The sequence below is a fragment of the Corynebacterium sp. DNF00584 genome, assembly GCF_001552965.1.
In the GTDB taxonomy this organism is placed as follows: domain Bacteria; phylum Actinomycetota; class Actinomycetes; order Mycobacteriales; family Mycobacteriaceae; genus Corynebacterium; species Corynebacterium phoceense.
Genome location: NZ_KQ959765.1, coordinates 107,352 through 158,172 on the forward strand (window position 1 = coordinate 107,352; position 50,821 = coordinate 158,172).

The 50,821-nt window shown below is 63.4% G+C and carries 53 protein-coding genes, 4 tRNA genes and 1 pseudogene (1 of these 58 running past the window's edge); 25 read left to right on the forward strand and 33 right to left on the reverse strand.

From position 1 onward, the window contains the following. The 5 genes from pepN to HMPREF0307_RS10465 form a co-directional block, all read left to right on the forward strand. On the forward strand, positions 1–909 hold the 3' end of the coding sequence (gene pepN / locus HMPREF0307_RS10445) for an aminopeptidase N (RefSeq protein ID WP_066492714.1). The gene continues 1,572 nt to the left of window position 1, outside the view; only the last 909 of its 2,481 coding nucleotides appear in the window; its start codon lies beyond the left edge, outside the window; the stop codon is at positions 907–909. Between the two features lie 128 nt (positions 910–1,037). Next, complete coding sequence (locus HMPREF0307_RS10450) at positions 1,038–1,592, forward strand: RNA polymerase sigma factor (protein ID WP_066492715.1); 555 nt, start codon at positions 1,038–1,040, stop codon at positions 1,590–1,592. Positions 1,593–1,833: 241 nt separating this feature from the next. Next, complete coding sequence (gene trxB / locus HMPREF0307_RS10455) at positions 1,834–2,754, forward strand: thioredoxin-disulfide reductase (protein WP_066492858.1); 921 nt, start codon at positions 1,834–1,836, stop codon at positions 2,752–2,754. Between the two features lie 30 nt (positions 2,755–2,784). After that, positions 2,785–3,114 carry a thioredoxin gene (gene trxA, locus HMPREF0307_RS10460; RefSeq protein WP_066492716.1) on the forward strand — a complete coding sequence of 110 codons (330 nt, stop codon included), beginning with the start codon at positions 2,785–2,787 and terminating at the stop codon, positions 3,112–3,114. A 52-nt stretch (positions 3,115–3,166) separates the two neighbouring features. Then, positions 3,167–4,348 (forward strand): N-acetylmuramoyl-L-alanine amidase, encoded by a 1,182-nt coding sequence (locus tag HMPREF0307_RS10465; RefSeq protein ID WP_066492717.1) that lies wholly within the window; start codon positions 3,167–3,169, stop codon positions 4,346–4,348. A gap of 114 nt (positions 4,349–4,462) precedes the next feature. Here HMPREF0307_RS10465 and HMPREF0307_RS10470 read toward each other — a convergent pair whose 3' ends face one another. From HMPREF0307_RS10470 to rpmH, 8 genes are all read right to left on the reverse strand, one after another. Beyond that, positions 4,463–5,038, reverse strand: coding sequence for a hypothetical protein (locus tag HMPREF0307_RS10470; RefSeq protein ID WP_066492719.1), 576 nt, complete (start codon positions 5,036–5,038; stop codon positions 4,463–4,465). Positions 5,039–5,047: 9 nt separating this feature from the next. Next, positions 5,048–6,115, reverse strand: coding sequence for a ParB/RepB/Spo0J family partition protein (locus HMPREF0307_RS10475; protein WP_066492722.1), 1,068 nt, complete (start codon positions 6,113–6,115; stop codon positions 5,048–5,050). Between the two features lie 3 nt (positions 6,116–6,118). Next, complete coding sequence (locus tag HMPREF0307_RS10480) at positions 6,119–6,967, reverse strand: ParA family protein (RefSeq protein WP_066492724.1); 849 nt, start codon at positions 6,965–6,967, stop codon at positions 6,119–6,121. A 10-nt stretch (positions 6,968–6,977) separates the two neighbouring features. Next, complete coding sequence (gene rsmG / locus HMPREF0307_RS10485; RefSeq protein ID WP_066492726.1) at positions 6,978–7,622, reverse strand: 16S rRNA (guanine(527)-N(7))-methyltransferase RsmG; 645 nt, start codon at positions 7,620–7,622, stop codon at positions 6,978–6,980. Positions 7,623–7,713: 91 nt separating this feature from the next. Then, the gene (yidC, locus tag HMPREF0307_RS10490; RefSeq protein ID WP_066492730.1) at positions 7,714–8,691 is read right to left on the reverse strand and encodes a membrane protein insertase YidC; all 978 of its coding nucleotides are present in this window, start codon (positions 8,689–8,691) and stop codon (positions 7,714–7,716) included. 16 nt (positions 8,692–8,707) lie between these two features. Continuing rightward, the gene (gene yidD, locus HMPREF0307_RS12695) at positions 8,708–8,998 is read right to left on the reverse strand and encodes a membrane protein insertion efficiency factor YidD (protein WP_231725161.1); all 291 of its coding nucleotides are present in this window, start codon (positions 8,996–8,998) and stop codon (positions 8,708–8,710) included. Beyond that, positions 8,995–9,342, reverse strand: coding sequence for a ribonuclease P protein component (gene rnpA, locus HMPREF0307_RS10495; protein ID WP_066492732.1), 348 nt, complete (start codon positions 9,340–9,342; stop codon positions 8,995–8,997). Before rnpA ends, yidD begins: the two co-directional genes overlap by 4 nt. Before the next feature lie 2 nt (positions 9,343–9,344). Beyond that, entirely contained in the window at positions 9,345–9,488 is a 144-nt protein-coding gene (gene rpmH / locus HMPREF0307_RS10500; protein ID WP_003847033.1) for a 50S ribosomal protein L34, read from the reverse strand. 671 nt (positions 9,489–10,159) lie between these two features. Here rpmH and dnaA point away from each other — a divergent pair. The 5 genes from dnaA to gyrB all read left to right on the forward strand — a co-directional run bounded on the left by dnaA (position 10,160) and on the right by gyrB (position 17,605). Then, a complete protein-coding gene (dnaA, locus tag HMPREF0307_RS10505) occupies positions 10,160–11,803 on the forward strand; it encodes a chromosomal replication initiator protein DnaA (protein ID WP_066492734.1) in 1,644 nt (547 codons plus the stop codon). 697 nt (positions 11,804–12,500) lie between these two features. Next, positions 12,501–13,691, forward strand: coding sequence for a DNA polymerase III subunit beta (dnaN, locus tag HMPREF0307_RS10510; protein WP_066492738.1), 1,191 nt, complete (start codon positions 12,501–12,503; stop codon positions 13,689–13,691). A 12-nt stretch (positions 13,692–13,703) separates the two neighbouring features. Beyond that, positions 13,704–14,882 (forward strand): DNA replication/repair protein RecF, encoded by a 1,179-nt coding sequence (gene recF / locus HMPREF0307_RS10515; RefSeq protein WP_066492740.1) that lies wholly within the window; start codon positions 13,704–13,706, stop codon positions 14,880–14,882. After that, the gene (locus tag HMPREF0307_RS10520) at positions 14,882–15,433 is read left to right on the forward strand and encodes a DciA family protein (RefSeq protein ID WP_066492743.1); all 552 of its coding nucleotides are present in this window, start codon (positions 14,882–14,884) and stop codon (positions 15,431–15,433) included. The genes recF and HMPREF0307_RS10520 overlap by 1 nt, the downstream gene beginning before the upstream one ends. 135 nt (positions 15,434–15,568) lie before the next feature. Further along, positions 15,569–17,605 carry a DNA topoisomerase (ATP-hydrolyzing) subunit B gene (gene gyrB / locus HMPREF0307_RS10525; protein ID WP_066492747.1) on the forward strand — a complete coding sequence of 679 codons (2,037 nt, stop codon included), beginning with the start codon at positions 15,569–15,571 and terminating at the stop codon, positions 17,603–17,605. Positions 17,606–17,735: 130 nt separating this feature from the next. On the opposite strand, the gene HMPREF0307_RS10530 is transcribed toward gyrB, so the two are convergent. Genes HMPREF0307_RS10530 through HMPREF0307_RS10550 form a run of 5 tightly spaced genes read right to left on the reverse strand, consistent with a single transcriptional unit; the run spans position 17,736 to position 19,306 of the window. Beyond that, positions 17,736–17,939: a nitroreductase family protein gene (locus HMPREF0307_RS10530; protein ID WP_066492749.1), complete on the reverse strand. Its 204-nt coding sequence runs from the start codon at positions 17,937–17,939 to the stop codon at positions 17,736–17,738. A gap of 59 nt (positions 17,940–17,998) precedes the next feature. Then, a complete protein-coding gene (locus tag HMPREF0307_RS10535; protein WP_066492751.1) occupies positions 17,999–18,436 on the reverse strand; it encodes a DUF6918 family protein in 438 nt (145 codons plus the stop codon). A gap of 8 nt (positions 18,437–18,444) precedes the next feature. Further along, entirely contained in the window at positions 18,445–18,825 is a 381-nt protein-coding gene (locus HMPREF0307_RS10540) for a hypothetical protein (protein WP_066492752.1), read from the reverse strand. 11 nt (positions 18,826–18,836) lie between these two features. Continuing rightward, on the reverse strand, positions 18,837–19,097 hold the full coding sequence (locus HMPREF0307_RS10545; RefSeq protein ID WP_066492754.1) for a cell filamentation protein Fic: 261 nt from the start codon (positions 19,095–19,097) through the stop codon (positions 18,837–18,839). Next, positions 19,094–19,306 carry a CopG family transcriptional regulator gene (locus HMPREF0307_RS10550; RefSeq protein ID WP_066492756.1) on the reverse strand — a complete coding sequence of 71 codons (213 nt, stop codon included), beginning with the start codon at positions 19,304–19,306 and terminating at the stop codon, positions 19,094–19,096. Before HMPREF0307_RS10550 ends, HMPREF0307_RS10545 begins: the two co-directional genes overlap by 4 nt. Positions 19,307–19,385: 79 nt before the next feature. Between HMPREF0307_RS10550 and gyrA the strand changes: the two genes are divergently transcribed. The 6 genes from gyrA to HMPREF0307_RS10580 all read left to right on the forward strand — a co-directional run bounded on the left by gyrA (position 19,386) and on the right by HMPREF0307_RS10580 (position 23,296). Continuing rightward, the gene (gyrA, locus tag HMPREF0307_RS10555) at positions 19,386–21,980 is read left to right on the forward strand and encodes a DNA gyrase subunit A (RefSeq protein ID WP_066492760.1); all 2,595 of its coding nucleotides are present in this window, start codon (positions 19,386–19,388) and stop codon (positions 21,978–21,980) included. Between the two features lie 3 nt (positions 21,981–21,983). Continuing rightward, a complete protein-coding gene (locus HMPREF0307_RS10560) occupies positions 21,984–22,322 on the forward strand; it encodes a DUF3566 domain-containing protein (RefSeq protein WP_066492763.1) in 339 nt (112 codons plus the stop codon). A 108-nt stretch (positions 22,323–22,430) separates the two neighbouring features. Beyond that, positions 22,431–22,507: transfer RNA gene (locus HMPREF0307_RS10565), tRNA-Ile, on the forward strand. Between the two features lie 7 nt (positions 22,508–22,514). Continuing rightward, positions 22,515–22,587: transfer RNA gene (locus tag HMPREF0307_RS10570), tRNA-Ala, on the forward strand. 41 nt (positions 22,588–22,628) lie between these two features. Beyond that, positions 22,629–23,096 (forward strand): hypothetical protein, encoded by a 468-nt coding sequence (locus tag HMPREF0307_RS10575; protein ID WP_066492769.1) that lies wholly within the window; start codon positions 22,629–22,631, stop codon positions 23,094–23,096. 127 nt (positions 23,097–23,223) lie between these two features. Further along, positions 23,224–23,296: transfer RNA gene (locus HMPREF0307_RS10580), tRNA-Ala, on the forward strand. A gap of 67 nt (positions 23,297–23,363) precedes the next feature. On the opposite strand, the gene HMPREF0307_RS10585 is transcribed toward HMPREF0307_RS10580, so the two are convergent. Together HMPREF0307_RS10585 and HMPREF0307_RS10590 are read right to left on the reverse strand one after the other, a co-directional pair. After that, entirely contained in the window at positions 23,364–24,164 is an 801-nt protein-coding gene (locus tag HMPREF0307_RS10585; RefSeq protein WP_066492772.1) for a hypothetical protein, read from the reverse strand. A 166-nt stretch (positions 24,165–24,330) separates the two neighbouring features. Then, positions 24,331–25,203 (reverse strand): DODA-type extradiol aromatic ring-opening family dioxygenase, encoded by an 873-nt coding sequence (locus tag HMPREF0307_RS10590; protein ID WP_066492774.1) that lies wholly within the window; start codon positions 25,201–25,203, stop codon positions 24,331–24,333. 116 nt (positions 25,204–25,319) lie between these two features. Between HMPREF0307_RS10590 and HMPREF0307_RS10595 the strand changes: the two genes are divergently transcribed. Next, a complete protein-coding gene (locus HMPREF0307_RS10595) occupies positions 25,320–25,796 on the forward strand; it encodes a MarR family winged helix-turn-helix transcriptional regulator (RefSeq protein WP_066492778.1) in 477 nt (158 codons plus the stop codon). Here HMPREF0307_RS10595 and HMPREF0307_RS10600 read toward each other — a convergent pair. The 7 genes from HMPREF0307_RS10600 to HMPREF0307_RS10630 form a co-directional block, all read right to left on the reverse strand. Further along, on the reverse strand, positions 25,793–26,338 hold the full coding sequence (locus HMPREF0307_RS10600) for a DNA-3-methyladenine glycosylase (RefSeq protein WP_066492782.1): 546 nt from the start codon (positions 26,336–26,338) through the stop codon (positions 25,793–25,795). The genes HMPREF0307_RS10595 and HMPREF0307_RS10600 overlap by 4 nt on opposite strands. Positions 26,339–26,341: 3 nt before the next feature. Then, the gene (locus tag HMPREF0307_RS10605) at positions 26,342–27,190 is read right to left on the reverse strand and encodes a polysaccharide deacetylase family protein (protein ID WP_066492787.1); all 849 of its coding nucleotides are present in this window, start codon (positions 27,188–27,190) and stop codon (positions 26,342–26,344) included. 387 nt (positions 27,191–27,577) lie between these two features. After that, a complete protein-coding gene (locus HMPREF0307_RS10610) occupies positions 27,578–28,105 on the reverse strand; it encodes a GNAT family N-acetyltransferase (protein WP_066492788.1) in 528 nt (175 codons plus the stop codon). A gap of 16 nt (positions 28,106–28,121) precedes the next feature. Then, entirely contained in the window at positions 28,122–29,927 is a 1,806-nt protein-coding gene (locus tag HMPREF0307_RS10615; RefSeq protein WP_066492789.1) for an ABC transporter ATP-binding protein, read from the reverse strand. Continuing rightward, positions 29,924–31,501, reverse strand: a complete 1,578-nt coding sequence (locus tag HMPREF0307_RS13490) for an ABC transporter transmembrane domain-containing protein (protein ID WP_066492791.1) — start codon at positions 31,499–31,501, stop codon at positions 29,924–29,926. The genes HMPREF0307_RS10615 and HMPREF0307_RS13490 overlap by 4 nt, the downstream gene beginning before the upstream one ends. Before the next feature lie 63 nt (positions 31,502–31,564). Next, on the reverse strand, positions 31,565–31,768 hold the full coding sequence (locus HMPREF0307_RS10625) for a hypothetical protein (protein WP_066492794.1): 204 nt from the start codon (positions 31,766–31,768) through the stop codon (positions 31,565–31,567). A gap of 162 nt (positions 31,769–31,930) precedes the next feature. After that, the gene (locus tag HMPREF0307_RS10630; protein ID WP_066492797.1) at positions 31,931–32,812 is read right to left on the reverse strand and encodes a hypothetical protein; all 882 of its coding nucleotides are present in this window, start codon (positions 32,810–32,812) and stop codon (positions 31,931–31,933) included. 237 nt (positions 32,813–33,049) lie between these two features. On the opposite strand from HMPREF0307_RS10630, the gene HMPREF0307_RS10635 reads away from it, so the two are divergent. From HMPREF0307_RS10635 to HMPREF0307_RS13595, 3 genes and pseudogenes are all read left to right on the forward strand, one after another. Next, complete coding sequence (locus HMPREF0307_RS10635) at positions 33,050–33,961, forward strand: methylenetetrahydrofolate reductase (RefSeq protein ID WP_066492800.1); 912 nt, start codon at positions 33,050–33,052, stop codon at positions 33,959–33,961. Further along, positions 33,958–36,264, forward strand: a complete 2,307-nt coding sequence (metE, locus tag HMPREF0307_RS10640) for a 5-methyltetrahydropteroyltriglutamate--homocysteine S-methyltransferase (protein ID WP_066492801.1) — start codon at positions 33,958–33,960, stop codon at positions 36,262–36,264. The genes HMPREF0307_RS10635 and metE overlap by 4 nt, the downstream gene beginning before the upstream one ends. 187 nt (positions 36,265–36,451) lie before the next feature. Continuing rightward, a pseudogene (locus HMPREF0307_RS13595) lies at positions 36,452–36,550 on the forward strand (DUF4143 domain-containing protein); the annotation flags it as partial. 12 nt (positions 36,551–36,562) lie between these two features. On the opposite strand, the gene HMPREF0307_RS10645 reads toward HMPREF0307_RS13595, so the two are convergent. Next, positions 36,563–37,204: an HAD family hydrolase gene (locus tag HMPREF0307_RS10645; protein ID WP_066492803.1), complete on the reverse strand. Its 642-nt coding sequence runs from the start codon at positions 37,202–37,204 to the stop codon at positions 36,563–36,565. Positions 37,205–37,284: 80 nt separating this feature from the next. Between HMPREF0307_RS10645 and HMPREF0307_RS10650 the strand changes: the two genes are divergently transcribed. Together HMPREF0307_RS10650 and HMPREF0307_RS10655 are read left to right on the forward strand one after the other, a co-directional pair. Continuing rightward, positions 37,285–37,815, forward strand: coding sequence for a peptidylprolyl isomerase (locus HMPREF0307_RS10650; RefSeq protein WP_066492859.1), 531 nt, complete (start codon positions 37,285–37,287; stop codon positions 37,813–37,815). 131 nt (positions 37,816–37,946) lie between these two features. Next, positions 37,947–38,618: a rhomboid family intramembrane serine protease gene (locus HMPREF0307_RS10655; protein WP_066492804.1), complete on the forward strand. Its 672-nt coding sequence runs from the start codon at positions 37,947–37,949 to the stop codon at positions 38,616–38,618. 377 nt (positions 38,619–38,995) lie between these two features. On the opposite strand, the gene HMPREF0307_RS13470 is transcribed toward HMPREF0307_RS10655, so the two are convergent. Then, complete coding sequence (locus HMPREF0307_RS13470; RefSeq protein WP_066492806.1) at positions 38,996–39,343, reverse strand: integrase core domain-containing protein; 348 nt, start codon at positions 39,341–39,343, stop codon at positions 38,996–38,998. A 438-nt stretch (positions 39,344–39,781) separates the two neighbouring features. On the opposite strand from HMPREF0307_RS13470, the gene HMPREF0307_RS10665 reads away from it, so the two are divergent. Then, positions 39,782–39,976: a toxin HicA gene (locus tag HMPREF0307_RS10665; protein ID WP_066492808.1), complete on the forward strand. Its 195-nt coding sequence runs from the start codon at positions 39,782–39,784 to the stop codon at positions 39,974–39,976. Positions 39,977–39,979: 3 nt separating this feature from the next. After that, the gene (locus HMPREF0307_RS12700; RefSeq protein WP_077210025.1) at positions 39,980–40,372 is read left to right on the forward strand and encodes a hypothetical protein; all 393 of its coding nucleotides are present in this window, start codon (positions 39,980–39,982) and stop codon (positions 40,370–40,372) included. A 230-nt stretch (positions 40,373–40,602) separates the two neighbouring features. On the opposite strand, the gene crgA is transcribed toward HMPREF0307_RS12700, so the two are convergent. The 8 genes from crgA to HMPREF0307_RS10710 form a co-directional block, all read right to left on the reverse strand. Further along, complete coding sequence (gene crgA, locus HMPREF0307_RS10675; protein ID WP_066492811.1) at positions 40,603–40,872, reverse strand: cell division protein CrgA; 270 nt, start codon at positions 40,870–40,872, stop codon at positions 40,603–40,605. Between the two features lie 77 nt (positions 40,873–40,949). Further along, positions 40,950–42,893, reverse strand: a complete 1,944-nt coding sequence (pknB, locus tag HMPREF0307_RS10680) for a Stk1 family PASTA domain-containing Ser/Thr kinase (RefSeq protein WP_066492814.1) — start codon at positions 42,891–42,893, stop codon at positions 40,950–40,952. A gap of 48 nt (positions 42,894–42,941) precedes the next feature. After that, entirely contained in the window at positions 42,942–44,372 is a 1,431-nt protein-coding gene (locus HMPREF0307_RS10685; RefSeq protein ID WP_066492817.1) for a serine/threonine-protein kinase, read from the reverse strand. A gap of 6 nt (positions 44,373–44,378) precedes the next feature. Beyond that, positions 44,379–45,815, reverse strand: coding sequence for a peptidoglycan D,D-transpeptidase FtsI family protein (locus HMPREF0307_RS10690; RefSeq protein WP_066492826.1), 1,437 nt, complete (start codon positions 45,813–45,815; stop codon positions 44,379–44,381). Beyond that, a complete protein-coding gene (locus HMPREF0307_RS10695) occupies positions 45,812–47,161 on the reverse strand; it encodes an FtsW/RodA/SpoVE family cell cycle protein (RefSeq protein WP_066492827.1) in 1,350 nt (449 codons plus the stop codon). Before HMPREF0307_RS10695 ends, HMPREF0307_RS10690 begins: the two co-directional genes overlap by 4 nt. Next, positions 47,162–48,613, reverse strand: a complete 1,452-nt coding sequence (locus HMPREF0307_RS10700; RefSeq protein WP_066492828.1) for a PP2C family protein-serine/threonine phosphatase — start codon at positions 48,611–48,613, stop codon at positions 47,162–47,164. Beyond that, positions 48,610–49,059 (reverse strand): FHA domain-containing protein FhaB/FipA, encoded by a 450-nt coding sequence (locus HMPREF0307_RS10705; RefSeq protein WP_066492831.1) that lies wholly within the window; start codon positions 49,057–49,059, stop codon positions 48,610–48,612. The genes HMPREF0307_RS10700 and HMPREF0307_RS10705 overlap by 4 nt, the downstream gene beginning before the upstream one ends. A 32-nt stretch (positions 49,060–49,091) precedes the next feature. After that, positions 49,092–49,922 (reverse strand): DUF3662 and FHA domain-containing protein, encoded by an 831-nt coding sequence (locus HMPREF0307_RS10710; protein ID WP_066492833.1) that lies wholly within the window; start codon positions 49,920–49,922, stop codon positions 49,092–49,094. A gap of 194 nt (positions 49,923–50,116) precedes the next feature. On the opposite strand from HMPREF0307_RS10710, the gene HMPREF0307_RS10715 reads away from it, so the two are divergent. Next, positions 50,117–50,201: transfer RNA gene (locus HMPREF0307_RS10715), tRNA-Leu, on the forward strand. Between the two features lie 411 nt (positions 50,202–50,612). On the opposite strand, the gene HMPREF0307_RS10720 is transcribed toward HMPREF0307_RS10715, so the two are convergent. Then, positions 50,613–50,821 (reverse strand): DDE-type integrase/transposase/recombinase (locus HMPREF0307_RS10720; RefSeq protein WP_156435936.1); only part of this gene is annotated, 209 nt, incomplete at its 5' end.

Here is a 50,821-nt window from a genome sequence, read left to right on the forward strand (position 1 = left end):
ACGTATGCCAAGGTCCGCTTCGATGAACAGTCACTCGGTATCCTGCGAAAGCAGCTGTCGAAGATCGAGGACGAGCTCACGCGCGCCGTCGTGTGGACTGCCCTGTGGCAGGCTACGCGCGATGGTGAGTGGCCAGCCCGCGAATACGTGGGTACGGTTCTCGACCACGCCGCGGCCGAGACCGACCCGGGGCTCATGACCACCGCTTTCGCCAACGCGCAGTACGCGGTCGCACACTACCTCGACACGGACGCAGACCGCGCGCACTTTGCGGACGCCCTGTGGGATCTGCTCCAGGCCGCCGAGCCGGGCTCCGATGCCCAGCTCATCCTCGCCCGCGCGGCCATCACGGCGCTCGGTGCCACCCCGGACGCCTCCGGCGCGGAACGCCTGCGCACGGTGCTCAATGGGGGCATCGGCAAGCTCCGGCTCGACCCGGACGTACGCTGGGCGGTCCTCGCAGCGCTCGCCGCGCGCGACGCCACGACGGATGCGGAGCTCGACGCCGAGCTTGAGCGCGACAACACGCTCACGGGCGTTGCGGCGCACCTCGGCGTGCGTCACTCGTTCCCGGAGCGGGGGCGTGCGGCTTTCGACCTCGTGCGCGAGCCCGGCAAGCACTCGAATGCGCAGGTCGACGCGCTCATCGACGCTTTCCACGCCCCGCACGGGGACCGCGACGCGTTCGCAGGTGAGTTCTTCGAGGTGCTCGACGCGCTGTGGGCCGAGCATCCCATCGAGATCGGAAACCGCCTGGTCCGCGGGCTCTACCCGGAGACACCGGAGACGCTCGAGCACACCGATAAGGTGCTCGCCGGCGACATCCCGGGCGCGCTGCGCCGCGTGCTCCTCGAGTGCCAGGATGGCCTTGTAAGGACGCTCCGCGTGAAGAATTTTAACGCCCAGTAAGGCATAATGCCTGCATAGAGGCAGTATCTTTTGGGTGCCACATATAGTGTGCAGTCTCCCGGTGGCGCCGTCACAACCCCTCGGTTGGAATGGATTACACATCCAGTTTCAATCGGGGGGTTGACTTCATGTCGCACCAAGAATCCACGCCAGAACTCTCAGACGACCAGCTCATCGAGGCCTTCCTCGAGGGCGATGACAAGGCCTTCAGGCACATCTTTCACCGGCACCGCCAGCGGCTCACGTACGTCGCGCGGAAGTACACGCACAATGACACGGACGCCCAGGACATTGTCCAGGAGGCGTTCCTCAAGGCCTCCACTGCGCTCGAGCGCTACCGCGGGGACGCGCAGTTGGGCACCTGGTTGCACCGTCTTGTCATGAATGCTGGCTTCGATTTCCTCAACCATCGCGCCAACCGCGAAAATCCCTCTCTCGATACCGGAGGCTTCGATCCGGACCGCAATCCGGCGCTCGCCTACGAGCATGCGCTCGACACCCAGCTCATGGTCCGCGAGGCGCTCACTCGGCTAGGGGAGGAGCAGCGCGTGGCACTCTATCTCACGGAAATCGAAGGGCTCTCGCTTGCCGATGCCGCCGCGGCGCAGGGAGTGCGCACCGGGACCATCAAGTCCCGCCGGGCGCGCGCCAAGGAGACACTGCGATCCGTCATGGCGGACTGATTCGTCCCGGTTGGTCCTTCTAGGTTGGTCACAGTTCAACAACAGCACGTCAACACGTACGTGCTGGGTTTCCTGGGTACGGGAATCTCCGAGTAGGATCATGGCGTTAAGAGTCATGCAACGACATAACTTATAAAGGAGACGTGCAGTGACCATCCCCGGTGCGAACAACCCCGGCCTCATCAACCTCGGCGATACGACCGCCGAGCCGGAAGCGACCGAGACCCCGTCTGCAGACGCCATCCACGACGTCATCGTCGTCGGCTCCGGCCCTGCCGGCTACACCGCAGCTCTCTACGCAGCCCGCGCCGAGCTCAACCCCATCGTCTTCGAGGGCTACGAGTACGGCGGCGAGCTCATGAACACCACCGAGGTGGAGAACTACCCCGGCTTCCAAAAGGGCATCATGGGCCCTGAGCTCATGGAAGAGATGCGTGCCCAAGCCATACGTTTTGGCGCTGACCTGCGCATGGACCTCGTCGACTCCGTCGAGCTCGAGGGCGATATTAAGCGCGTCCACGTGGGCGACGATGTCTTCCAGGCCCGCACCGTCATCCTCGCCACCGGCGCCGCACCGCGTTACCTGGGCATTCCGGGCGAGGCCGAGCTCTCCGGCCGTGGTGTCTCCGCCTGCGCGACTTGCGACGGCTTCTTCTTCAAAGGCCACAACATCGCAGTCGTGGGCGGCGGCGACTCCGCCATGGAGGAAGCCACCTTCCTCACCAAGTTCGCCGAGACCGTGACTATTATTCACCGCCGCGAGGAGTTCCGCGCCTCGAAGATCATGCTCGAGCGCGCGAGGGCCAATCCGCAGATCAAGTGGGCAACGAATAAGACAGTGGAACGCGTCCTCGAAGGCGACGGCAAGGTTGCTGGCCTTGAGCTCAAGGACACCATCACCGGTGAGACCTCACAGCTCGACGTCACCGCCATGTTCGTTGCCATCGGCCACGACCCGCGCTCCGCATTCCTCGACGGCCAGGTGGAACTCAACCCTGAGGGCTACGTTGTCGTCAACCAGCCGGGCACCGCGACCAGTATCCCGGGCGTCTTCGCCTGCGGCGACTTGGTCGACGACCACTACCAGCAGGCCATCACCGCCGCTGGTTCCGGCTGCCGCGCCGCCATCGACGCTGAACATTACCTGGCTGATCGGGCCTAATCACCTTCCATTTTCCTAAGGAGAGCACCCATGTCCAACGTGAAGAACGTCACCACGCAGTCCTTCCGCACCGACGTCGTCGAGGCATCCGCCAACAAGCCCGTTGTCGTTGACTTCTGGGCCGAGTGGTGTGGCCCGTGCAAGAAGCTGTCCCCGTTGCTCGACGAAATCGCTGGTGAGCTGGGTGACGAGGCCGAGATCGTCAAGGTCAACGTCGATGAGGAGCGCACCCTGGGCGGCATGTTCCAGATCATGTCCATCCCGTCCGTGCTGATTTTCCGCAACGGCGAAAAGGTCGACGAATTCGTTGGACTTCAGCCGAAGAACACCATCGTGGCAAAGATTCAGAAGGCCGTCTAACTGATACTGTTGTGCTCTGTTGAGGTTTGAGTAAAAGAAAGGGGTTTGGAAGTTGGACCGCGTCTATCACGTGGGCGACCGCAGTGCGCGCGTCGCCGAGGCCCGCGCCACCCTGGCCCGGCTGGGATTGAACTCTGGTTACAGCGGCGACGTCGCCGACTGGAAGAAGCAGAAGTTCTCCGAGCAGGATAAGTTCTTCGACGACGGGCTTTCCGAGGCCCTCAAGGCCTTCCAGCAGTCCCGCGGCATCGTGCCCTCGGGCACCATCGATGAACCTACGCTGCGCGAGCTGCGCCAGGCGTCGTACAGCCTCGGTGCCCGTGTCTTGAGCTTCCAGCCCGGCAACGAGCTCATGGGCGACGACGTCTCCCAGCTGCAGCAGCAGCTCCAAGAGCTCGGTTTTTACCGCAACCGCATTGACGGACTCTTTGGCCGTAACACCCACGCCGCCCTCGTCGAGTACCAACTCAACGCTGGCCTTCAGAACGACGGCGTGTGTGGTCCTGCCACCATCCGCGCGCTGAGCCTCCTGGGCCGCCGCATTACCACGGGCTCAGCCCACAACGTTCAGGAACGCGAACGCGTCCGCAACGCCGGCCCCAAGCTCGCCGGCAAGCGCGTGGTCATCGACCCCGCGCTCGGCGGCGCCAACAAAGGCCAGACCGTCAAGGGCCGCTTTGGCGAGATCACCGAGGAAGAGCTCCTCTGGGACCTGGCGCAGCGCCTCGAGGGCCGCATGATTGCCGCCGGCATGGAGACTATTATCTCCCGCCCGCGTCTCGACGACCCCACGGTGAAGTCTCGTTCCGCGATGGCCAACGCCTTCGGTGCAGACCTCATTATCTCGCTGGCCTGCGACTCGTACCCCAACGAGAAAGCCAACGGCGTAGCAAGCTTTTACTTCGGCTCCGAGTCCGGCAACTCCTCCCTTATCGGCGAGACGCTGTCGAGCTACATCCAGCGCGAAATCACCGCGCGCACGCCGCTGACCAACCTGTCCAACCACGGCCGCACGTGGGAAATCCTGCGGCTCACGCAGATGCCCGTGGTCCAGATTGTTCTGGGCTACCTTTCCAACCCCGGCGACGTGAAGGTGCTGACCGACCCCCACCGCCGCGATGAGATCGCCGAGGCCATCGTGGTCGCCGTCAAGCGCCTCTACATGCTCGAGGATGATACCGCCGTCACCGGCACGTACCAGTTCTCTGAGCTGCTCCGCGCGGAGCGGTCCTAGCTCCCGTAGTTGGTCATAGCCAACTGGCCATAGTCCCAGGTCGCGTATTTTCGCTCTGCGAGCGCGAACTGGGGCTATGGCCTTTTCGGTATGGCCACCTACGGCGCGCGGGCACTATGCGAGGGCGCGAGCAAGCATATCGTCGACCGCCGCGGCCGTGAGAAGGTCGAAGGCGGGCGGCAGCTCGAGGCGCAGACGCGGGATGGCGGGGTGGTCTTCTGTGACTTTGAAGCCGGCGGACTCAAGGACTTCGATAGGGGCTAAACCGATGCGCCCAGGCTTGCGGCCGAGCAGTTCCTGCGCCGCGCGGTGGTCACGATAGCCGAAGACCTCGACCGCGGGGAACTCGCGGGACGTGAGGTTCATGATCGAGGCGTCGAGGAGGACAGCCGAGAGCTCGCTTAAGGCACGAGACTGCTTGATGAACAGGGAACTCACGAGCGCTGCATCGGGGGAGACGGGCGCGGTGGGCAGCTGCGCGGCGCCAGGAGCGAGATCCGGCGGGCAGAAGAAGACCGTGGCCTCATCTCCGACGGTAAAACCGCAGTCCCCGAAGCTCAGCGACGTGGTGGTGATCCATGCTTCCTTCTCAAAGGCCGGATCAGCGACGGGCTCCGCGCACTCCCAGAACACGCTGCGTGCTGCGAGCGCGTGCAAGGTACGGGCCTCGGTCACTGACTCGACGAGCATGGAGGCGTCCTACTTGCCGCCCTCGAGGATGGCGAGGATGCGCTCGAAATCCTCCTGGTCGCCGAATTCCACGACCATCTTGCCCTTGCGCTTACCCATGGTCACCGTGACCTTGGTGTCGAAGCGGTCAGCGAGGCGCTCCGCTGAGTCGGTGAAGAACTGCGGGGTGGGCGTAGGCGCGGACTTCTTAGGAGCCGGCTTGCCGTCGCGCTTGTACAGGGTGACAGCTTCCTCCGTCGCGCGGACGGACAGGCCCTCGGAAACGACGCGGGCGGCGAGCTCATTCATGGCTTCTGGGTCGTCGAGGCCGAGCAGCGCACGCGCATGGCCATGGGACAGGACGCCAGCGGCGACGCGCTTCTGGACGTCGACCGGGAGCTTGAGCAAGCGCAGCGTGTTCGTCACCTGCGGGCGCGAACGACCGATACGGTCTGCGAGCTCGTTCTGCGTGACACCGAATTCCTCGAGCAGCTGCGCATAGGCGTGCGCCTCTTCCAGCGGGTTGAGCTGCACACGGTGGATGTTCTCCAGCAGCGCGTCACGCAGCATGGAGCCGTCTTCCGTGTCACGGACGATGGCCGGGATGGTGGACAGGCCCGCCTTGGAGGACGCGCGCCAGCGGCGCTCACCCATGATGAGCTCAAAGCCACCGTCCTGCGAGGGACGGACGACGATGGGCTGGAGCAAGCCGAACTCCTTGATGGAGTGGATGAGCTCCTCGAGCTCGCCTTCCTCGAAGACCGTGCGCGGCTGCTTGGGGTTGGGAACGATGTCCCCGATGGGAATCTCGCGGTACGTCGCTCCGATCGCCGCCGGCTTGGGCTGACGGCGGCGTGCACCCGCGCCCGCCTTCGCGGACTGAGCGATAGTGGGCGCGCCCTTGACTCGCTTCCCATTTCCCTCGTCAACGGCAGTTGACGGGGCATCGGAAGCCAGGGGACGGCCGCCGAGGATGACGTCGGCCGCGCTATCGCCCAGGTGCGGGCGGCGTGAGGGGGCGCCGGGACCAGAAGGGATGAGGGCGGCGAGACCCTTACCGAGTCCGCCCTGACGCCCAGCTTGACGTTTTTCTTCCATGTCTTATCCTTCCAATTCCGCGTAAATCTCAGGGCTCACGCCAATGGCGCCGGTGGTGGGGTGCGGCGGGTAATCCCCGCGCTTGTGCAGCTCGCGTGCGGCTGCGATATAGGCCATCGCGCCCGTAGACGATGGGTCATAGTGTACGACGGTCTTGCCAAAGCCCGGGGCCTCGGAAACGCGCACAGAGCGCGGGATGACGTTGCCCAGGACGACGGCACCGAACTGCTCGCGGACCTCGTTGGCGACCTGCTCGGCGAGCTTAGTGCGCGCGTCGAACATGGTGAGCAGGATGCCCGAGATGTGGAGCTCCGGGTTAAGGTGCTCGCGAATCATCGAGATATTGCCCAGTAGCTGGCCCACGCCTTCCAGCGCGTAGTACTCGCACTGGATGGGGATGATGACCTCGTCCGAGCACGTCATCGCGTTGATGGTGAGCAAGCCCAACGACGGCGGGCAGTCGATAAAGACGTATTCAAAGCCGTGCTCGTCGAGGAAGCCTTTGGCCAGCGCGTCGTAGAGACGGAACTCGCGACGCACGAGGGAGACCATCTCGATCTCCGCGCCGGCCAGGTCAATGGTGGCCGGGATGCAGAAGAGATTGGAGTCCTCGGGGCTCACCTGCATGGCGTCATCCGCCGTGCAGTCGCCGAGCAGCACCTCATAGGAAGAATCCGTGCCGGAGGCGTGCGCGGCGCCCACCGCCGTGGACGCGTTGCCCTGCGGGTCCAGATCGATGACCAAGACCTTGTGCCCGTCAGCCGCCAGCGCGGCTGCCAGGTTCACGGCGGAGGTGGTCTTACCCACACCGCCCTTCTGGTTAGCGATCGTGATCAAACGTGCAGAACTCATGCCCACTAGATTACTTCACCCTCGGGACACGAATAATGGTGGTGCCACGGACCTTTTCCACCGTGGCTTTTCCACCGCCTGCCTTCTTAATATCGGCGGCGTCGCGCTCGAGCTCCTCGCGCACGCTATCACCCTTCATAGCGATCATCTCGCCGCCCTTACGCACAAGTGGCAGCGACCACTTCGCGAGCTTGCCCAGGGGTGCTACGGCGCGCGAGGTCACGATGTCGGCGCCGGAGACGGTGCGCTTGATGGGGCCTTCCTCAGCGCGGCCACGGATGACTGTCACGTTGTCGAGGCCGAGGAGCTCGACGACTTCGCCGAGGTACGTCGAGCGCTTGAGCAACGGCTCGATGAGCGTGATCTTCAGATCCGGGCGCGCGATGGCGAGCGGGATGCCCGGAAGGCCGGCGCCAGAGCCCACGTCGACGACGGTGGCACCTTCAGGCATGACGTCGCCAATGACGGCGCAGTTAAGAATATGGCGGTCCCAGAGGCGCGGGATTTCGCGCGGACCCATAAAGCCGCGAACATGACCGTCCGTGGCGAGGGATTCGTGGTATTTCTCCGCGAGCGGGAGGCGCTCGCCAAAGATGGCGGAACGATCGAGGGCGGCGGGGTTCAGAGGGGCATCGGAAGCAGGGCTGGAGTCCATGACTGTGATCCTATAGGTCGGTGCGGGTGGGGGAAAGACAAAGGCGGCACCGCGGGGCGGAGAGCCCGGCGGTGCCGCGAGTGCGAGGATTTTAGTTGTTGTTCTTGCGCTGCTTCTTCGTGCGCTTGTCCGTCTTACGGGCGCCCGGCTTCGGAGCGGAGGTGCGCTTGGCCTCAGCCTTGGCGCGGAGCTCGGCCTCTTCTTCCTCATCCATCTTCGCGTAGACGAGGTGGGTCTGGCCGAAGGTCCACACGGTGTTGGACAGCATGTAGAACAGCAGGCCGATAGGCCAGATGGCGCCGGAGATAATGAGCGTAGCCGGCATGAACCACAACATCATGTTGTTCATCATCTTGGTCTGCATCTCCATCATTTCGGCATTCTGGCCGGTGGGGGCTGCGACCTTGCCCTCCGCCTTGCGGCGGGCCTGACGGTTGAGCGTATAGCGGGCGTTCAAGTGCGTGAACACCGCAATGATAGCGATGAGCGGCACGATGAGGACGGCGACCTGGGCGGTCGTGACGTCCTGAAGGATGGGGGAGTTGACGCGCAGGTTCGCCACAAGTGGGATGCCAAAGAGCTTCGCATCAAGGAAGGACTGAACGAGCTCCGGGGAGAAGAGGTAGTTCGCCGTGTTGGCGTTCTGCTCCACTGACATCGGCTCGTCCACATGGCCAAAGGAACCGCCTACGCTCACCGTGCGGTCGAAGGAACGCAGGACGTGGAACAGACCAATGAAGACCGGGATCTGCGCCAGCATGGGCAGACAGCCGGCGACGGGGCGCACGCCGGACTCCTTGTAGATCTTCTGCATCTCCATGGCCTGCTTCTGCTGGTCATTGGGATACTTAGTCCTCAGCTCCTGGATCTTGGGCTGAATCTCCTGCATGCGACGCGTGGACCGAATCTGGTTGATGGTCGGCTTGACCAGCAGGGCCTTAATCGTCCACGTGAGCAGCACGATGGACAGAATCCACGTGATGCCCCAGTCAGGGTTCATGACCAGGCTGAGCAGCCAGTGCCATGCCCACAGGACGGCCGAAATCGGCCAGTAGATGAAATTAAGCACGAATTATCTTTCCTCGTTATCTTGCGCGTTGGCGTGATCGGCGCGTTGCGATGACCGGATCGAAGCCGCCCGGGTGCCAGGGCCCACATTTGCAGATCCTGACCAGAGCCAGCCCTAGGCCTTTAAACGCCCCATGGACGCTCAAAGCCTCGAGCGCATATGCGCTGCACGTGGGCTCGAATCGACACGTGGAACCCATCTTAAGGGCAGACAGGTGGTTTTGGTAGAAGCGCACCGCGGCCACCAGCGGTGTGGCGACCCCGCGCGCCTGCGGAATCTCCTCACCCCGGGAGTTGTAGTACGTCACAGGACGCCGGCCTTGTGGAGTGCTCGCCGCAGGTCGCGGGCTAGCAGCTCCGAGGGGGCATCGGCAGCCTTGGGCAGGGCCCGGATAACGACGTCCAGGGTGGCGGGAAGCTCGGGCACAAGGCTCATGCACACATGGCGAAGCCGCCGGGCGGTGCGGTGGCGGACCACGGCGTTCCCGACGGCCTTGGATACGACCAAGCCGAAGCGGGGGCCGGTGGCCGCCACTTCGGCTGGGGTGTCGTTCACGTGAACGACGAGGGTGCGTGAGCCCGCGCGCTGCCCGCCTTTAATCGTCCGACGAAATTGCGTCGGCGAGGTGAGTTTTAAATGCGCGGGAAGCATGACTATGCAGTCAGCTTTGCGCGGCCCTTCTTGCGGCGTGCGGCCACGATGGCGCGGCCTGCACGGGTGCTCATACGGGTACGGAAGCCATGCTTACGAGCACGACGACGGTTGTTCGGCTGGAACGTCCGCTTGCCCTTTGCCACGGTAATTCTCCTTGAAGTTGTAAGCAGGGGCACACCAGTACGGCACGCCCTGCGCGTTGGTTGATATTCGCGAGATAAAAATGCGCCCCCCAAAGGGTGAGATGGGAGTCGAGCTCTCACGCACAGCTTTAGCTGCGATAGACCATGACAGATTACGTGATAGGTAGGCGCCGATCCAAATCGACACACGGGTACACCCGAAATTACAAGATTGTTTTTTCTCCCAGCTCACGGGGCAAATCGGGGCGGCTGCCAGCAGCATCGGCGCGCAACCCGCGGATGATGTCTGAGCCCATTCATAAGCTGTGGACAGACCGTTAGACACCTGTGGTCTAGGCGCGGTAAAACGGTATCTAACCAAGGTCAACAGCCCGTGAAACCCTGTGGACAATTGTGGATAACCTTCAAGTATAACTTGAAGGAAATGCCAAAACCGCAGCTCATAAACCCGTTGGCTCAATATAAAGTTATCCACAAGCATCTGCTACCCTGTGGATAACAAAGTTTTCCACAACTGTGCATAACAGTATGGGATAACCCCCGTGGCCTGCACTTCCGCCCTGTGAATGGCCCGGTGAAAACCCGGCGGCGGCGCGGTGAAAATCGCGCCGCTGTTCGCTGCATAAAATGTCCGTTCTCTTATATTTCACCCCAGGAGCCTAGGCCGCGTCATGACACAGCCCACCAACACCAGCGAGACGTGGCATGCCGTCGTTGCCGATCTCATCGAAAGATCGGAGCGTCCGGATTCCTCCGTGCCCACGCTCACTCACAACCAGCGCATCTACCTCCAGCTCGCACAGCCGCTCATGATTGATAACGGCTACGCCTTCCTCGCCACAGTGGATGACAAGGCCAAGCGGATCCTCGAGGTCGAATTGGGCTCACATATCAAAGACGCCCTGCAGCGCTACTTCGGCCGGCCGTTCTCCCTGGCCGTGTCCGTCGCGGCCCCGGCGCCAGAGCCCGAACCCGAGCCGGAACCGGAGCCCCCGCACCGCCCGCAGCAGATGGATGCCTCGCAGCTCGCGTCGCGCCCGGCACAGACCTCGGCGACCAGCTGGAATGACACGTATGCCACCCAGCAGCCCACAGGCCCGGCGAGCCTAGACGAACTGGCCGATGCCTATAACACGCAGCAGGCCGCGCAGCGCTCCGCCCGGGAGATCGCGCACCAGATGGCGCAGGGGTCTTCGGCCGGCGTGCAGCAGGGACCCCAGCAAACCGCCGCTGAGCAGGCGGGACGCATCAAGCGTGAGGTTCCCGCGCACGATCCCAACCGCGAGACCTCGCTCAACCCGAAGCACACCTTTGAGAACTTCGTCATCGGTTCCTCCAACCGTTTCGCCAACGGCGCGGCCGTCGCCGTCGCGGAGTCCCCGGCGAAGGCCTACAACCCACTGTTTATTTGGGGCGGCTCCGGCCTGGGCAAGACGCACTTGCTCCACGCGGCTGGTAATTACGCAAAACTCCTGCACCCGGGCCTGCGCGTGAAGTACGTATCCTCGGAGGAATTCACCAACGACTTCATTAACTCCATGCGTGATGACCGCCAGGAGTCCTTCAAGCGGCGCTACCGCAACCTCGATATCCTCATGGTCGACGACATCCAGTTCCTGGAAGGCAAGGAGTCCACGCAGGAGGAGTTCTTCCACACCTTCAACGCGTTGCACCAGGCCAACAAGCAGATCATTTTGTCCTCGGACCGTCCTCCCAAGCAGCTCACCACGCTGGAAGACCGCCTGCGCACCCGCTTCGAGGGCGGTCTCATTACGGATATTCAGCCACCGGACCTGGAGACGCGCATCGCCATTCTCATGAAGAAGGCCGCAGCGGATGGCACGCAGATCGACCGCGAGGTCTTGGAGCTCATCGCCTCACGCTTCGAGAATTCCATCCGCGAGCTCGAGGGCGCGCTCATCCGTGTCTCTGCGTATTCCTCTCTTGTTAATGAGCCGATCAATATGGAGATGGCGGAGATCGCGCTGCGCGACCTCGTCCCGGATAACGCTGGCCGCCAGATTACGGCCGCGGCGATCATCGAGGCCACCGCCGAGTATTTCTCCATTGACCCGGACGATCTCCGCGGTGCCGGCAAGCGCCGCGCCATCGCCCACGCGCGTCAGCTCGCGATGTATCTCTGCCGCGAGCTCACCGAGCTCTCCCTGCCCAAGATTGGAGACGAGTTCGGCGGCAAGGACCACACGACGGTCATGTACGCGGTGCGCAAGATCTCCAAGGAGATGAACGAGAACCGCCAGACCTACAACGAAATCCAGGAGCTCACCTCCCGCGTCCAGTCCGGCGGGCATTAAACCTCGCTTTCCGATGCCGCCTTCCCCCTCCGGGGAGGCGGTTTTCGGCGTTTTAGGGCCGCCTGTAGACAAAGCTATCCACAGGCACGCCGGGGAATGGGGCGTCCACCTGCGCGGACTAAATTCCACAGGGCTTGTGACAACTGTGTAATTCCACTATTGTAATTAGGTGTTGTCGCTCACTTTGAGCGATTCCGCAAGCAAGCCCCGGCGCCCGCGCCGCTGTGATCAGTCACGTGCATAACGATTGATCAACTCGGGCTTATCTGTGGATAACTTCATATGCAAAAAAGTTGATCACAGAAGTTTGGCGTTGATCACAGCGATCTCACACCACTGTTGACACCCCGAAAAGCGCCGGTGACGAGCGCCGATCGAGGGTTATCCACAGATTCCACACCGCCTATTACTACTACTACCTTTTTCTCAAGAAGGATTTCGCGAGAAATGGGGTGTGTGAAATCGGGCCTCGTTCGCCCGGCGGGGCGTACGAATGGCCATTCGCCTTTGTGCCTGGTCTATTTTCATTAAGGGTTCGAGGGGATTTTCAATAAGGCGCGCAGCTTTATTTCGCCCCTATCCTTAGGCCCACCCGCGCACTCCCCATGCGGTAAGTTGGAATACCGAATTACTAGTATTTACGTGCCTGCGGCGCCCGCCCAGCAGCGCGTTACAACAATTGAGGAGATGCGCAACGATGGACACCACTCCCGTGTCGTTCCGTGTGGCCAAGGATGATCTGGCGAACGCCGTCGCATGGGTAGCACGCAGCCTGCCGTCCAAGGTCACTCAGCCGGTTCTGCGTGCCATGCTCATCACGGCTGACGAGTCCGGTCTGGAACTCACGGGTTTTGACTACGAGGTCTCCACGCGCGTGCGTATCCCTGCTGAGATCGAGACCCCGGGCACTACGGCCGTCGCCGGCAAGCTGCTCGCGGACATTGTTTCCTCTCTGCCCAATAAGCCGGTCGACATCCAGGCGGATGACAACACCAAGGTCCTCGTGTCGTGTGGCTCCTCCCGCTTCGAGCTGCCCATCATCCCGCTCGAGGATTACCCGCAGCTGCCGCAGCTGCCGGAGCTCACTGGCCGCATGAACCCGCAGCTCTTCGTCGAAGCCGTGAGCCAGGTCGCCGCTGCCGCGGGTCGCGATGACACGCTGCCCATGCTCACCGGCATCCACCTGTCGGTGAAGGGCCCCTCCATCGAGCTCACCGCCACGGACCGCTTCCGCCTCGCCATGCGCACCGTCGAGTGGGAGCCGGTCTCCGAGTCCGTCGAGGCTGATCTCCTCGTCCCAGCGAAGACCCTGCAGGACAGCGCGCGCTCCCTCGACACCCACCTCAACACTCCGGTGGAAATCGCCGTGGGTACGAGCGAGAACATCGCGGCCGATGGCCTCTTCGGCCTCCATACCGAGGCCCGCGAAACCACCACGCGCATGCTTGACGCAGACTTCCCGAATGTCGCGCCGCTGCTGCCTAAGACGCACACCGCCATCGCCAACGTGGAAGTCTCTGCCCTTCAGGACGCCATCCGCCGTGTCTCGTTGCTTACGGAGCGCAACGCCCAGATCCGCATGCACTTCTCCGAGGGCCAGGTCGTCCTCCAGGCCGGAGGCTCGGATTCCGGCCAGGCGCAGGAAACCTTGCAGTGCGCCTTCGCCGGTCCGGACGAGCTCATCATCGCCTTCAACCCGGGCTACCTCAAGGACGGCCTCGCGGTCATGCACAGTGACCGCGTGGTCTTTGGCTTCACCGAGCCCTCCCGCCCGGCGATCATGATCCCTGAGCCGGAGTCGCTTCCGGAAGCGGACGCAGACGGCAACTTCCCCACGCCGGAGACGAACTTCACGTACCTGCTCATGCCGGTCCGCCTGCCGGGCTAAACAGAAGGTTTTATGTACGTCAGCGACGTCAACGTGCGCGATTTCCGGTCGTGGCCCGAGCTCAAGCTCGCGCTTACCCCGGGAATCACGCTCTTTGTCGGCCGCAACGGCTTTGGCAAGACCAATATCGTCGAGGCCATTGGGTATACCGCACACCTAGGCTCGCACCGGGTCAACCACGACGCCCCGCTCGTGCGCGAAGGCGCGGAGAACGCCCGCGTCTCGCTCACCGTCGTCAACCACGGCCGCGAGCTCACTACGCATCTGCTTATCAAGCCGCATGCGGCCAACCAGGCGCAAATTAATCGCACGCGCCTGTCCACCCCGCGCGAGCTGCTCGGCGTGGTGAAGACCGTGCTCTTCTCGCCCGAGGACTTGGGGCTCGTGCGCGGCGAGCCAGCCACGCGCCGCGCCTACCTCGACAACATCATTGCCTCGCGTAGCCCACGCCTAGCTGGCGTCAAGGCGGATTACGACAAGGTGCTCAAGCAGCGCAACGCCCTGCTCAAGAACGCCTCCCAGGCCTTGCGCCGCGGCTACCGCGACGATGACGGCGCCGCGGCGCTGTCCACACTCGACGTCTGGGACGGGCAGCTGGCCACCCTCGGTGCCCAGGTCATGACCGCACGCCTCGAGCTTCTCGATGCCCTCGCGCCGCAGATCGCAGACTCCTACGCCGGACTCGCGCCCGAGTCGCGCCCCGCGCACGTGGAGTACAAGTCCTCCATCGACTGCTCGGACCGCAGCGTGCTCGAGGCCTTGCTGCTCACGGAGCTCGCCTCCATGCGCCAGCGCGAGATTGAGCGCGGCATGACGCTCGTGGGCCCGCATCGTGATGACCTCCTGCTACACCTCGGCACGCAGCCAGCGAAGGGTTTCGCCTCCCACGGTGAGACCTGGTCCTATGCGATTTCCCTGCGCCTCGCCGAGTTCCGCATCCTGCGCGCGGCGGATGGCTCGGGCGCCTCGGATCCCATCCTTGTTCTCGACGACGTCTTTGCGGAGCTCGACGCGAAGCGTCGTGAAAAGCTCGTCCACCTCGCCGCCGAGGCTGAACAGGTGCTCATCACCGCCGCCGTCGATGAAGACCTGCCGGGCAACCTCGAGCCCATCGTGCGCTACGAGGTCACGGTCGAAGACCTGCCGGAGGGCGCCGGCCGCATCTCGCATATCGCGAAGGTAGGCGACTGATGGGCGATTTTATCCAGGATGCCGTCGACGCCGCCCGCGCCGCCTCGAAGAATCCACCCCGGCTCAATAAGCCGGTCGCGCGTCTGCGGCTTACCGAGCCCAAGCCCGCGAGCACCCTTGACGAGCGCGCTGCGCGCCGCGCCGTGAAACATCTCGGCCGGGAGACTGGCGCGGACGGCTACGCGAAGCGACGGGGCATCGGCGTGCCGCAGCTCGGGGACGTCCTGCGCCGCACCGTGCGTGACCAGGGCTGGGAGGATGAACTGGGGCACGGTTGGATATTCGGCCACTGGGACCACGTCGTGGGCGAACTCAACGCCGCGCACTGCCGGCCCGAGAAGATTGAAGAGAAGGTCCTTACCGTCTCGTGTGATGCCTCGACGTGGGCGACCAACCTGCGCATGATGCAACGCCAGATCCTACAAAAGATTGCTTCTGAAATCGGCCCCGACATCATCGCTGAGCTGCGCATTACCGGGCCCAAGCAACACCGTAACTATCAGGGTCCGCGGTGGGTCAAGCGCCAAGGCTCTGATGACACCTACGGATAGTTCACTTCTGTCACACCCTCAAAAAGCGCCAAATTTGGGTGTCTGACGGGTTTCGGGTGCCTCTCAGTAGGGGGACACGGTGTAAGATAGTCAGGGTCTAAAATTTATTGCTAGCCAAAAGGAGTACACGTTTCCGTGGCTGAAGAACACGCATATGACGCCGGGTCAATTACGATCCTTGAGGGCCTCGAGGCCGTCCGTAAGCGCCCCGGCATGTACATCGGCTCCACTGGTGTACGCGGCCTGCACCACCTCATCTGGGAGGTCGTCGACAACTCCGTTGACGAGGCCATGGCAGGCTACGCCACCAAGGTCACCGTCACCCTGCTCGATGACGGCGGAGTCGAGGTCATCGATGACGGCCGCGGCATCCCGGTCGAGATGCACGCCTCCGGCGCTCCGACCGTCCAGGTTGTTATGACCCAGCTGCACGCCGGTGGCAAGTTCGACTCTGAGTCCTACGCCGTTTCCGGCGGCCTCCACGGCGTCGGTATTTCTGTCGTCAACGCCCTGTCCACCCGCGTCGAAGCCGAGATCAAACGCGACGGCAAGCACTGGTACCAGAAGTTCGAGAATGCCATCCCTGCACCACTCGAAGAGGGCGGTAACGCCCGTGGCACCGGTACCACCATCCGTTTCTGGCCGGACGCCGAGATCTTCGAGACCACGGAGTTCAACTGGGACACCATCGCTCGCCGTCTCCAGGAGATGGCCTTCCTCAACAAGGGCCTCACCATCGTCCTGCGCGACCACCGCACCATGTCGGCCGAGCAGGCCGAGCTCGAGGCCATCGCCGACGCTGGTGATGCCCCCGTGAGCCTCGATGCTCTCGACGCGGAAGAGTCGGCCACCGCTGAGGAAGAGTCGAAGGCGAAGAAGAATAAGGAAGTCACCTACCACTACCCGCAGGGCCTCCTCAACTACGTCGAGTTCCTGAACAAGAACAAGACGGCCATTCACCCGACCATCGTCGCCTTCGACGTGAAGGGCGAGGACCACGAGGTCGAGGTCGCTCTCCAGTGGAACCAGGGCTTCAAGGAGTCCGTCCACACCTTCGCCAACACCATCAATACGCACGAGGGCGGCACGCACGAAGAGGGCTTCCGCGCGGCGCTCACCTCCCTGATGAACCGCTACGCGAAGGAGCACAAGCTCATCAAGGAAAAGGATGGCAACCTCTCGGGCGATGACTGCCGCGAGGGCCTTGCCGCCGTCATTTCCGTCAAGGTCGGTGACCCCCAGTTCGAGGGGCAGACCAAGACCAAGCTCGGCAACTCTGAGATCAAGGGCTTTGTCCAGCGCTCCGTCAACGAGCACCTCAATGACTGGTTCGACGCCAACCCGGCCGAGGCCAAGGTCATTATCAACAAGGCTGTGTCCTCCGCACACGCTCGCGCTGCGGCTCGCAAGGCGCGCGAACTCGTGCGCCGCAAGTCCGCCGGCGACCTGGGCGGCCTGCCCGGCAAGCTCGCGGATTGCCGCTCCAAGGACCCGAAGATTTCCGAGCTCTACATCGTGGAGGGCGACTCCGCAGGCGGTTCCGCCAAGGCCGGCCGCGACTCTATGTTCCAGGCCATCCTGCCGCTGCGCGGCAAGATCCTCAACGTGGAGAAGGCCCGCATGGACAAGGTCCTCAAGAACGCCGAGGTTCAGGCCATCATCACGGCTCTGGGCACCGGTATCCACGAGGAGTTCGACATCTCCAAGCTGCGCTACGACAAGATCGTGCTCATGGCCGATGCCGATGTCGACGGCCAGCACATCGCGACCCTGCTGCTCACGCTGCTCTTCCGCTTCATGCCGCAGCTCGTCGAGGACGGCCACGTCTACCTGGCGAATCCGCCGCTGTACAAGCTCAAGTGGGGCAAGGGCGAGCCCGGCTACGCCTTCTCTGACGACGAGCGCGACAAGCTGCTCGCCGAGGGCTTGGAGAACAACCGCAAGATCAACAAGGACGACGGCATCCAGCGCTACAAGGGTCTGGGCGAGATGAATGCGTCCGAGCTGTGGGAGACCACGCTCGACCCGTCCACCCGTATCCTGCGCCGCGTCGACCTTGAAGACGCGCAGCGCGCCGACGAGCTCTTCTCCATCCTCATGGGTGACGATGTCTCGGCTCGCCGTTCCTTCATTACCCGCCGCGCGAAGGACGTTCGCTTCCTCGACGTCTAAGCACGCATGACAAAGCCTCCGGATGTGGTCCGGAGGCTTTCGTCGTTGTGGGCGCGGATTTCAGAACACACAGCGGCGAAAAACTCGCGGATCTGCGAGCTTCGTCGTTCTGAAATCCGGCGGAGGAGCGTTAGAGCTCGAGGCCCTCGATGCCGTGGACGTTCCACGGCTGTGTATTGGAGTTCGACGGTGCCGATTGTGCGTCGAGGAGGACCTCGCGGATGACCTCGGTGGGGACGACGTCTGGCAGGTAGGAGCGCGGGGAGTGGCGGGCACGCACGAACCCGGAAAAGGAACCGACACCGGAGAAGGAATTGTTTTCTTCAGAAAGCATGCGCGCTACCTTACACGCGAAAAGCCCCGTCCGAAGACGGGGCAGACAACGCAGTGAAGTTACATGTGCGCTGCGAGCGTGCGGGCGAGCGCCGGCACGTGCGGGGTCACAATCTTCACGGCCTTGCCGCGCAGCGCGTTGTACGCCTTGAGGAACGCGCCGTTGTTGACCTGCTGGGACTTGTTGTCCGCGATGTTCATGATCGAGCCCGCGATCTGCTCGGAGCGCGGCTCCACAAACGCAGCGAAGTCAGACTGACCGGAGGCCTCGAACTCCTGCCACGTGGGCTCGAGCTCGCCGAGGACATCCGGGAGGACCTGCGCGACGACCTTGGACAGGACGTTGGCATCCGTCTTCTTTGCTGCGGAGACCGCGCCCTTGATTGCCATGCCGGTGATACCGGACTGCTCAGCGACGACGGTGTCGATGAGCTGGGCGACGTCGTTGATGACGGCCTGACGCGTCGCGCCGTCGAGAAGCTGGGAAAGGTGAGACATGCGTACTCCTAGCGGGACGAGCCGGCCTTGAAAGCGGCAATCTGGTCGGCGATCTGCGGCTGGCCAGCGTTGCGAGCGAGCTGCTCGAGGTCGAAGGAAATGCCCGTGGAGGAACCGCCCAGGCCCACCTGCTGTGCGAATGCGTTGATCGGATCCTTGAGCGGCGTGTTGTCCGCGATGAGCTTGACTCCGAGGAAGGACGGCACGGCAATGGAAGCGACGTCCGTGAGCGAGGAACCGGTGAACGAGTCGCCGTCCTTGCCCGGCTGGAAGCCTTTGCCCTGGTTGTTGTTGATGAGGTCTTGGGCGGTGTCAGCGGAGGCAGCAGGGACGGCAGCGCCCAGTACGGTGACGGTGAGCGCGGCAGCAGCGAGATTCTTGAACTTCATAAACGTCTAACTTACCTGGTTGCGGCGACACGGAGGAATACCTGGGCGCAATAATCGGCGAATTCTTTGTTGTAGGCCCCCAGTGCCGGGACCGCGATGAGCACGCGCCGCAGGGCCGCGGCCGCCTGCCGCGCGTCGGCGTGGACGGGGATTCCTTCTACCTTCGCCGCGCTTGCCGATGCCCCCGCCACCAGCGCCGCAAAGTCCGTCACCGTTGTGCCGTAACGCGCGCAGAACTCCCGTGCGATGAGGAGGATTTGCTCGGGACTCATGCGCGTGACCTGCGGATTTCGGCCTCCAGGGCGGCGCGTCCGGGCAGGAGCTCGCGGGCGGTGGCTTGGACGGCGGCATCGGAAAGCGTGCGGGCCGCGGCGGTGACGATGGCACGCACGGCGGCCTCGTGCTTGCTCGTGCCCTGCGCGGAGGCGAGCAGGGTGAGCGCGTGGTCTTGGTCGGGGGTGAGGCGAAGGGTCATGGCCATGATGGAGATGGTATCACCGTGATACCGTTCGGGTGCGGTTCGAGGCTTCTGCGGGCTGTAGAGGGTAGAATCAGCGGTTATGAGTGATGACAACAACGGCGATCTTTTTGATCGCATTCACCCCATTGATATCAACGAGGAGATGGAGTCGAGCTACATCGACTACGCCATGTCCGTCATCGTCGGCCGCGCGTTGCCTGAGGTGCGCGACGGCCTGAAGCCGGTGCACCGCCGCATTCTCTACGCGATGTACGACTCCGGCTACCGCCCGGAGCGCGGCTACGTGAAGTCCGCACGCCCGGTTTCGGACACCATGGGTCAGTTCCACCCGCACGGCGACTCCGCCATCTACGACACGCTGGTCCGCCTGGCGCAGTCGTGGAACATGCGCTACCCGCTGGTCGACGGCCAGGGAAACTTCGGTTCCCGCGGTAACGACGGCCCGGCTGCTATGCGTTACACCGAGTGCCGCATGACGCCGCTGGCCATGGAGATGGTTCGCGATATTCGCGAAAACACCGTGGACTTCTCCCCGAACTACGACGGCAAGACCCAGGAGCCGGACATCCTGCCGTCCCGCGTGCCGAACCTGCTCATGAACGGTTCGAACGGCATCGCCGTGGGTATGGCGACGAACATCCCGCCGCACAACCTGAACGAACTGGCCGAGGCTATCTACTGGCTGCTTGACAACCCGAATGCGTCCGAGGAAGAAGCGCTCGCAGCGTGCATGGAGCGCGTGAAGGGCCCGGACTTCCCGACGGCCGGCCTCATCGTGGGCGACCAGGGCATCAAGGATGCGTACACGACCGGCCGTGGTTCCATCCGCATGCGCGGCGTGACCTCCATTGAGGAGGCGGGCAACCGCCAGACCATCGTCATTACCGAGCTGCCGTTCCAGGTCAACCCGGACAACATGGTGGCCAATATCGCGGAGTCCGTGGCTAATGGCAAGATCGCGGGCATCTCCAAGATTGAAGACGAATCCTCGGACCGCGTGGGCATGCGCATTGTTGTCACCTTGAAGCGCGACGCCGTGGCCCGCGTGGTGCTCAACAACCTGTACAAGCACTCGCAGCTGCAGACCTCCTTCGGCGCGAACATGCTCTCCATCGTGGACGGCGTGCCGCGCACCCTGCGTCTCGACCAGATGCTGCGCTACTACGTGGCGCACCAGATCGAGGTCATCGTGCGCCGTACCCAGTTCCGCCTGGATGAGGCCGAGAAGCGCGCCCACATCCTGCGTGGTCTGGTCAAGGCCCTCGACATGCTCGACGAGGTCATCGCCCTTATTCGCCGTTCGCCCACCGTGGACGAGGCGCGTACCGGCTTGATGCAGCTCCTCGACGTCGACGACGTCCAGGCAGACGCCATCCTCGCCATGCAGCTGCGCCGCCTGGCCGCCCTGGAGCGCCAGAAGATCATCGACGAGTTGGCGGAGATCGAGCGCGAGATCGCGGATCTGAAGGATATCCTGGCCCGCGAGGAGCGACAGCGTCAGATCGTCCACGACGAGCTCGTCGAGATCGTCGAGAAGTACGGCGACGAGCGCCGCACCCGCATCGTGGCCGCCACCGGCGACGTCACGGACGAGGATCTCATCGCCCGCGAGAACGTCGTTGTCACCATCACGTCTACCGGCTACGCCAAGCGCACGAAGGTCGACTCGTACAAGTCGCAGAAGCGCGGCGGCAAGGGCGTGCGCGGCGCGGAGCTCAAGCAGGACGACATCGTGAAGAACTTCTTCGTCTGCTCCACGCACGACTGGATTCTCTTCTTCACCAACTTCGGCCGCGTTTACCGCCTCAAAGCCTATGAGCTGCCCGAGGCAGGTCGCGCCGCCCGCGGCCAGCACGTGGCTAACCTGCTGGAGTTCCAGCCGGAAGAGAAGATCGCCCAGGTCATCCAGATTCAGTCCTACGAGGACGCTCCTTACCTGGTCCTCGCTACGCAGCAGGGCCGCGTGAAGAAGTCGCGCCTCACCGACTACGAGTCCGCGCGCTCCGCTGGCCTCATCGCCATCAACTTGAACGAGGGCGACGCGCTCATCGGTGCCTCCCTCGTCTCCGAGGGCGACGACATCCTGCTCACTTCTGAACAGGGCCAGGCCATTCGCTTCACCGCAGATGATGATCAGCTCCGCCCGATGGGCCGCGCGACCGCCGGTGTGAAGGGCATGCGCTTCCGCGGCGACGACCAGCTGCTGAGCATGTCCGTCGTCAACGACGGCCAGTTCCTGCTCGTGGCTACCTCCGGCGGCTACGGCAAGCGCACCGCCATCGAGGAATACACGCAGCAAGGCCGCGGCGGCCTTGGTGTCATGACCTTCAAGTACACCCCGAAGCGTGGCAAGCTCATCTCCGCCATCGCCGTCGAGGAAGATGACGAGATCTTCGCCATCACTTCTGCTGGCGGCGTCGTGCGCACTGAGGTCGGCCAGATTCGCCCGTCCTCGCGCGCGACCATGGGCGTGCGCCTCGTTGACCTCGCCGAGGGCGTCGAGCTGCTTGCCATCGACCGCAACGTCGAGGATGATGGCGAGGAAAACGCGGAGGCCGTCGCCAAGGGTGAGAAGACCGTCGAGGACGTCCAGCAGGAGCACCTCCCGGGTGCCCCGGCTGCGGACTCTGGCGCCGACGCTGATTCTGACGCTGACACCGATACCGAGGAGTAATTCATGGCACGACGAGACGTAACGCTCAAGCGCATCGCACCGCTCTCTGCGTTCCGCGTCGGCCTGGCCTTCTCGCTCATCGGGCTGGTGGCCTGGCTGCTCGCGCTGTGCCTCGTGTGGTTCGGCATGGACATGGCTGGCGTGTGGGACTCACTCAATAGCCTCATCGGCGACGTGGGTGGTGGCATCACCATCACCTTTGGCATGGTCCTGTCCATCGGCGCGCTCTTCGGGGCGATCATGGCGGTACTCATGACCATCCTCGCGCCGTTGCTGGCCGTGATATACAACGCGGTCGTCGACCTCTTTGGCGGCTTCGTTCTGCGGCTGACGGACTACTAATCCGTTGCATGTGCGCCGGCCTTTTGGGTCGGCGCTTTTTATGTCTTAACCAGGCGATTTGTGTAATTGCGTGGTTACTATGTAAAGTTACATCTCGTTCCGCAATGAGGGCCTATAGCTCAGTCGGTTAGAGCGCATCGCTGATAACGATGAGGTCGCAAGTTCGATTCTTGCTAGGCCCACCAGGAACATGGGGCATTAGCTCAATTGGTAGAGCATCTGCTTTGCAAGCAGAAGGTCAGGAGTTCGATTCTCCTATGCTCCACAGATAAGACCCGGCACCGCAAGGTGCCGGGTCTTTGTGGTGTGCGGGGCGCCGCCTCGACCGCGTCAACGCCTTCCCCACGACGGCGGAGATGGACACCTACCTGCGCGAAACCGCCACCGTGGCCCTCCACAAGGTCGCCATGCAGATGCGCGCCCGCGGCTACGAGGTCCTCCTGCCCACCAGCGAGCTCCCTGAGCTCGACCTGCCCCCAGCTCGACCGCCAGGCCGACCTCGAGCACGAGCGCAACTTCCGCTTCCAGCTCTTCCCCGTCGCCGCTGAGCGCTCTGACTTCGACGAGGCTTCCGATGCCCCCTCGTCCGACCTCTACTATCGCCTCGAGGTCTACGGCCTCACCGGCTCGCTGGGCTTCGACGTGTACGGCCACTCGCAGAACCAGATCATCAACAATGTGCTTGACATGTATGAGCGCCACCCCGCCTTCCTCTACATGCAGCAGACTCAGCCCGGCGACTCCGATCTCTCCGACGGCGCTGGGGATCCTTGAGGAAAACCGGGTTGGCCGAGGGAAAGTATTCGTCAATCATCGGGCCTTGGCGGTTCTGACCCGCGACTAACGCCATATTGTCGCAGTTTTGAAATCCAAGTGAGCAGGAGTACCGTTTTCAGGTACTGGGGCATTAGCTCAGTTGGTAGAGCGTTGCGTTCGCAATGCAAAGGTCAGGGGTTCGATTCCCCTATGCTCCACAACTGGAAAATCCTCTCCGCACCTTGCTGCGGAGAGGATTTGTGCGTATGCGCTCAAAGCCGGCCTCTACGGGATATCGACGCGGTCTGTCGTGCTCACCGTCACGCGTCCAGCGTTGAGGGTGTGGACGCGTGGTCCCGCAGCGTGCGGGCGGATGTCGACGACAGTGATGCCGGAATCATCGGCGCGATGGAGGAAGACGAAGTTCGCGTCAGAGACGCCCTCCGCGATGCACCATGAGCCGGGGATGTGGTCGGCGGGATCAGCGGAGAGCCCCTCAAGGAAGTCGTCGGGCTCACGCACCGGCGGAACGTCGAGCGGAGCGAGGGAGGCGATACCAGCAGCGACCAGCGGCTCCTTGGTGGTGGGCGACCAGAAGCCGGCCGCGTTGTCGATGTAGCATAGCGGGCGCGTGCCGTCGGTGTACCAGTGCCCGGGGCGCAAGACGATGGGGTAGCCGTACGCTGCCGCGAGCAGGGCGTCGAGGTCAGGGGCTGCAGGCAGCTCGAGCGGCGACTCGAAGAGCCGCTCGCCGGACCACGCCGGCTCAGCGGGCAGCGGCCCGCGGAGAAGGTCTGAGGCCGCGGAGACCGTGTTCTCGGAGCCCGGTACCCAGAATGTCGTTCGCTCGTCCTCGGTGGCGACGGGCACGACGACGCTGTGGCCGAAGACGTACCACCAGCCCTCGAGCGGTTGGCTCAGGAAGCTGCGGATTTCCTTCCAGGCGGGTGAGTCCATGAAGAGCTCAGGCAGATAGTGTGCGCAGATGTCGTGCAGCGCTGCGATCTGCGTCGTGTGCTGAGCGGTGACGTAGCCGTCGCAGTCCATAGTGAAGGTGGCACGTGGGCCGTGCGTGATGAAGTCCATGGTGTTCTCCCCGGGGCAACGCCGACGGTGCTGTCGGCTTCTGCCGTTTTTACCACCGGGCTGGTCCGACGGCAAGGAGGTGGAGCGCACGGGCGTTTTGCCGACGAAGCCTCCAGATCCATGCAGATCTGAAGGCTTCGTCGGCGAAAAATTCCGGAGGAGGGCCCTAGCGTATCTCTACCGAACGGATGTGGTTGCCCAGGCCGAGGCGCTCGAAGACGGTGCGCGCGGTACGGGGGTCATCGGCGGCGCCCATGGCGAGCAGCAGTGGGACGTAGTGGTCCGCGGTCGGGTGCGCGATGCGGGCGGCCGGGGCCTTATTCATGTAGTCCATGAGGGCATCGACATCGCCGGCGTGGATGTGCTCGGCGGCCCATTCGTCGAAGGCATCGAGGTAGCCCATAACGCGGTTTGGGTTGCGGAAGACCTCGAAGGAGTGCGTCATGTAGCCGGAGCCGATGACGAGGACACCCTCGTGGCGCAGCTGGCGGAGCTTCTCGCCCAGATCGAGAAGATCGCCCGGGTTGAGGCTCGGCATGGAAACCTGGAGCACCGGGACGTCGCCAGCCGGGTACATGGCCATGACCGGGATGAACGCGCCGTGGTCGAGACCGCGGTTCGAAAACTGATAGACCGGTTGGTAGCCGAGCATGCCTGCGATGCGGTGGGCGAGATCCGTCGCGTCCGGGGTCTCGTACTTGAGCGTGTAGTACTCCGGGTCGAAGCCGGAGAAGTCGTAGTAGAGCGGAGTGCCAGCAGCAGAGGCGCTCAGCGCGGCCGGAGCATTTTCCCAGTGTGCGGAGACCACAACGATGGCGCGCGGCTTGGGGAAGGTCTGCGCCCAGTCGTAGAGCGCATTCATCCACTCATGGTCGCCCAGCGCCGGCGGAGCGCCGTGGCTGATGAACAGGGAGGGGAGGGGGCCATCGGAAAGCTCCCATTCGCGGCGCAGGCCCGCCAGGGGGATAGTGCGCTCGCGCAGATCGTAGAGGCCGCCAGCGGGGCGGGCAGGGTTCATTGCTTCGGCGATGGTGGTCATGCCGTTCTCCTTCGTTTAACTTCAAGCTTTAACGTATCATGCAACGCTTCAAGGTTAAAGTTATTCCAACCCCTTGTCATGCAAGAATGAGGTTTAGGGTGTGTTAATCTGAGTCCATGAATGAACCGTCGGAACCCCGCTGGTTGGACGAGGAAGAGCTCGATGCTTTTTCCTCGTTAATGTATGTAAACCTCCAGCTCATTAACAAGCTCGACCGTCAGCTGCGCAAGGACGCAGGCATGAGCTTTTATGACTACACCGTCATGTCGCGCCTGTCTGAGGCACCGGAGCACACCATGCGCATGAGCGCGTTGGGGCACATCACGGGCGGTTCGCTCTCGCGTCTGAGCCAGGTCGTTACCCGCCTGGAGAAGAACGGCTGGGTTCGCCGCGAGCCCGATCCCTCCGACGGCCGCTTTACCGTTGCCATCCTCACCGAGGCTGGCTGGGATACCGTCGTTGCCACTGCGCCGGGCCACGTCGAGGCCGCGCGCCGCATTGTCATTGATCGTCTCACGCGCGCACAGGTGCGCCAGCTTGGGCAGGCCATGCACCGCATCGCCATCGGCATCGAGGAAGAAGACTGCTGCTAGCTGGGCAGTCCCCGCTTGCGTGAGACCGTTTTATCGAACGGAATCCAAAAACGCAGCGGGGCGTCCGCGTTTTTCGAGATGCCAATGCGCGGGCCACGCACCCACTCGACGGGCTCTTGCGGCTCCTCGATAACCGGCTGCGCGCCGTTATCTTCGAGCGTGAGCCCCAGCGCCTTTCCTAGGTTTCCCGGGCCGCGCGCCAGATTGACGTCCGGGGTCTCTCCGCGCCGGGCGTGGGCGATCTCGATGCCCCCAATAATCTCGCCGCCCCGCAGCAAGACGCCCTGGCCAGTGCCTTCGGGCGCACACACGAGGTTGCCATTGCGATGGATGCCGTAGGACGTATAGACGTAGAGCCGCCCGGGCGGGCCAAACATTGTGGCGTTGCGCGGGGTCATCCCATTGAAGGTGTGGGCTGCCTCGTCGTGTTCGCCGAGGTAGGCCTCGACCTCTGTGAGCCGCACCGCGACATCATGAAAGTGCACCACCGCGCCGAGGAGCTGCGGTGCGACGACGTCTGCGGGCTGGCTGAAATCAATCATGGTTTAGCGCTGAGTATACGTCCGGCCCGGCTGTGGGTTGGGAATCATCTCGTCAAGGCTCACCGCTGTGAGCCCCTTGGCCTCGAGGCCGTCGATGACGCAGTCGACCGCCGCGACCGTGGTCGGGTGAATATCGTGCATGAGAACGATGCTGCCTGCCTGCGCCTCGTTGACTGCGGTCTGGCACGTCTGCTGCGGGCTCTTCGTCTTCCAGTCGAGGGTATCGACGCTCCATAGGACCTGGGCGGCGCCGGCTTCACGCGTGGACTGCGCGACGGTGGCATTCGTGGCGCCGTACGGCGGGCGCACCCAGCGGCTGCCATGGCCGACGGCGGCGTTGATCGCGGCGTTGCCCGCCGCGATTTCCCGGTCCACGCTGGCCTTATCCATCTTGTTGAGTTCCTTGTGGCTCGCCGTGTGGTTGCCGATTGTGTGGCCTGCGGCCTCCATGCGGCGCAGCAGTTCCGGGTGCGCACTCGCGTTGGGCGCAAGGACGAAGAAGCTGGCAGTGACGTCGTGGCGGTCCAGGATGTCGAGCAACTGGGTTGTGCTGGCCGCGGGGCCATCATCGAAGGTGAGTGCCACACAGTTGGGGCACGCGGGGCGAGCGCTCTTGTGCTTCTTCTGGGCCTTGTCCGTTGCCGGAGCCTTCGGTCGTGGATCCGGCACGTAGGCACGTGCTTCACTCGGCAGGGCGTTATAGGCAGCAATCTCAGCGTCGCGCACTGCCTTGTCCCATGAGCCTTGCGCCTGCGAACTCATCTGCGCGAAGTCCTGTAGCGGATCCGCCTGTGCAGACGGCGCGGCAGCGAGAACAAGCGCGAGAAGAACAGCAGGAAGACGACGAGACACGGCAACACCTTTATGAAAACGACTGTAGGAAAGCTACAGTCTGCCATTTAAATCGGCGCATTTCCGCAGCGACACGGTAAAGGAGTTAACTAGTGGGGCAGAAGTGACGAAGATCCTGTGCCAGGAAAACTGGCAGCAACTCCCAGAAACCACGCAGCCGTGTGTGCGGCTCTCGTCAGCCACGCCCTCCATAATGAGTTCATGCGCTTGTGAGAGGGCGCATACCTTGAGAGAGATAGAGAGAGCCCCGGGTCCCGGGGTAGCGGCGTGAGACACCGCTTATGGGACACCTTTGAGAGAAAGAGTCACCGTGAGCCCCGACCGAATCGGTCGGGGCTCACGGTGGTTCTGGGCGCAGGAATCCTCGTGGAGGCGTTCCTCTACAAGCTAGAAACGCTTGATAAGGATGGAATAGCCGTGCGCGTCTGAGGCGGGGATGTCCGTGAAGCCGACGTGGCGGTAGAGACGCGCAGCGCGGGTGTTCGTGTCTTTCACGGACAGTGAGATGCCGGGGGCACCGAGCTCACGGGCGAGCTCCGTAGCGGCATGGAGGAGTGCGGTGCCAATGCCCTGACTCTTGTAGCGGCCTTCGACGGCGAGCGCGATCTCCGGTATGCCGGGCTCGGCGTGGCCATAGCCGTGGCGCTCGTCCGTGCCCCAGTTGAGCCAGACGCCGCCGGCGGGAATGTTGCCGCGCCAGGCGATGAAGCCGCCGCGCTCTGGCTGCCAGTCATCAACGTAGAAGGTGAAGTCCTCATCGAACTCGGCGGGCACGGTGCCGTGCTCATCGCCGAAGGTGTCCGTGAGGAAGTTGAGTCGTGCGATGTAGGTGCGGTCCGCTTCCGTAGTCGGGCGGAGCTCAAGACGATTGTCTGGGAGGTCGTCGGGATTATTGTCAGAATGTTCGGTCGACATAGTCATGCCACCCAGTCTAGGAGCTTTCTGTTGAGGAGCCTTCCCACTGGCGGTAGGCGCGGGCGTAGCGGCCGCCCAGTTCCATGAGCGAGGCGTGGTTGCCGTCCTCGACGATTTCTCCTTGCTCCATGACGATGATCCGGTCGGCCTCGCGGGCCTGGTCGAGGCGGTGGGCGACGACCAAGGTCGTGCGGCCCTCGGCGACGGTGCGGGCGGCGGACTCGAGGACGGCGGCGTGCTCAGAACCAGCCTCGGAGGTCGCTTCGTCCATGATGAGGACCGGCGGTTGGCGCAGGACCATACGGGCGAGCGAGATCTGCTGGGCGACCTCGGCGCTCACCTCGTTGTTGCCGGCTCCGATGGGAGTGTCGAGGCCCAGCGGCAGGTCGCGCTCCCAGGCGGCCGTGTCGGGCGTAAGCCCGACGGCGGCCAACGCTGAAAGGAGGGCGGCATCGGAAAGCTCGGGGCCTGCCATGTGGAGATCCTCGCGGAGCGTGCCGGAGAAGAGGTGGACGTCTTGGGTGACGAGCGCGACGTGCTGGGTGACCCAGGTGTTGGGCACCGTGGCGGTGTCGATGCCGCCCACGCGGATGCGGCCGGCGCTGGGATACTGCAGGCCCGCGACGAGCGCGGCGAGCGTGGACTTGCCCGCGCCCGAAGTCCCGACCAAGGCGGTCGTGGTGCCCGCGGCGAGTTCCAGATCGACGTGGCGGAGGACGGGCTCGCCGCCGGGGTAGGAGTAGGACAGGCCCTCGATGGTGACGGCCGGGGACGCGGTGAGAACCGGGCCCTCGGAGGTGCCCTCGTTGCCCGCGAGGGTGGCGAGGGAGACCGCGCGGCCGAGCGAGGTGACGGCGTACTGGATTTCGCCCGCGAAGAACAGGATGTTGAAGACGTGAATCTCCAGGCGCGTGACGAGCAGGACCGCGGCAGCGGCCTGGCCTTGGGTAATCCAGTCCCAGTGGACCATGGGCACGGACATCACGAGGGAACCGAGCAGGAGAATGCCGAAGGTGAGCGTGCCTTGGCCGATGATCCGGTTGACGAGCGGAACCTTATCGGCCCAGGCCTGGACGGTATCCCAGGACTGGCGCTCCATCCGGCGCGTGGCCCAGGGACCCAGGTGGTATTCGCGCAGGGTGGGCAGCGCGCGGATGGTGTCGAGCAGGATGTTATTGCGGGTCGCCTCGGAGGAGGAGACGTAATTGGCCACGGCAGGGATGTCGCGGATGGTGCCCTTGATAAACGGGTACATGATGGCGGCAGCCACGAGGAAGAGCAGGGCGTAGGCCGGATGGATGAAGAGCATGGTCACCGCCGTAATCGGCAGGATGAACAGCGTGATGGCGAGGCGCTCGCCCATCATGGACACGGCCATGACCACGTTATCGATGTCCTTGGACAGGCGGGTAATGACGTTGCCGGTGCCCAGCTCCATGATGCGCGGGACGGGGGCGCGCAGGACGGAGTCGAGCGCGTCCGTGCGCAGGTCCGTGGCCAGGCGCCGAGAGCGAGACTGGAGGAGGTAGCCGCCCACGGTGCGGCCGAGCTGCTCGGCGAGCAGCGCGAGACCGATGAGCACGAGAGCCGCAATCATGGCGGAACGACCGGACCCGAGGACGGGAAGCGACATTCCATTGATGAGGTCCACGATGCGCCCGAGGAGCTGCGAGCCGAGGTTCATCATGACGATGGTGGCGGCGAAGATGAGGGCAATGCGCCACAGCCAGCCGCGCGAGGGCGCGGACGGCAGGGACTTGAGCAGGCGCCACGACTCGCGCGGGGTGGCGGGGGCGAGGGCGTCGACGTGGCGGTTTCTCATAGCGTCACCACCTTGTCCGCGTTGGCGGCCCACGTGGCCGCAGAGGTAATGACGACGGTCGTGCGACCGGCCCGGAACTCCTTCGTGCGTTCCGCGACGGCGGCGAGAGTCAAAGAATCAAGGCCCGTCGTCGGCTCATCAAGCACGAGGATATCCGGGTTCGCCGCGAGCGCGCGGGCCAGGGCCACGCGCTGGCGCTGACCACCAGACAGGTTCAAGCCCGCCTCGCCAATGGGAGCGGCGGGCAGTTCGCCATGGGAGCCGAAGCCGCCCAGGCGGCGCACAATATCGGAGCACGCCGCGGCCTCGAGCGCGCCTTCGACGTCAGTGGCGGTGCCCTCCGGATCGATATTGTCCTCCAGTGTGCCCTCGAGGACGCTCACGCGGTGCGGCGGGCACAGCGCGCCGCGATGGCGCTGAAGATGCCGCGTCCATGCGGCGACCTGCGCACGCGCGGCCGGGGTCTGCGGGTTCCACACGACGAGACCGGTGACCTCGCCAGGATCCGCGTCTGGGAGCTCTTCGCCCTCGCCGAGCTCGTCCAGCAACGCGCCCACGCGCACGGCAGACGCCTTGCCACGCGACCACACCTCGGTGAGCATGCCCAGCGAATGACCCAAGGCGGTCATCGCGGGTGGAACGAGCATGGTGATCGTCATCATTCCGCCGGGGTTAATCGCGCCCTCGAAGGTCTGCCAGCCCGCCCACACGAGGATGCCGATGGCAAAAGAGGTGGGCACGAGTTGGCGTGCGAATTGCAGGACCGCCATGAGGTGGACCTCGGCGAGCATGGCATTTAGGGCCGTTGCTGCCGATGCCCCGTAGCGCTCCCGCGCCACCGGCCCCGCACCCAGGCCTTTGACCACGCGGTTTCCTTGCGCCACGTCCGTGGCGATGGCGAGCGAGGCGGCCTGCGTGGAGCGGCGCTTCGCCGCCGCGTGGGAAAGCGGGCCGGCTGTCGCCCACGAGGCCAGCGCGGTGCAGACGGCGCCCACGGGCATGGCGATGGCCACTTGCCAGGAGATGGGGGCGATGACGATGACGCCGCCGGTGAGGTAACCCACCATCATGATGGGGAAGTTGAGGATCTGCTTGAGCTTGCCCACAAAGTCCGAGTCTTCGTCCACCGTGTTGAGTAGGCGTCCCGGATTGAGCGCGGCGGGAGAGGCCAAAAGACGGTCGAGCAGACCTAAGCGCAGCGTGTGCGTGGTGCGCGTCTGCGACATATCCGTAAAAGCATCCGCAGAGGCCTCGGAGAGATACTGCACGTAGAGGATCACCATGACGGCGAGAACCGGAAAACCGAGCGTCCCCCAGGAGGTCTCGGTGAAGGCATGCTCGGTGGCCTGGCCGATGAGCAGCGAGGTGAGCGCGCCGATGGGCGCGGAGATGACCATCGTGACGAGGATGCCAATGACGCCGCGCGGCTGCGCCACGAGCAGGCGGCGCGTCGCGCGCGTGGGATCGTCCCACGGCGTCGTAGAGATAAGGGAGGGGTCATCGTGCGGCGGATCATCCGGCACGTACCACGCCCACGTTTTCAGACGCGGGTAGAGACGGGGCTGAGAGCTCATGGCTCCCAATCTTAAAGTGTCCTCGTCCTCACGAGTACTCCCTAGAAGTACTCATTACGGGTGCTAGGACAGGAAGTAGCTCGCGACGTCTGTGCCGTTGAATTCGCGCTGCGTGCCGTGGGTATCGACGGAACGGAACAGGGAACCGGAGTCGATGGCGTCGCGGAGGAGATCAACGCGGGCGACAGGGTCATCGACCACTGCGCCCGCGTCAAAGTAAAAGACGTCGCCGTTTTTTAAAGTGACGGTCAGAGCTTCGATAGCCATGCGCGGTACCTCCAGTGTTGCCAAGAACCAGGTGAGAAGATCACATCTCAGATTGGGGTCTATGCAACCATTGGGGTGCGATAACTTGCAATTCGCAGTGATCAAGGCAACCCGCGCAGGGCCCCGAATGCACACATTTTGCGCCCATCCGGGGGTAAAGGACTACTTATTATCCTCGTCGAGACGGTGCTTGGCGCCGTCGAAGTTCTCGTCCACGCCCTTGCGCTCGGCCTCAGCCTCGATGCGGTCGGCCGTGGTAGTGGAGCCCTCCTCGCGCAGCTTGGCAATCTGCTCGTCGATGTCGCCCAGCAGCTTCTCATCGCGCTCGACAACGCCTTCCTCGGCGAGATCGCTGTGGACGGCAGCCTTGTCAGCCGGGGTATCGGCGAGGTCATCGGCTGCCGAGGTGGACGTGTAGACCAGCGTGGAGCCCTGGACCTTGTCTGCGCCGAATTCCTCGACGCGCGGCGGCTCGGTGGCCGGGGTGTCGTTCTTGCGCAGCCAGTAGTACACGCCGCCAGCGATAGCGGAGATCACGGCCAGCACGGCCGCGATGGGCCAGAACTTCGAGCCTTTCTCCTTCTTCGCGGCGCGGGCCTGGGCCTTCTTCAGTGCCTTGGCGCGGGCCTTTTCGATCTTCTTCGAGACCTGCTTGTTCTTCTTAAACAGCTGCTTCTGGGTGCGCTTGGATTCCTTGCGGGCTTGCTTGGTTGCGGCCTTGGCCTCCTTGCGCGCCTCCTTGACCTGGGTGCGGCCAGCCTTCTTGGCTTCTGCGACGCGGTCGCCCAATTCCCCGGCGACCTCTTCGCGGCGGTCTGCGAGCTCCGCCAACGTGCGCTCCAGACGAGCATGCGCCGCCTTGGTGACGCTGCCCGCCTCCTTGCGGGAACGCGGGAAATTATCGTCCGGGGAGCTCGACGCGGTCTCCGCGGCGGTGGCGAGCGCGTCGTAGGCCTCGCGTTGTTTGTCCTCGCGGTACTCGGCGAACTTGGCCCATGCGGACTGTGCAGCCTTGAGGGCCGGTCCGATGTAGGTCGGGTTCATGGTGGTCTCCTTTTTTGCTTGATTCGCTACCTCACCCAGCGTACTTATCTTCCGGACTCTGGGTGGGGGCGTATCTGGACCGAACTACAGACCGATTTTTATTCGTGCACTTTTCACCTAATTAACAAGCGTGTGCACTATTCATTGGTGATATTAAAAATATAAGGGTTCCACCAAAAGTGAACAGCTTGGTACGTTTTTGCATCAACACACCCCGTCTACCAGGAAGGATGATCTATGGTTCCGCGCTTCTCGGCCTCCGCGCCGCTAGACCTTTTGGAGCAGCGACCCACGCGCACCGCCCAGCGCGTCGCATTGTCCTTCGAAGTCATCCCGCCTCGTCACGACGCGGATGACGCCAAGGTCGCCGGGCTCATCGACACGCTCGCCCGCTTCGATCCGGACTATGTGGCGGTGACGAGCTCCCGCCGCTCCGGCTGGCTTGAGGGCACCGCCGCCTTTATCGAGCGCATCAGCCACGCCACGGATATGCGTCCGCTCGCGCACCTGGCCTGCACGGCCGGCCCCACGCACGAGCTCGAGGGCTGGATCGACCGCCTCGTCGACTCCGGGGTCCGCGGCCTCCTCGCCCTACGCGGGGATCTGCCGGAGGGGGAAACTGCGCTCCCGCCTGACCATCTCCCGCATGCCGATGCCCTCGTCCGCCTCATTCGCCAGCGTGAGACTGAGCAATTCGCACGCTTTGCAGCCGGCAGGCTCGCCGTGGGCGTCGCGTGCTACCCGGGCGGCCACGCGGAATCCGCCAGCCCCGACGAGGACCTCGATGTCCTGCTCACCAAGCAACGCCTGGGCGCGGACTTCGCCATCACACAGCTCTTCTTCGACGCGGAGGACTTCCTGCGCTTCCAGCAGCGCGCCCGGCTCGCCGGGGTCCACATTCCGCTTATCCCGGGCATCATGCCCATGACCAGCCTGGCCCGGGTCCACCGAATGTCTGAGCTTTCCGGCGTGCCCGTGCCAGACCGCCTTGAGCGGCGCCTGCGCGGGGACCCCACCGCGGGCCTCGAACTCACGGTCCAGCTCGCCGGCGAACTCCTCCGCGGCGGTGCCCCGGGCCTGCACATGTACACCCACAACGACGCTGAACTCACCACCACTATCTTGTCAGAAATCGGAATCCACCCATGAACACTCCTCACTCCACCCCGTTTACTGCACCTTTCCCCTCCGCCACCATCCAGGGCTACCCGCGCATCGGCGCCCAGCGCGAGCTCAAGTTCGCGCTCGAGGCCCTGTGGTCTGACCGCGCTAGCGAAGAGGACTTCCTGGCCGCGAGCCGCGCGCTCCGTATAGATACGTATGCGCGCCTTCGCGACGCCGGCCTGAACGAGGACTACGCCATCCCCGCTGACGGCGCCGTCTACGACCACGTGCTCGAGACCGCGCTCACCGTCGGTGTCCTTGGCACCCACAAAGAGGTTTCCCTCGCTGAGGAATTCACCCTCGCGCGCGGCAATGATGCCCAGCCCGCGCTCGAGATGACCAAGTGGTTCGACACGAACTACCACTACCTCGTCCCGGAGATTGCCGACGGCGCCGTCTTTATCCCGCGTCCCGAGCGCACGCTTCGTCTCGTCGAGGAGGCCCGCGCCGCCGGTCACACCATCCGTCCTGCCCTCGTCGGCCCCGTCACGCTGCTCGCCCTGTCCAAGCAGGCGGACGGTGCCACGTCCCAGCCGCTTGAGCATCTCGATGCCCTCGTTGAGTCCTACCGCACAGTCCTCGCCGCCCTCGCCGACGCCGGCGTCGAGTGGGTTGAGCTCACCGAACCCGCCGTTGTCGCGGACCTCGCCGTCGCCGACGACGCGACCCTCGCACAGCACATCGCTGCAGCCTACGCCCAGATCCTCGGCGCTGAGCAGCGCCCGCAGGTTCTCGTCTCCACTCCTTACGGCGCCGCCCGCGCCGGACTCGCCGCGCTTGCCGATGCCGCCCCCGAGGCGCTCCATGTCGACCTCGCCGTCGGCACGCTCGCGCAGGAGCCGGACTACGTGCACCGTGTGGCCTCGCTCCGCGATATCCACCTCGTCGCCGGCCTCATCGACGGCCGCAACGTGTGGGCCGCGGATCTGCGCACGCTGCGGAACACGCTCGAGCAGCTCGGGGACGCGGTCTCCGTGTCCACTTCCACGAGCCTGCTCCACGTTCCGCACACGGTGGCGGCGGAAACGTACCTGCCCGTCGACGTCGCGCCGTGGCTCTCCTTCGCGGACGAGAAGGTCGCCGAGGTCGTGGCGCTGGCCGCCGGACCCCTCGATGCCCCGGAGGCCTACGCCCAGGCGGACCGCGCTGTGCGCACCCGCGCCGCCTCGGAGCGCACGCATGATGCCGCCGTCGCTGCTCGCACTGCGGCCCTGCCGGCAGGCGAGGTGCAGCGCCAGCCCCTCTATGCCGAGCGTGCTGAGACGCAGAAGTCCCTGGACATCCCGCTGCTGCCGACCACCACTATTGGTTCCTTCCCGCAGACGCAGGAGATCCGCCAGACGCGTGCGGCCCACAAGGCGGGGGAGATCACGGCCGCCGAGTACGAGGAGGCGCTCAAGGACGAAGTCCGCGCGGTCGTCGAACTGCAGGAGCGTCTGGGCCTCGACGTCCTCGTCCACGGCGAGCCGGAGCGCAACGACATGGTGCAGTACTTCGCGGAGCTGCTTGACGGCTTCGTGGTCACCGACAACGGCTGGGTCCAGTCCTACGGCTCCCGCTGCACACGTCCGCCGCTGGTCGTGGGCGATATCTCCCGCCCGCGCGCGATGACCGTCGAGTGGTCTGCCTTTGCGCAATCGCTGTCCACGAAGCCGGTCAAGGGCATGCTCACCGGCCCGGTCACCATCCTCGCGTGGTCGTTCAACCGTGACGACGTGCCGCTGTCCGTCTCCGCGGATCAGCTGGGCATCGCGCTCGCGGACGAAGTCCACGACCTGGAGCAGGCCGGCATCGACATCATTCAGATCGACGAGCCCGCCCTGCGCGAGCTGCTACCGCTGCGCGAGGAACGCCGTCCGGAGTACCTCGCCTGGGCCGTGCGCTCCTTCCGCCTCGCCGCGCTCGACGCCAAGCCGACGACGCAGATTCACACGCACCTGTGCTACTCCGAGTTTGGCCAGATCATCGAGGCCGTCGCCGCGCTCGATGCGGACGTCACCTCCATCGAGGCCGCGCGCTCCCGCATGGAGCTTCTCGCCGACGTGGACGAGCGTTTCTACTCCGCACTCGGCCCGGGCATCTATGACATCCACTCGCCGCGCGTGCCGTCTGTCGCCGAGATGACCGAACTCATCCGAGCGGCACTGCGCCACTTCCCGCTTGAGCGCCTGTGGGTGAACCCGGACTGCGGCCTCAAGACCCGCGGCTATGCCGAGACCGAAGCAGCACTGCGCAACATGGTGCTCGCTCGCGACGAGGTTCGTGCGACAGTGTCCGTCACCGTTTAGCGTCCCGCCTTCGTACCCCATCGCATCTCACTCCTCGTGCGGTGGGGTTTCTTCATTGACGAATGGCAGCGCATGCTCGAGTCTTGGGACTTTGTCCGTAGGAGCGTGGATGATGCGTTCGCGCTGGATTCGAACCGAGCGTGAGCATGGCACAGCTTTTCGAGGGCAACAGTGATATCTCAGGGGCGATGCCATGGCGGACGCGGTGGTCATTACCACGGGCGATAGGGCCTACCGCCGTCCCGACGGTATTGCCGTTGTGCCGCTCGCGCTGCTGGGGATGTAGAAAACTGAGTGCTTAGAAAGTGAGCTCGTCGAGGGAGGCGAGATCACCGCGACCGGCGCGGTCGAACCACAGCGCATCGAGGCCCGCAGCTCGGGCGCCTTCGACGTCATTGGCGAGCGAGTCGCCGACCATGAGGGTCTCGGCGGGGGAGGATTCCATAATCGAACACGCTGCGAGGTAGGCCTCGCGGTGCGGTTTGGGCGTGCCGAGCTCGACGGTGGGGATGAGTACAACGAAGTCGAGGTCCAGCCCGGTCGCGGCGAGCTTGCCTTGCTGCATGTCGCGCGCCCCATTGGTGAGCACGCCCACCTTGAGACCGGCGGCATGGGCCCGCTCGAGGACCAGTAGGGCATCCGGGAACGCCCGCCAGTTGCGGGCATAGGCCGCAAGGTAACCGTCGTAGGCAGCGAGCGCTTCGGCCTCGGTCATCTCGGGGCGGTTGAGGAAGTCGCGGCATCGGCCAGCTCGCTGACCGGGGTGGCTCACCTCGCCGCGTTCGTAGGCGGCAAACCATTTCTTCTCCAGCTCGCGGAAGCGCGCGTGCTGGCCGGTGGGCAACCCGAGCGAGACGCACCATTCGTCGACGCCGTCACGCAATGCCCCCTGATGGTCGAGGAGAGTGTCGTCCAGATCAAAGAGAATGGCCTTATACATGGTGCATATCCTACGGTGCGCAGCCGTGATCGCTCTCGGCATTACTTTCGATCCGCCCTCATGTCGGGAAATTCTTTATGATGGTGGACATGACTCAGAAGACCGCAACTGCAACCATGCACACGAATCACGGTGACATCGTCATCGACTTGTATGGCAACCACGCCCCTGTCACCGTTGAGAACTTCATCGGCCTGGCACAGGGCACCAAGGACTACTCCACCCAGAACGCCAAGGGCGAGCAGTCTGGCCCGTTCTACGACGGCGCCATCTTCCACCGCATCATCGACGGTTTCATGATCCAGGGCGGCGACCCGACCGGCACCGGTACCGGCGGCCCGGGCTACCAGTTCCAGGATGAGTTCCACCCGGAGCTTCAGTTCGACCGTCCGTTCCTCTTCGCCATGGCCAACGCTGGCCCGGGCACCAACGGCTCCCAGTTCTTCATCACCGTGGCGCCGACCCCGCACCTCAACAACCACCACACCATCTTCGGTGAGGTCACCGATGAGGCCTCCAAGAAGGTCGTCGCTGAGATCGCCGGCGTTCGCACCGGCTACGCTGACCGCCCGGTTGATGATGTCGTTATCGAGTCTATCGACATCGCTTAAGTGAGTTAGCGCTTCACGAGCGTGCAAGCCCGCGCCTGCCACTACTGGCAGCGCGGGCTTTGATGGTTTTAGCCGACCAGAAGCCACGCGAAGAAGCCTGAAGAAGACCAGAAGAAAATAAGGACATCTCCATGACCATCAAGGAATGGACCCGGACGTACGCCAAGGTTGCGCCCGCGTCGACGGTGCTCGTGCTCTTGTGCACGGCAGCATGGATTATCTCAGCCATCCAGGCGCGTTCGATTTCGGGTGCCTACTACGACTCGGAGTTGGCAACAGAGTGGACGCTGTGGGGGCCTGCGGTTCTTGCGGGCGGCGCCGATTGGTTGCGTCCCGTGACGTCCATGTTTATGCACCTGGATCTGGGCCACCTCGCGGTCAATATGATCTTCCTCGTTCTCATTGGCAGGGAAGTGGAGCGATGGCTGGGCAGCGCGCTCTATACGGCGGCCTATGTGTGCGCGGGATTGGGCGGCAGTTTGGCCATCTTGTGGAATGCCTTCGACCAGCCGACAGTGGGAGCGTCCGGTGCACTCTACGGGCTTATGGCGCTCATGGTGGGGGTCTACCGGGCGAAGGGACTCGATCTGCGGGCGCCACTCTTCCTTATCGCTGCCAACGTTGTCTATACCGCTATGACACCGGGCGTCTCGCTGTGGGGGCACGTGGGCGGGCTCGTGACGGGGCTGGTGTTGTTGCCGTTCCTCCGGGCGCGCCGGGTGTGGGTGCGCTGGCTCGGTGTTTTTATTGTGGGGATCCTTGTGATTGCGGGGATTGGACTGCGAGCAGCAGTTTGGGGATAACCTCCGCGTGTTTTCCACGCGGACAAGTGTGCGAAATCTTTCCACATCAGTTATCCACATTGTGGATAACTACATTTTTGTAATTTACCGAACATCCGAACGGAGTTTTCCCTGATCGCGCAGGGTGCAGAGTCGGGTGTGGGAAAAATACCACAGTGTGAAAAGGGGAATTGGGGAATTCCACAGGGTGTGGAGAAACCTGTTGAATTCTACTATCCACACCTTTATCCCCAACCTGTGGATAACTTTTCCTGCACCGTGTGGAAAGTGTGAAAATGCCCCCGTCCCACAAAAACACATTCTTGTAATTTGACTGTTGCACGCACCGTGTCAAGCCCCGTGTTTTCTAGAGGGTAGTTTTCTGGTTTTGGGTTAGGTCAGGCGACTATGTTCGTGGTGGAGAGTGCGTTCCAGTAGGCGGTCTCGTAGTCGACGGGGCTGGTGTGGCCCAGGGCTGAGTGGAGTCGGTGGTTGTTGTACCAGCCGACCCAGTTGGTGATGGCTTTCTCGGTTTCGTCGAGTGTGGTGAAGCCTGTGGGGTGGATGCTGACGTTGTGGATGCATTCTCCCTTGTAGAGGCTGTTTATGGCCTCTGCTAGGGCATTGTCATAGGAGTCGCAGTATTGGACCCCTCGGTCACTGTGGTGAATAAGCTGGTCAACACGCTGGTCCTGCCGGAGCCGGGAGGGCGTCTGATGGTTTGTGTGTGGAGTTCCATTCCGCATAAGCAGACAAGCCAGAATGACTACTATGGTACGACGAGACTCGGCCGATAAGGCTAAGATTGATGCGATTGAGGAAAGTTGCTTGCTAACCCTGAAATCGCGAAGCTGTTTGACGGGCTAGGCACGTCGCCGACGGACGCCGACCACAGCCGCGAGCGCAGCGGCCCCCAGCAAGGCGAGGGGAATCACGGTTGCCAGGGGGAAGTCGGTACGGTCATTGGTGTGCGGCCGGTCGAGCGGTCGTAGGCGGCGCGCGCAGTAGCTGCAAGTAGCACATCAACCTGTGACGCTAAACAAATAGCTATAGGAATTGCTATGTCACTAGCTATTTGCATTGCTACTTTTATATTCACCGGCAGTAGCCGAAGTTGGTCAGCCCAATCGGAAGTAAGTATATCGGACTATACTTGAAAGTGTTTAGTTTGCTATACTATCGTTGTGACGAAGCGGAAAGACATTCTTAAAAACATCGCTGACTTTGCAAAAAGAACGGGTCAAACGCTCACGATTAAAGAGGGCGGTAACCATACTCGAATCTGGGTTGGCGAGAAGTACACCACCGTGGGGCGCCATAAGGAGATTGACAATCTCATGGCTCGTAAAATCTACAAGCAAATCGGAATGGAACAGTAGGACATGAATACGTTTACTGCCTGTGTTGAGCGCGGCGAGAACTGGTGGGTTGCCCAGCTAGTCGAAGACCCTGGCGTTATCGTTCAGGCGCGTCGTCTTGACCAGATTCAAGAAGAAATCCGTGACGCTCTCGCCCTTTTCCCGGAGCTTACCGATTCGCCCGAAACAGCTATCGTTCATCTTGACCTTGTTGGTGAAGTAGAGCAACAAGCTCAAGCTACCCGCGACCAACTTGCCGCCATCCGCGAGCGTGAAGCTCATGAGCTTGCCAATATGTCGCAACATGCTCGGCGGCTAGCGGATGGTGGGTACAACTACCGCGATATCGCCTACCTTCTTGGCATCACCTACGGCAGGGTGGGGCAAATACTCAAAGCGAAAACCAGCACTGCCTAAGTATGCGCGGCAGCTGCAAGCAGCAGGAGTACTCCGTGGCTTGGCCGCTTCGCGTCTGGAGAGTGGTGGTGGTTTGTGTATTTTTGCGGTTTGGGGTGGATGATTCGTATTTGTGGCGACGCTTCAGCTCACACCATGAGCCACTGGGACGGTGAGGAGAGAGGGGGCATCGGAAAGCACAAAAAGGCGCCCTGGGTTTCCCAGGGCGTCGTGAGAGGGCAGGGAGGCGGTTAGCGCCAGCCCATCGTCATGAGGAGGCCGACGATGGCGAGGCCGAAGCCGATGCCATAGTTCCAGGGGCCGAGCTCGGCCATGAACGAGATATCCTCGCCGGCGAGGTAGTTGACGATGATCCAGGCGAGGCCGAGGATCATGAGGCCCAGCATGAGGACGATGTACCACTTTGGTGTGCCCTCGTTATTGATTTTGACCGGGGTGCGGTTGGCTGAGGTGCTCGTGACCTGAGGGGTCGAGCTCTTCGAAACCTTAGACTTCGGCATGGTGTACCTTCATTTTGATGTGCGGTGGGAGTTATTTCCTTGAATACGACTACTGTACCAGCAGCTTTAGCTCACGCTTAGCGGCCACCATTCGTAACCGAGTTGAAGGCGTTGCCCAAATCGCTGAGGAACTTCCATTCGCGGATTTGGATATCGGCGTCCTTACGGATGGTTTGGCCAGACTGGGCGGAGGACCATGCGATGCGGCCAGCGTCCGTGGGCACCGGCGTGTTGACGACCTCGCCCTTGGTGAACGAACCGGTCCAGCCCAACTGCTTGAGGGCCGACTTGGCATCGGACTCCGTCATGCGGACGAGATCGGGCACCGCAATGAGCATGCCGTTGGAGACCTGGAGGGTGATGGTGTCGCCCGCCTTGGCGTTCGACGTATCCGGCATGGAGAGCACCGTGCCTTCCGGCTTGGTGGAGTCGACCATCTGGATCTGAACCTTGAGATCCTGGCCCTCGAGGGTGGACTTGGCGTCCTCGACGTTGAGGCCCTTTATATCCGGAACGGAGACATCCTCCGGGCCGGTAGACACGGTGATGCGGACCTTGGAACCCTTGGACAGCTGGGATCCACCCGCGGGGTTCTGCGAGATGATCTGGCCCGTAGGGATGTCTTTATTGGATTCCTCGGTGACGGTGTCATCGAGCTCCAGGCCTGCGTCCGTGAGGGCTTGGGTGGCCTCGTCGACGTTCATGCCCGTGATATCCGGAACGTCCGTGATCTCCTTGCCGGAGGACACGGTGAGGATGACCGTGGAGTTCTTTTGCAACTCCGAGCCTGCCGCAGGGTTGATGCGGATGGCGCGGTCGCGCGCGACGTCGTCATTCGGCTCTTGGTTTACCTGGACGAGCAGGCCCATCTCCTCGAGTTCCTTGACGACCTCGGCGCGGGGGCGGTTCTCGACCTCGGGGATGATGACCATGTTTGCCTGGCGCGCGGCCTCGGCGCGGCGGTCAGCTTCTTGCTGCTTGAGGTCCCGGGAGTTCTGGTAAAAGTCCCAGCCGAAGTAGCCCACGGTTCCGATGAGCGCGGCGGCGAGCAGAGCAGCCAGCCACTTGAGGCCGGAGCCAGACTTCTCAGTGCCCGTGGGGCGCGTCGAAGCGACCGGCGCGTGCGTGATCGTCGTCGGTGCGTCGTCTTCTGCGGAAATGTGCGTGCGCGCGGCTTGGGTGACGGCGCCGCGGGAGAGGCGCTCGAGATCGCCGGCCATCTCCCATGCGGACTGGTAACGGTCTGCCGGGTGCTTGGCCATGGCGGTGAGCACGACGGCGTCGATATTGACGCGCTGGGTGGGGGAGAGTTCCTCGATGTACTCGGACGGAGGAACCGGATCCTCCTGGACGTGCTGGTAGGCGACGGCGAAGGGGGTCTCACCTTCAAAGGGCGTGCGGCCGGTGACGGACTCGTAGAGCACGCAGCCGAGCGCGTAGACATCGGAGCGGGCGTCCGCCGTCTTGCCGCGGGCCTGCTCCGGCGAGAGGTATTGCGCGGTGCCGATGACAGCGGAGGTCTGCGTCATGGCGGACGTCGAGTCATCGAGGGCACGAGCGATGCCGAAATCCATGACCTTCACCTGGCCGGTGTTGGTGAGCATGATATTCGCCGGCTTGACGTCGCGGTGGATAATGCCGGCCTCGTGGGAGGCCTGGAGCGCGTCCGCGACCGGCTTGAGGATTTCCGCAGCCTCCTCCGGGGTCATGGGGCCGTCTTCGGTGATGATGTCGCGCAGCGTGCGGCCGTTGACGCGTTCCATCACGATGTACGGGATGGCAACATTGGAGGACATGTCCTCGCCGGTGTCGAAGACCTGCACGATATTGGGATGATTGAGCTTGCCGGAGTTCTGGGCCTCTCGGCGGAAGCGCTCACGGAAGTTGACGTCCCGTGCCATTTCGGGGCGCAGCATCTTTACCGCTACGCTGCGGCCGAGGCTCGTGTCCTCGGCGGCGTACACCTCCGACATGCCGCCGGAGCCGATGACCTCGCCAAGCGAATAACGGTCATTGAGCATTACTTCTGCATACCTTCCTGACAAGTTCCTTAACGGTGACTTGCCATATTAAAGAGTCGCGCTGGGGTTTGTTGCGAAATGCGTCGGGTTAACGCTTAAAGAGTCTAATGGGTTGACCTCAGTTTCCACGGTATTGGGAGCCTCCGTGGTTGTGGGAGCTTGCGTGGTGAACTCGGGTTGTTCCTCCTGCGTCGTTTCATCCACGGGAGCGGGCGGCTTCTGCTCTTCCTCCGCAGGCGGCTCAGCCGGAGCCTTCGTCTCCGTCACGGTGGGTGCCTCGTGCGTGCGGTGTGTGGGCGTGCGTTGGGACTTGGTCGGTGCTGCCGGAGCCGTGGAGCGATCAGGTTGCTCGTCTTCCGTCGACGAAACGGTTTCCGTGACGACGATGGGATCTGCGGAGGTTGGCTCTGTTGATTCGCCGTCGTCACCGCCGGTGAGTGCCGTCGCTGCCCAAATGCCGCCGCCGAGGAGGGCAGCGGCGCCGAGGATCCAGGGGAGGATGGGCTTTTTCTCTGAGACCGCGACTGCGGCCGGTTGCGTCGTGGTGGGCTGCGCCGCATTGGCGAGCATCTCCGTCGACGCGGTGGGTGAGGGCGGCTCGGCGATATCGGGAACCGGAGCGCCGGCCGGCTCGGGTGGACGCTTGCCAAAACGAACCTGGGAGATGGCGAGCGCGAACTCGTTGCCATCCGCGTAGCGGCGCGCGGCGTCCTTGCGCAGCGCGATGCCGATGAGCTCGCGGGCCTGCGCGGAAATTGTGGTGGGCAGCGGCTCAGCGACCTTGGAAATGTGGGCGAGCGCGACGGACACCGACGAGTCGCCCGAGAAGGGCCGCTTGCCGGAGAGCATCTCGTAGCCGACGACGCCGAGCGAGTAGACGTCCGAGGCCGGGGACACTGCGTGGCCTTGGGCTTGCTCCGGGGAGACGTACTGCGCGGTGCCCACGACCATGCCGGTGCGGGTGAGCGGGACAGCGGCCGCGGCCTTCGCGATGCCGAAGTCGGTGACCTTCACCTGGCCGTTTTGCGTGATGAGCAGGTTGCCTGGCTTGATGTCGCGGTGGACCATGCCCATGCGATGGATCACGGAGAGACCGTGCGCGGCCTGTTCCATGACGTCGAGGGCGAGTGCCTCGGGCAGCGCGCCTTCGCGGGCAAGGAGGTCCGCGAGGGACTCGCCGCGGACGTATTCGAGCGCCATGAAGCAGAACATGGCGCCGTTCGGGTCCTTGAGCTCCCGGTAGTCGTAGGTGGCGACGACATTGTCCGAGTCGATCTGCTGGGCGGACTGTGCCTCGTTGCGGAAGCGGCCGAGAAATTCTTTGTTGTCCGAGAATTCCGGGCGCAGCACCTTGATGGCGACCTCGCGCTGGTGGACGTTGTCATCCGCGAGCCACACGGTGGACATACCGCCGTGGCCGATGACCCACTGGAGGGTGTAATCGGAGCCGATGAGCTCTTGCAAGCGTTCCTGTTCCATGGGCGACTAGCCCTCCGTTCCGGTGTAAGCGCGCAGGATTGCGCGGCCGATGGGGGACGAGACTTGGCCGCCGGTGGCGCCCTCGCCGAGGTGGCCGCCGTCCTTGACGACGACGGCGACGGCGATGTCCTTCTCCGGGTCGTAGGCGACGTACCAGACGTGCGGGGGAAGTCCATCTCCGTGCTCGGCCGTGCCCGTCTTCGAGGCAAAACCGTTGCCGTCATAGCCGTAGGTGGCCTGCTCAGAGCCGAACATGAGGTCCTGGATGGTTGCGGCGGTCTCCTCGGAAATGGCGGTGGCGGCGACCTTGGGCTTGGTGACGGTGACGTCTTCCATCTGGGCGTTGGTCACCTTGTTGACGAGGTACGGCGTCATGCGCACACCCTTGTTGGCGATGGTGGAGGCCATGCTTGCCGCTTGGAGCGCGGACATGGTGACGTCGCGCTGGCCGATGGCGGACTGCGCGGTGGCGGAGGCATCCGCGAGATCGCCCAGCGTGCCGGAGGACATGTCGACACCCAAGTCATAGTCCTGGCCCACGCCGAAAGCGTCTGCGTACTTGCGCAGTTCGTCCGCGCCGATGGACTCGCTCATCTCCACAAACGCGGTATTGCACGACAGGGAGAAGGCGGTGCGCAGCGTGACCTGCGCGGAGCCGCCGCACATCTGGTTGCCGTAGTTGGTCAGCGTCGTCACGTTGTCGGGTAGCGTGATCGAATTTTGGCCCGTGAGCGTCGAGTCCGGCGTGAAGCCGTTGTTGAGTCCCGCGGCCGAGGTGATGATTTTAAAGATCGATCCGGGAGGCAGTGTCTCCTGCGTCGCGTGGTTGATGAGCGGGTTGCCAGGTTGCTCCTGGAGCTGCGCCCACGTGTCCGCGCCGGTGTCCTCGTTGGTGACGTCCGCGGCGGAATAGCTCGGCGAGGACGCGAGCGCGAGGATCTTGCCGGTCGAGGGCTGGAGGGCCACGGCCGCACCGTTGTAGCCAGCGTTCGTGAGCTGGTCGTACGCGAACTGCTGGAGCTGCGGGTCGATGGTGACCTCGACGTTCGCGCCGAGCGGCTGCTTGCCGGAGAGCTGGTCGAGCCAGTTCTGGCCCATGAGTGAGTCGTCCGTACCGTTCAAGACGTTGTTATACGAGGACTCGAGTCCCGAGGCGCCGAACTGCGAGGACAGGTAGCCCGTGACGGGCGAGTAGGCTGCCGATGCCGCCGGGTAGCTGCGGGTATAAATTCCCTCCGCGTCCGCAGTGGACTGGGCGAGCACGGTGCCGCCGGAGTAGATCTGCCCGCGCGGGGTGGTCTGCATTTCGTAGAAGCCACGCAGGTTCTTGGGGTTATCCGCATACTTCTCATCGGAGAAAGCCTGGACGACGGTGAGCCGCACGAGCAGGATGGCGGTCAACAGGATTGCAAAGATCGCAGCGAGCCGGATCGACTTGTTCATCGGTGTGCCTCCTGGACGGCCGGGAACATGGACGTATCGCTGGACTGCGCTGCGGTGTGCTCGACCGCGGGCCTGCGTGCGGAATTGGAGATGCGCAGCAGGATGCCCAGCAAGATGTAGTTAGCCATGAGAGAGGAGCCGCCCGCGGACATGAACGGGGTCGTGAGACCCGTCATGGGCAGGAGTGCGGAGATGCCGCCGGTGACGACGAAGACCTGGATGGCGATGGTGAGCGCGAGGCCCGCCGCGACGAGCTTGCCGTACGTGTCGCGCACGCGCAGCGCCGTGTGGAAGCCGCGGGAGCACAGTATGCCGAAGAGGATGAGCACCGCGCCGAGACCGATGAGACCGAACTCCTCGCCGATGCCCGCGAGGATGAAGTCCGAGTGCGCCACGGGGACGATTTCCGGGTGACCTTGGCCCAGACCCGTGCCGGTGATGCCGCCGGAGGACATGCCAAACAGCGCCTGCGAGAGCTGGTATCCGCCGGAATCATAATTGCCCAAAGGATCCAAGAAGTTGGAGAAACGGTTCTGGATCTTGTCCGAGATTTGGTAGATGCCGTAGGCGCCGATGGCGACCAGGAAGAGACCGATGGCCAGCCACGAGACGCGGCCGGTGGCCATGTACAGCATGCCCAGCACCGTCGAGAAGAGGAGCAAGGCCGGACCAAAGTCGTTGGAGATGCCCATGATGGCAATCGCGATGGCCCACACCACGAGGATGGGCGCGAGATCGCGCAGGCGCGGGAGCGAGACGCCGAGGAACTTATAGCCCGCCACGGTAAACAGGGAGCGCTTCTGCGTGAGCAGCATGGCGAAGAACAAGATGAGCAGGATCTTCGACAGCTCGCCCGGCTGCAAGGAGAAGGGCCCCAGCCACAGCCAGATGCGGGCTTCGGCATCCGGCGGCTGCGGCCACACGAGCGGCAGGGCGAGAAGGATAAGACCGAGCGCACCCAAGATGTAGGAGTATCGCGTGAGCGATTTGTGGTCGCGGAGGAGCACGAGGACGAGGACAAAGAGCACGATGCCCGCGATGGTCCACATGATTTGGCGCGACGCGAGTCCCCAGCCATTGGCGAGGTCGAGGCGTGCAAGCATGATAAGCCCCATGCCGTTGAGCAGGGCGACGATGGGCAGCATGATTTGGTCCGCCCACGGCGCGAGGAAGCTGAGCGCTATGTGTGCGACGGCGAAGACGCCCACGAAGCCGCCAATGAGATAGAACAGTTCCGTGGTGAGTGAATTGCCTTGAGAGAGTTCGAGAGCGACGAGAATAAAGGAGAATACGACCGTGGCGAGGAGCAGCAGCCCCAGCTCGGTCCCGCGAAAACGGGCCTTCATTTACTTCACCTCCCGGCAGTTAACTCCCGGTTCAGATTGGATTGTGGATGTGGGCGACGGAGCCGCCGATGACGACGGCTGAGCAGACGAAGCAGCGGACGGCGCAGCAGACGTGGTAGCCGACGGGGTGGCCGAGGCCGAGCGCTTGGGGGCATCGGCAGGCTTTGTCGACGCCTCGCACACCGGCAGGGTCTTCTCCGCCAGGCGCACGAGCTGTCCCTGTACCTCGTCATAGGAGCCGGCGCCGAGGTTGGCCGCCGCGCTGCGCTCCGAGGCCGGAAGGGCCTCGAGCGTGAACGGGGAAAAATCGCCCGTGCAGTCTGCCGTCCTGAGCCCCAGCTCACCCTTCTCGTTGAGGCAGGCGTGCTGGTAGGTGGAGTGCAGCGCGCGGCCGAAGAGCTCGAAGTCCGTGCCCTGCTGGACGGTGATCTCTCCGTCCGTGGCGACGTAGTAGCGGTCCGTCATGGCGTTCTTCGCCCACAGGCCGGCGGCGACGACGGCGATGAGGACGACGAGGATGGACGAGACCACGATCCAGCCGAGTTTGCCCCGTGGGGCAGGCTCCGAATCCTCGGAGCCCCCCTCACCGTCCTTATCGCCGACATGCGCCATGGTCTGTGCGGTGGTCGACGGGACGGCGCGGTTAAGCTTCGCCGCCCGCGAGGCCGCGGAATCCGGATGCGTGGGCTCCGGCAGCTCGCCGGCGATAGCGCCCACGAGGTGCGGGGACGAAGCTTCGCTGGAGCCCTCCACGACCTCGGCGATAACGACCGTCACGTTGTCCGGGCCGCCGGAACGCAGCGCGAGCTCGACGAGCATCTGTGCGGCATCCTCCACGCTGCCCTGCTTGAGCGCGGACTCGATGGTGGTCGCCGTGACGGGATCCGACAGGCCGTCGGAGCACAGGAGAAGGCGGTCGCCGACCTTGGCGTCGAGCATAAACAGCGTGGGCTCGACGTCGTGGCCGGTATACGCCTTCAAAATCAGGGACTTTTGCGGGTGCGACGAGACGTCCGCCGGGTCGAGCTTGCCCTGGTCCACGAGCGACTGGACGAAGGTGTCGTCCTTCGTAATCTGCTCGATCTTGCCGTCACGCAGACGGTAGCCACGGGAGTCACCCACGTGGATGACGCCGAACTCGGAGCCGTTGAACATGAGCGCGCTGAGCGTCGTACCCATGCCCTCGGTCTCTGGGTGCTCGTCGACGTGGCGCTTGATGTCCACGTTCGCATCGCGGGCGCTTGCGGCCAGGATCGACAGCATGTCGTTGTCGCCCGGGTCCTTATCAATCCGCTCGAGGCGCGTGATCATGAGCTGCGAGGCGACCTCGCCGGCCGCGTGGCCGCCCATGCCGTCCGCGAGTGCGAGCAGCCACGTGCCGCCGTATGCGGAGTCCTCGTTATTGCCGCGGACGAGGCCGCGGTCGGAGAGGGCCGTTACTTTGAGTTTCATGGCATCAGCCTTACTGTGGTTCGACCCATCTTGATATCCGTGCCCACGCCCACGCGTTCGGGCTGGTCAATGCGCACGCCGTTGACGAACGTGCCATTGCGGGACTCCAAATCTTCCACGAACCAGTCGGAGCCGCGGCGGAAAAGCCGCGAATGCCGTGCGGACGAGTAATCATCGCCCGTCACGAAGTCGCACTCGTTGGCGCGGCCCAGCACCAGGTCCTCGAGCGTGCCTAGCGCCATGTGGGAGCCCTGCAGCGGGCCCTCCACGATGGAGATCTGGTGCGCCGCCTCCTTGCGGTGCGGCGTGCGCGCCGGGCTTGCCGATGCCGTCACGGCCGCCGCCTTGTTCGCGTCACGGCGCATGGCATTGAGGGCTACCAGGATAAAAATCCATAGCAGCGCCAGGATTGCGATGCGCAGTCCGAGCAATACAACGGAGGACACGTGGTGCCGCCTTCCTGGAAATTGAAGAAAATCTAGTTATCGAGACCCGTGATACGGACCTCGATGTGCGAATGCCCCATAGTAATCACATCGCCGTCAGCGAGAAGCCAGTTTTCAATGGGGGTGTCGTTGACGGTCGTGCCGTTCGTCGACTGCAGATCGACGAGCACCGCGTCCTGGCCGTTCCACGTGATTTCCGCGTGCTGACGGGAGACACCGGTATCGGGCAGGCGCAGGTCCGCGTCCGTGGAACGGCCGATAATATTCGAGCCCTCGTGCACTTGGTAGGTGCGCGAGGAGCCGTCCTGCAGCAGCAGGTTGACGCTCGGGCCGCTGCCGGGATTGTCCGGCATGCGCGCGGCACGGAATGCCGTGGTTGCGGCTTCGGGATTGTTGTACTGATCAGTCATCTCGTCCTCCTGAGAGTCGCCCTCCTGCGGGGTGGGCTCGTGGAAAATGGCGTCGTAACCGGTTTCCTCGCCCGGCTCGTGGTCAATAAAAGAAGACACGCGCAGCTGTCCCGTGCGCAGTCCCGACTCCTCCGCGATGCGGACGATGACGGGTCCGGCGAGCGCCCAGCCTTTGTTGCGCATGAAGCGCCCCAGCTGGTCCGCCAAGAGCTCGGGAAGGTCAGCGTCGCGCGACAAGTTCTCAATATCCTTGGAGCTCACCGCGACGGTGACCACGTTGGGTCCGTAGAGCAACCCGTCGTCGCCGCGCGTGAGATTGTCCTGGGCTTCCTGCTTGAGGAGCTCCTCGATCTCTGCGGGAACGATGCGGCCGCCAAAGACGAACGCCATGCCGTTGTCGAGTCCGCGCTGCATGGCGGAGTCAAGCTTTGCGAGCCTGCCCATGATTCCCATTGGCGCGGACCTCCTTTACCACTGTGACTTGTAATGGATTATCAAATAACGTGCCTAAGTATAGGGGCAATGGGCAGATCCAACGAAGAACCGTGCGGACACGCTGGGGATTTTTTGGTCTGTGCCTGCGGATTTGTTAAAAACACTGACCCCCGTGCTATCTTTATTTAGTCGCCAAGACATATCAAAACCCTGCCCGGGTGGCGGAATTGGCAGACGCGCTGGCTTCAGGTGCCAGTGTCCTTATAGGACGTGCGGGTTCAAGTCCCGCCCCGGGCACAGTGAGCAGTTCAACAAACTGCTACACCGGAGGTCACAAACTCGGAAGGGTTCGTGACCTCCGGTTTCTTTGTTTTTGTGAACTTTGGCGGTCGGGGATTGCAAGTGTGGGGATTTACATCCGAACTCCCGCTCTCGCCTGTCGAACTCTTGTTTTCGATGGTGTCAATAAGTCATTTTGCTTGTTATTTTGATCTGACGTCCTGGCTTTTGCTCCCGCTGCGGGGCAATTGGAATCCTCCAACTGAGATGTTTTCCTTGGGGTGTTGGAGGATTTCCTAGTTGCTGAATCCCGATTTAAGAATTAATCGACTGGGCTGACGCGGATAAGGTGGTGCTGTTGCAAACTTCAGGCGGAGAGCCGTGACGACCCAGTTTTCATCCTCTGATGCTCGCTGCGGGTCGGCGTTCTCAGGCAGCCTCGAACACCCGGTTGACGATCACCGCGTCCGGGTTCGGGTGCCCGTAGGCAAACATCGCGCCCTGGCCTTTCCGTAATGAGTGCATCGCTTCCATCCCTTTCAACGTCCGATATGCAGATGTCCGGTTCTTAAACGCGCCTTTCGGCCCGAGGATCCGCTTCAGCCGACCATGGTCGCCTTCCAGGATGTTGTTGAGGT

Coding starts and splice junctions, on each gene's coding strand:
- HMPREF0307_RS10700 (WP_066492828.1), bottom strand. CDS start 48,613: ATGAAACTCAAAGTAACGGCCCTCTCCGACCGCGGCCTCGTCCGCGGC.
- HMPREF0307_RS10710 (WP_066492833.1), bottom strand. CDS start 49,922: ATGGGAATCATGGGCAGGCTCGCAAAGCTTGACTCCGCCATGCAGCGC.
- HMPREF0307_RS10685 (WP_066492817.1), bottom strand. CDS start 44,372: ATGGAACAGGAACGCTTGCAAGAGCTCATCGGCTCCGATTACACCCTC.
- HMPREF0307_RS10450 (WP_066492715.1), top strand. CDS start 1,038: ATGTCGCACCAAGAATCCACGCCAGAACTCTCAGACGACCAGCTCATC.
- HMPREF0307_RS10610 (WP_066492788.1), bottom strand. CDS start 28,105: ATGTCGACCGAACATTCTGACAATAATCCCGACGACCTCCCAGACAAT.
- HMPREF0307_RS10635 (WP_066492800.1), top strand. CDS start 33,050: ATGGTTCCGCGCTTCTCGGCCTCCGCGCCGCTAGACCTTTTGGAGCAG.
- HMPREF0307_RS10475 (WP_066492722.1), bottom strand. CDS start 6,115: ATGGAAGAAAAACGTCAAGCTGGGCGTCAGGGCGGACTCGGTAAGGGT.
- HMPREF0307_RS10550 (WP_066492756.1), bottom strand. CDS start 19,306: ATGGCCATGACCCTTCGCCTCACCCCCGACCAAGACCACGCGCTCACC.
- gyrA (WP_066492760.1), top strand. CDS start 19,386: ATGAGTGATGACAACAACGGCGATCTTTTTGATCGCATTCACCCCATT.
- crgA (WP_066492811.1), bottom strand. CDS start 40,872: ATGCCGAAGTCTAAGGTTTCGAAGAGCTCGACCCCTCAGGTCACGAGC.
- HMPREF0307_RS10520 (WP_066492743.1), top strand. CDS start 14,882: ATGGGCGATTTTATCCAGGATGCCGTCGACGCCGCCCGCGCCGCCTCG.
- trxA (WP_066492716.1), top strand. CDS start 2,785: ATGTCCAACGTGAAGAACGTCACCACGCAGTCCTTCCGCACCGACGTC.
- rsmG (WP_066492726.1), bottom strand. CDS start 7,622: ATGGACTCCAGCCCTGCTTCCGATGCCCCTCTGAACCCCGCCGCCCTC.
- HMPREF0307_RS10655 (WP_066492804.1), top strand. CDS start 37,947: ATGACCATCAAGGAATGGACCCGGACGTACGCCAAGGTTGCGCCCGCG.
- HMPREF0307_RS10530 (WP_066492749.1), bottom strand. CDS start 17,939: ATGCTTTCTGAAGAAAACAATTCCTTCTCCGGTGTCGGTTCCTTTTCC.
- HMPREF0307_RS10600 (WP_066492782.1), bottom strand. CDS start 26,338: ATGATTGATTTCAGCCAGCCCGCAGACGTCGTCGCACCGCAGCTCCTC.
- HMPREF0307_RS13470 (WP_066492806.1), bottom strand. CDS start 39,343: ATGCGGAATGGAACTCCACACACAAACCATCAGACGCCCTCCCGGCTC.
- HMPREF0307_RS10470 (WP_066492719.1), bottom strand. CDS start 5,038: ATGCTCGTCGAGTCAGTGACCGAGGCCCGTACCTTGCACGCGCTCGCA.
- recF (WP_066492740.1), top strand. CDS start 13,704: ATGTACGTCAGCGACGTCAACGTGCGCGATTTCCGGTCGTGGCCCGAG.
- pknB (WP_066492814.1), bottom strand. CDS start 42,893: ATGCTCAATGACCGTTATTCGCTTGGCGAGGTCATCGGCTCCGGCGGC.
- metE (WP_066492801.1), top strand. CDS start 33,958: ATGAACACTCCTCACTCCACCCCGTTTACTGCACCTTTCCCCTCCGCC.
- HMPREF0307_RS10540 (WP_066492752.1), bottom strand. CDS start 18,825: ATGAAGTTCAAGAATCTCGCTGCTGCCGCGCTCACCGTCACCGTACTG.
- HMPREF0307_RS12700 (WP_077210025.1), top strand. CDS start 39,980: ATGAATACGTTTACTGCCTGTGTTGAGCGCGGCGAGAACTGGTGGGTT.
- HMPREF0307_RS10615 (WP_066492789.1), bottom strand. CDS start 29,927: ATGAGAAACCGCCACGTCGACGCCCTCGCCCCCGCCACCCCGCGCGAG.
- HMPREF0307_RS10585 (WP_066492772.1), bottom strand. CDS start 24,164: ATGGACTTCATCACGCACGGCCCACGTGCCACCTTCACTATGGACTGC.
- HMPREF0307_RS10650 (WP_066492859.1), top strand. CDS start 37,285: ATGGTGGACATGACTCAGAAGACCGCAACTGCAACCATGCACACGAAT.
- HMPREF0307_RS10690 (WP_066492826.1), bottom strand. CDS start 45,815: ATGAACAAGTCGATCCGGCTCGCTGCGATCTTTGCAATCCTGTTGACC.
- dnaA (WP_066492734.1), top strand. CDS start 10,160: ATGACACAGCCCACCAACACCAGCGAGACGTGGCATGCCGTCGTTGCC.
- rnpA (WP_066492732.1), bottom strand. CDS start 9,342: ATGCTTCCCGCGCATTTAAAACTCACCTCGCCGACGCAATTTCGTCGG.
- HMPREF0307_RS10630 (WP_066492797.1), bottom strand. CDS start 32,812: ATGAACCCGACCTACATCGGACCGGCCCTCAAGGCTGCACAGTCCGCA.
- HMPREF0307_RS13490 (WP_066492791.1), bottom strand. CDS start 31,501: ATGAGCTCTCAGCCCCGTCTCTACCCGCGTCTGAAAACGTGGGCGTGG.
- dnaN (WP_066492738.1), top strand. CDS start 12,501: ATGGACACCACTCCCGTGTCGTTCCGTGTGGCCAAGGATGATCTGGCG.
- HMPREF0307_RS10645 (WP_066492803.1), bottom strand. CDS start 37,204: ATGTATAAGGCCATTCTCTTTGATCTGGACGACACTCTCCTCGACCAT.
- HMPREF0307_RS10625 (WP_066492794.1), bottom strand. CDS start 31,768: ATGGCTATCGAAGCTCTGACCGTCACTTTAAAAAACGGCGACGTCTTT.
- HMPREF0307_RS10480 (WP_066492724.1), bottom strand. CDS start 6,967: ATGAGTTCTGCACGTTTGATCACGATCGCTAACCAGAAGGGCGGTGTG.
- HMPREF0307_RS10590 (WP_066492774.1), bottom strand. CDS start 25,203: ATGACCACCATCGCCGAAGCAATGAACCCTGCCCGCCCCGCTGGCGGC.
- HMPREF0307_RS10560 (WP_066492763.1), top strand. CDS start 21,984: ATGGCACGACGAGACGTAACGCTCAAGCGCATCGCACCGCTCTCTGCG.
- HMPREF0307_RS10695 (WP_066492827.1), bottom strand. CDS start 47,161: ATGAAGGCCCGTTTTCGCGGGACCGAGCTGGGGCTGCTGCTCCTCGCC.
- HMPREF0307_RS10595 (WP_066492778.1), top strand. CDS start 25,320: ATGAATGAACCGTCGGAACCCCGCTGGTTGGACGAGGAAGAGCTCGAT.
- HMPREF0307_RS10545 (WP_066492754.1), bottom strand. CDS start 19,097: ATGAGTCCCGAGCAAATCCTCCTCATCGCACGGGAGTTCTGCGCGCGT.
- HMPREF0307_RS10535 (WP_066492751.1), bottom strand. CDS start 18,436: ATGTCTCACCTTTCCCAGCTTCTCGACGGCGCGACGCGTCAGGCCGTC.